Below are 57,671 nucleotides of genomic sequence, written 5' to 3'. Positions count from 1 at the left end.
TTGTAAGCACACATTACACCCGCCACATTTGCATCAACGATCAATTCTTTAAATGCAGGGAGATAGGTATCCCACAGATCATAAGCAGTAGGATTAAAATTATCGGAGTGTCGTGTTGGTTCAGGACCGCTGTGTACTGCATAGTGCTTGGCACATGCTGCTGCCTTGAGATATTTAGGGTCTTCACCCTGTAAGCCACGTACAAAAGAGCGCCCAAGCATGGCCGTTAGGAATGGATCTTCACCGTACGTTTCCTGTCCACGGCCCCATCGGGGATCACGAAAAATGTTAATGTTGGGTGTCCAGTAAGTAAGACCAAGGTATCGTTCGGCTGTTCGTCCCTGTTCAACTGCTTTGCTGTAAATAGCTCTGCCTTCTAATGCAGAGTAATCAGCCATGCGGAACAATGAATTGGTATCCCATGTTGCAGCCATGCCAATTGCCTGCGGGAATACTGTTGTTTTAAAAGGCGTACGTGCAACACCATGCAATACCTCATTCCACCAATCATAAGCCGGAATACCGAGACGTGGAATAGCCGGTGTTGCATTGAGCATCTGTGCAACTTTCTCTTCCAATGTTAAACGACTCACTACATCATTCACCCGTTGTTCAATGGAAAGTTTTGGATTCCACATCGGGAATGATTTGTAATCCTGCGCCGATGCTGTAAGGGCAAGCACTGTACTGACGATTGCAAGAACGATTTTCATTGTTGATTGTTTTGATCCGGTTTATCTGAAAAGTTTGTTTATCTGTTTATTTTTTAAACGCATCATCATTTCCTTTGTACTCAAACCAATCGTACAAAGCCACTGTTGATGTTGGTGCTCCGTTTGAAGTGCCATATAATGCAAACAGGCTTCCTACAAATCCACCTGCAACTTTTGTGGTAAGAAACGAACCATCAACGCCGTCTTTCAACAGCTTCCAGTCATTTTTCTTTTCTGCAAAAAAGAACGCATACGTGTTGGCTCTTGCTTCAATTTTCAAGAACAGTTCTTTTGTTGAATTTAATTTTTGCGAAGCCAGTAATTCCGGCTCTGTTTTTCCTCTTGCGGGTGATTTGAATAACTGCACAACAGGTATTCCATTTTCAACTGACTTACATAAAAAGTAATAAAAATTTTCGCTTTGGAAAATGAGCATACCTGCTTTTTCTTTTTCTGACGCAGGTGAAAAGTTGATGCTTGTTGCTGCGTATCCTTTCAAATTGTTCTGACGGTAACCAAGGAACGAAGGACTTTTACGTTCTGTTGCTGTTTGCGGACGTAATGCCAATTGCAGAAATCCTTTTTTAGTAGTTAAACTGTAAGCAGCTGTTTCCGGATTGCGTAAGAAGAGATAACGGAAATCAAACTTGTCACTCTTAAAATCATCTTTGAATGTAACGTTACCACCAAACGGGTTGTTTACTTTTTTGGTAATGGCTGGTAGAGGGACGGGTAATGTGTAAGGCACTGTTGCATCACCTTCCAGAATATGCGGCCATCCGTCTCTCCATTCTACAGGTAATAAAAATGTTTCACGACCGGTTGTATAAAAATCATCATCATAAGGACGACAGGCGAGAAAAACTGCATACCATTTTCCATCCGGTGTTTCTACAAAATCGGCATGACCGGTTGTTGTAATCGGGTTGGCACGTTTTTTATCTAAATGTTTTTGTGTGAGGATGGGATTATTTTGATAGGGAACATAAGGCCCTTTCACTGATTTGCTTCTGAACACAACTTCTGTATGATTGTAGCCTGTACCACCTTCTGCACAGATGAGGTAGTACCAATCATCTTTTTTAAAGAGATGTGGCGCTTCGATCCAGATTGGTTTTTTGGAAAGATCGGTTCCGCCATTCACCAATAAAATTTCTTCACCCACCACTTTCATCGCATTAATATCAAATTCATACATGCGGATGGTACGGTGACCATTGTACAATGGTTTGTTATCCGGCGCATCATTGTTGTAAACAACATAGGCTTTGTCATCAACAAAATCAATTGATGGATCAATACCACGTACCTGCGGCAACCAGATAGGATTACTCCACGGGCCTTTCGGATCTTTTGCAGTGATAATGAAGTTTCCTTTTTTATCGATCAGCGTACAAAGAATATAAAACGTTCCTTTATGGTAGCGGATGGTTGGCGCAAACAAACCTCTTGAAACACCCGCATTGGTTTGATCGAGTTGTTCTTCACGATCCATTGCGTTGCCGATCTGCTTCCAGTTTACCAGGTCGGTACTGTGGAAGATCGGAAGCCCCGGGAAATAAGCAAATGTGGAAGTAGTAACATAATAGTCATTGCCTACACGACAAATACTTGGATCAGGATAAAACCCGGCCAGTATGGGATTGTTAAATGTTTGAGCATTCGTCATTGCAAATACAAAGCTGAACAATATTGCCGAAAGAATTTTCTTCATCTGGTTAATCGATATATGGTTTGATCGTTTTAATTAATCCATTTTCATCATGCACAAGCTCCGTTACTTTCACACTGCGTAAATGTGTTACTCCTTTGCTCAAACTGCTGTCGTGATAAAACAAATACCACTTGTCTTCAAATGCACAAATTGAGTGGTGCGATGTCCAGCCAACAACAGGTTCTAAAATTCTGCCTGCATATTTGAACGGACCATACGGATTATCGCCAATGGCATAACAGAGATAATGTGTATCACCGGTTGAATAAGAGAAATAATATTTCCCGTTGTATTTGTGCAGCCAGCTTGCTTCAAAAAATCTTCTATCAGTATCACCTTGCAAAAGCGGCTCATCGTTTTCATCTGTGATCACAACATCTTTAGGTTCTTCTGCAAATTCAAGCAGATCATCTGTGAGCTTAGCGATCTTTGCACATAACGCAGGTTCATTTGCTTCAGGTAGAAATGCAAACGGGCTTTCAGGTTGTTCTGCATTGAATGTTCCGCTGCGCCAGCGTTGTAACTGTCCGCCCCAGATACCACCGAAGTACATGTAATAAGTTCCGTCTTCATCTTTATACACAGCAGGATCAATGGAGAAACTGTTTTTGATCGCTTCCGGTTGCGGGGTGAAAGGACCAACAGGTGAATCGCTTACTGCCACACCAATTCTGAAAATACCATCGTGTGCTTTTGCAGGAAAGAATAAGTAATACTTGCCATCTTTTTCTGCAGCATCAGGTGCCCACATTTGTTTTGATGCCCAAGGCACATCGTTTACATGCAATGCATTTCCGTTATCAACGGCATCGCTTGTTGGTGAATCCATAGAAAGAATATGATAATCTTCCATAGCGAAGTGACTGCCGAGATCATCAAACGCATCACCTGCATCCACATCATGCGATGGATAGATATAAATTTTTCCGTTGAACACATGTGCCGATGGATCGGCTGTGTAAATATGTTTCACCAACGGTTGTGAAATGGCTTTCTTATTTAATTCTTCAAAGTCGATATGTGCAATACTGTCTTCAGGCATTATAATGAGTTATGAATGATGAGTTATGAGTTACGTCGTTGTTTCAGATCAGCTTCAATCTGCACTTCCATCTTTTTATTGATTTCATAAAAGAACAGGAGTGCAGCTGCAAGCAGAAACGGAATAGCAGGATAAATGCTCACCAGCATTTTTGTTCCGTTGATGGCGGTTTCAGTTTGTCCTGTTGTGCTTTGCGGCATGTAATGATACTTACCCAATATCCAAGACACTAATGAGCTGCCAATGCTTAATCCGGCTTTTAATCCCACCATCATTGCAGAGAAGATAATAGCCGTTGCTCTTCTGTTATTTTTCCATTCGCTGTAATCCGCTACGTCAGCGATCATTGTCCAGAGAATAGGTGTATTGATGCCGTAGAAAAATCCATGCAACACCTGCGCAGCAAAAATGATGGCAATTGATTTAGGCGGGAAGAAGTAAAACAGGATGATGAATACTGTTGCAATAAGCAAGGAAGCCATGAATACATTGCGCTTGCCCCATCTGTTTGCAAACCACGGCGAGATCATGATACCAATGAGACCAACCAGAATACCTCCACCATTAAATACACCCAAGCCTAATGAAGTATCATTTTCAAATGTTGGGAGGAATGATTTAAATGGTTCTAAGAAAGCAGTGAGCTCGGCTTTGTCAACATAGTTTTCAAAATAATAAACATACGAGCCGCCTTTTAATGCAAGTGTAATAAAGATGAGAGTAGTTACGGTAAGAATGATCACCCATGGTTTATTTTTAAACAGATCGCCGAGGTCTTCTTTTAGACTTGATTTTTGTTCTGGCTTGGGAATGATCCGCTCTTTCGTTGTGAGAAAGCAAATAATGAGCATCAGTGTGCCAACAATAGCAAGCACTGTCATTACTTTTGAGATGCCGATTTTCATTGCTTCCGCATCTGTTCCTCCGCCTGCTTTAATAATAAAATTGTACATGAAAACCTGCACAAAAAACTGGGCAAACATTACTGCAACAAAACGATAGGAGCTTAAACTGTTGCGTTCTTTCATATCGCCGGTTATTACACCGCTTAATGCGCCATAAGGTAAATTGTTGGCTGCATATAGCAACAACAGTAATGCATAAGTGATAACTGCGTAAATAATTTTTCCCTGGTAGGCAAAGTCCGGAGTTTTAAAAGCCAGCAATGAAATCACTCCCAATGGTATTGCTGTCCACAAGATCCATGGTCGGAATTTTCCCCATTTGGAATTTGTTCTGTCGGCAATAGCACCCATGATCGGGTTGAATGCAAACGCAGCAACCAAGCCAACAATAAGCGTTAACATGGAAGCATGTTCCGCTTTTAAGCCATAAATATTTAAATAGTAATAAGCGATCCATGTTACCAATGTTTGAAACACGAGATTAGCAGCCAGGTCACCTAAGCTGTAACCAACTTTTTCTACTACTGATAATTTTTGCGAAGATTCCATGAGTTGATTTTATTGAGCAAGCAATTGGTTTATTTCTTTAACGCCATTACCGAATGATAAGCTGGCTTTGGATTAAAAGCACGATCAAAGAGTAAGGGATAATTTGTGCGGCCGGGAACAGGCCAGCCATTCAACCAGCTTTGTCCATCGTTCACACCCCAGAAAGTAACACGAGTAATTTTATCCTTGTGTTTTAAAAACAGTTTGAAGAGATTGGCATAATCTGTTGCCTGTTGTTGTAACAAACTATCAGGAATGCCATTGGCATAAGGATTCAATGCAGGATTGGAAGCCTGGCGTTGATTCACATCTGCTCCTTGAAAATTTCTCGGCAGCATTTCAATATCCAGTTCAGTGATCATTACTTTCAATCCCAATGCGTGATAAGCAAGAATACTTTCTTCAATATCTTTCAATGGTACACGACCTAAATGCCAATGACCTTGAATTCCTACACCATCAATACGTACACCAGCAGCCTGCACTTTTTTTACCAATGCAAGACAGCCTTCACGTTTCTTTGGTTGTTCGTTATTGTAATCGTTGTAATAGAGTTCAGTATTGGGTGATGCAATAGCTGCAAGACGAAATGCTTCTGTAACAAAACCATCGCCCATTTTATCGAGGAAGATTGATTTACGCATCGTACCATCTTCATTCAATGCTTCATTCACCACATCCCATGAAAAGATCTTACCGCTGTAACGACCGGCAACGGTATTGATATGATTGGTGAAGAATGTTTTAAACGAATCAACATCTTTTATTCTTCTTGCAAACTGTGGCAACTGGCTATGCCAGATAAGTGTATGACCATTTACTTTGATGTTGTGCTTTGCACCGTACGCTACAATTTTATCAGCAAGGTCAAAATTGTATTGATCCCATTGCGGATGAATGATCTCCGCTTTCATAATATTTTCCGGGGTAATGGCATTGAACTGCAAAGGAATTAATGCAGCAGCTTTCGCATCTTTCTCTTCTATCTGTTGCGTGTTCAACGCTGTGCCAATTAGAAAATCTTTTTTGTAAGCATCTTTTAACGAGGTAGCAGCATTGCCTGTTGCATTTTTTGTGCTTGTGCAATAAGCGAAGCATGCAAGTATTGCCCCGGCTGCAGTAATTTTTACAATGAACTTTTTCATGTTATTCGTTTTAATCAGTAGTTAATAGTTCAGTTATTGATCCTTGTTTCAGGCGGACCGAGATAAGTTCTTTTCATGCCACCGAAATCGGCTACAATTTTTTGCAGCAGCACGCCGCTATTCACCATCCAGTATTTGATGACGTGTTTACCAGGCGAGCTGAGCTTATGTCTGCTTGTTTTGATAATAATATTCTCGCCCACCCATTTATTCCAGATGCCGCTGATGCTGTTCTTATCTTCTTTGTTTATGCTGATGATCTGTGGAGCTTCATCATCAACCGATATGGCGTACTGCAAACCATTTTCTTCGTTAAAGAAATTTAGAGTAGGAGAGAAGTAAGCGTGAATCGTAAAACTGTCTTTACTGTAAGTATAAATTTCGTATTCAAGAAAAGGAGTAGCTGCTGATGATTGTTGTTCAGCCGCAGTTACAGGAAATGTTGTAACAGCAGAGCCTGTTCTACCAAGATCGGGTAATACTTTCCAGTTAATGGTTTTGCTGTTGTTTGCATTTGTATAATGTGCAGCTTCTATTGATACAGTTTCAAATCGTTCAACGAAAGCATTGTGTTTTATTGTTGCAGGATATTCAGCCTGTGGCACTCTGCCGATCAATGTCACTTCATCTTTATAGGTAGTGGAGTCGGGCAGGTATTGCACAGCAGGCATTCTGTTAAATGGCGGTTGTTGCCAATACGTATAACCAATATGTGTCTGGCTCATCATATGATTCCATTTGCCTTTGTTGAGTTGATGATATTCAACCGTGATCAATGAATCTTTTTTGTAGAGCTCTTTTACTTTGTCAGCATACCCGTTTGTTGTTTCGTATTTTTCTTTGAATGCTTCTTTATTCAATGCAACATTGTAATATAGTTCGTTGAGATTTGCACAGGCTTTAATCGGATGCAGCACCAATTGAAAAAATGCATCTTTTTGTTCGGGACTTAAAGCGTTGTTGATTGTCTCTGCTAAATTCAATAAGTCGTTATACTCATTCACCACCTGTTCCCATTCGCCATAAAAGAAACTGTAGGTTTTATCATCGAGCATTTCAGGTTTTCTTCTGCTGTTATACTTTGCATATTTCGCCAGTAATTCCGCAATGGTAGTTGCATGTTTTGTTCCGAACTGTTGTGCGGCCCAGTTAACTGTATAGGTTTGAACATCTGTTGCGTCAATCTTTGCTGGATCCCATGCATAATCTAAAAAGAAGGAGATAGGCAACTCCATTGGTTTTATATCACCCACATTCACGATCCAGATATCTTTTACATGATGCTCATATGCCAAATGCATCTGTTCCCAAATGCGGGGAAGCGGATTTGTGTTCAGCCATTTGTAATTACGTGGACCACCCACATAATCGAAATGATAATAAATACCGTAACCACCTTTGCGTGGCTTTTCATTTGGCTTTGGCAGTTTACGGATATTGCCCCAGTTATCATCGCATAATAAAAGTGTAACATCATCCGGCACACGCATGCCTTTATCATAGTAGTCCTGCACTTCTTTATACAACGCCCAGAGTTGCGGTGTTTGTTCAGCAGGTTTACCTGTTACGTTGGTAATGATCTTGCGTTGATCTTTTACAATTCGTTCCAATAATGCTGTTGCCGTTTCTCTGCTCATCGGTTCATCACCATCCCCACGCATACCAACACTTACAATTTTTTCGTTCCATGCACGCTGCATACCGCCACGCCAGAATTCCTGCAGACCTGCTTCCGTACTATCATAATTCCATTTTTGCTTTTTACCATACTTTGCCCACTCTGCATGTGCACGCATCAATGGTTCGTGATGCGATGTGCCAATAACAATGGCATATTCATCAGCCACTTTAATATTAAGCGAATCATCATCGTAAAACGCATTGCCCCACATGGCAGGCCAGATGTAGTTGGATTTTAAACGAAGCATCAGCTCAAATACCTTTGCATAAAATTTTGAATTGAAGCCACCGAATTTTTCTTTGCTCCAGTTACTGAGTGCAGGAGCTTCATCATTAATAAAAATGCCACGGTATTTTACTTTCGGAGCGTCTGTAATTTTTTCATTTGCACTGATGAATACATCCTGCTTTTGCTGCACCGGTACATCGGCCCACCAATGCCAGGGCGATACACCTATTTGTTTGCTTACTTCAAACACGCCGAAAGCAGTACCTCTGCGATCACTTCCTGCAATCACCAACGCCTGTTCAATTCCCTTGAATGGATTTTTAATAGTTTGAATAGTGTAAGCTTCCCATTTGCCTTTGAGTGAAGCAATGGATAATTTCTTTTGCTGAACAAGTTGTTTGATGAAGGTTGATTTATCTGCAGAGCCGATGATGATCACTGTTTTGCCAAACGAAGAAAGACTGTTTATAACGCTTGATTGCTTCAATGTAACCGATTGCATATCGGTTGAAAAAAAATGCGCCGCCTTTTGTACAACAGCATGATCGTTGTTGTCAACCAAAATTGTGGCACCGGAAATGGAATAGGAAGAACTACCTGCACCGGTTGCAAGCAGTTGAGCGTTGCCGTAAGTAAGGTACAGCAAACAAAATGCGACAAGCAAAATCGTTTTCTTCATAATGCAAACAATGCAGCAGTTTTGCAGTTGTGTGTTACAAAACTGCTGCGGATTAAATCGGTTATTGTTAGAAACCAACGCTGTTACCACCATCAACTGGCAGCACAACACCGGTAACATATTTAGCGCCATCGCTTGCTAAGTACAACGCTGCTGCACCAATATCTTCCGGTTGACCCATATGGCCCATTGGTGTGCGGTTAAATACTTTTGCTTTACGTTCAGGATCGCTGTTCAATGCTTTTTCCGTCATAGCACTGTAGATAAAACCTGGTGCAATGGCATTTACACGAATACCATTTGGACTAAGCTCAACAGCCATAGCTCTCGTCATACCATCAATAGCGGTTTTACTTGCACTGTAGGCAATTACTTTTGGTAAACCATATTGTGCAGCCATTGAACTGATATTGATGATGCAGCCACTTTTGCGTTTCAACATATCTTTCACCACTTCACGACTGATGCTGAACACAGCAGTTACATTGGTAGTGAGTATACGTTGAAATTCTTCATCTGTTACTTCTTCAAATAATTTCTTTTGATTGATGCCGGCATTGTTCACCAGTATATCGATCTCACCAAACTCTGCAAGAATATTTTCGATCAATGCAGGAATGGTGGAAAGATCACTCAGATCGCATGTTTTATAAAAACCATTTTCACCTAATTCACTTTTTGCTGTTTTTAATTTCTCTTCATCACGACCTACAATGATGGTTTTAATATCGTTTGCAGTAAATGCTTTTGCTATTGCCAGTCCAAGACCCGAACCGCCGCCTGTTACAATAGCTAACTTTTGTTTGTTGCTCATAATTCAAATATTAGTTTATACTGCAAGTTAGTTGCCCGGCGCAAACGGGAAACGTAAACTTTTATAATAGTCCAATGTTTTATCGGGCTGTTCGTAATTCGAAGGAATTGGTTGTTTTGAAAACGTTTGGAAGTAAAGCAAACATGCATTGCGCCACCATTTTGCTTCTTCCAGTTGAACGTTGAGTAACATGCTCACTGCTTTAAATCGTTCGGCATCTACTTTTGTTGCTTGCTTTTGCCATTCACGCTGCATCCATTTCACACTATCGACTCCGGCATTGTATTGATGGCACAACTCATTCCATAAACTACGACCGCTTTTCATTTTATAATTCCATGATGCATGATGAAACCACAACAAATATTTTTCATCAGCTGTTGCAATGTTTTCCCATTGCTTTCTTGCATCAGGTTGATATTGCTCAATGGCTTTGCTGCCTGTTGAAGTACGATTGAAACCAATACCAACACTATCAGCTTTGTGATAATAAACAGGATTCCATTCAGGACGGTTGAGATTGCTTACCCATGGTGCAGGACCATAATGATGACCTGTGCCCATGATATGATGTAAGCCAAGCGGATTCATATAATCTACCATGATCTCCCTGCTGTTGAGCATGATCTGTTTAGTTGATTGTACAAACGATGCATCGTTACTGAATGTCATACGCAACCATTCATCAGCAATTGTATCACTTGATAAATTGTAATCCCACGCAAGTCTTCCTAACGCATACCAGTTTGCCTGCGCCATTGGATGGCCGCACCAATTGATATCGCTGCCGATGTTCGCAACACCTGTCATGCCATTGAGTGAATGATTATCTAAACTTCCATCGATCACTTTTGCTACAGTGCTGTTCTTGCTTTTAGAATATGTATCACTGTCTAAAACTTCTTTAAACAACGGCGCAAGAAAAACCCAGTTGGTTGCCTGCCCTGTATATTCCTGTGTTACCTGGAACTCCATCATCAACGGTGTTTTAGGCATTGCTCCAAACAACGGATGAAAAGGTTCACGTGGCATAAAATCAATAGCACCATTCTTCACCTGCACCATTACATTGGGTTCAAATTTTCCATCAAGCGGAACAAAATCATCGTATGCCTGTTTGTGACGGTCAACCGGATTCTCGGCTGCATACACAAATGCACGCCAGATAATAATGCCTTTGTGCGACGCCAATGCTTTTGCCATCATGTTAGCACCATCGGCATGTGTACGTTTATAATCCTGCGGACCAGGTTGACCTTCACTATTTGCTTTAACAACGAAGCCGCCAAAGTCAGGAATGAACGAATAGATCTCTTTTACTTTTTCATTCCACCATTGCTGTACAGCATTATCTAAGGGATCAGCTGTTTTTAATTTACCTAATTCAATGGGTGCACTAAAACGAGCTGTTAGAAATACTTTGATGCCATAAGGTCGAAATGCATCCGCCAATGCTTTTACTTTTTCGAGATAGTTTGCTGTAAGGATGGTTGCGTTTGCATTTACATTGGTTAATGCCACTGCATTAATACCAATCGATGCATTTGCTCTTGCGTAATCGATATAACGTTGATCGATGTAACCGGGCAAACGATGCCAGTCCCAGATCGATTCGCCTGCATAACCACGTTCAACCGAACGATCCAGATTATCCCAATGATTCAGCATCCGTAGTTTTAGTTTTGGTACAGATACAATGTTGAGGTTTGTTATTGGTTGATTAGTTTGCAGTAAACGGAGGTAATGAAACACACCATACAGCACCGCTACATCGGTATTGCCGGTAATAAATGTTTTGCCGGGTTTTGCTTTGATGATGAAACCATCTTCACCAAGTTTCTTCAGTTCATCTTTTGTTGCGAGCGATGAAAGTATGTTTGTTGCGTCTGCTTTTCCAATGATCAATGTATTAGAAGAACTGATGGAAGAAGCAAGCCTATAGTTGGTTCCCATTAATCCTTTTAAGGCAGTGCTTAATTCTGCACGAATGATCGATGTCGTAGGTGAGGAGCCAAGTACAACGGGTGAAGCAAGTTGTTGTTTGTATTGTTGAAGCAATGATGTGTTACTGATCTTTGTATATCGTAACCACAACTCATAGCCGGTTTCAGCTTGTACAAAAGTGCAGGCAATCAATAAAAGTAGCAATACGTTTAATCTCTTCATGTAAGTGATCGTTACAGCATCATCCCTTTCTTACAGATGATTTGCGGATAATTAAATCTGATTTTACAATAATGGTGTTTGTCTGGGTGATGTTCACTTCACCTTTCAGGTGTGCAATTAAGTTACGGGCAGCAATTTCGCCGATATCAATACCGGGATAATTCACAGTAGTTAATTGTGGCTCTACAATTTTACTGATGGCATCGTTATTGAAACCAACAATGGCAATATCTTCCGGAATGCGGATGCCATGTTCTTTTAATGTTTGCATGCACACAGCAGCCGAAAAATCATTGGTGATAAATGCTGCATCAGGCATTGGTTTCATTTCGAGAATCTGTTCTGCAGCTTCACGACCACATTTTTCACTTAGATCCTTTATGAGTACGAGATTTTCATCAAATGCAATTCCGTTATCAAACAAAGCATCTTTGTATCCTTTAAAACGCTGGGCATATACGTTTCTGCTGAGGTTGGCAGTTACGATCACAATGCGCTTGCTTCCCTGCTCAATTAAATGTTGTGTTGCCTGGTAACCATTCTTATAGTTGTCGATCACCACTTTTGCATTGTCAGAATTCTCTTCAACACGATCAAAGAAGATAACGGGAATCTTTTTATCAAAGAATGGCTGAAAATGATCAAGCCCTTTTGTATCAAAAGCCAATGACGCAATAATACCATCAACACGTTTATGAAACAAGTTGAGAACGTTGGCCGTTTCCTTTTTAAAGCTTTCCGACGAGTGCGTAATAATAAGATCGTAACCCGCTTCGGTACTGATCTTTTCAATACCTGCCAGTACAGAAGTAATAAAGTTACTGTTCAATTCATGTACAATAATGCCAATAGTGTTTGTCTTTTGTTTGCGAAGATTGCTGGCAAAATTGTTATGGCGGTAACCCATTTCTTTTGCTGCATCCTGAATTTTCTTTTTGGTGTTTTTATTAATCGCCGGATGATCCTGTAAAGCACGACTTACTGTTGCTGTCGAAAGGTCCAGCAACTGTGCAATGTCGTAAATGGTTACTTCTTTTTTCTCTTTCATTTTACTTCTGCTTTATACACTGCCTGTTAATACAGCCGGCAGGCATGAATAATATTTTGTCCTTAATAATTCTGGGCTCTGGCAAATGTATAGTGCAAGGCGTCATTTTTCGTCCTGATTTATACAGCACCGGATTATCAATACAAATATTTAAAAGCCGAGTGGAATCATTTTTTGAAAAGAAACGGAGCCTTACCTGTCTGTCAACCTGATTAACCCTTCCGGATGCATCAGAATCCGTAAATCGGCAATCTGGACTCGAAAAAGCGGAGTAATGGTTCATATTACCTGACAAGCTTCGTTTAAAAGCCTAAGGTAAAGGTTTTTTCTAAAAAAATGTAATCGGTTGCATTTTTTTATTCGAGTAAGCATTTTGTCGAAATACAGCATGAACGAAAGACAAAAAACCGGAAGGGATTTACAATTTCACTCAGAAAAATACTATAATGCATTGATAATAAATTTCAAGTGTTCTATTTAAAGCGATAGTGAAATCAGCAGATAAATCAGGGTTTAATCTCTGGCAAGAGTGTTTTTAGCTTATTTTAGTGCAACCGATTGCAAATACCGCTTAAGCGACAGGTCCAAGAGTTTAAAAAGCGGTTTGCATTTTGCAATGAGAGTAAGTTTTAAAATGAACGGAGCTTTTTAAGCGACTTTAAACTTTATTATTTCAACAGCTGCGTACAAACTACAGATGAATAAGCTGGGTGTTTGTGCTTTGTACAATAGCTTTACTAAAATTTAAATTATGTTGATGCATCAAACCATGCGTTGGTACGGCCGGCATGATCCTGTAAGTTTAGCAGATATTCGTCAGGCTGGTTGTGCCGGTGTTGTTACCGCACTTCATCATATTCCTGTTGGCGACATCTGGACATCGGATGAAATTCTTTTGCGAAAGAAAATGATCGAAGATGCGGGTATGACCTGGACGGTAATTGAAAGCTTGCCTGTAAGTGATGACATAAAACGTCAGTCGGGCAATTATCTCTACCATATCGAGAACTATAAAGCAAGTTTACGTAACATAGCTGCCTGTGGATTAAAAGTGGTAACGTATAACTTTATGCCGGTGCTTGATTGGTTACGTACAAACGTGTACTATAAGTTAGAAGATGGAAGTACCGCATTATATTTTAACCGCATTGATTATGTTGTCTTCGATCTGTTTTTATTAAAGCGTCCGGAGGCCGATGCTGAGTATGCTGTAGAAGAAATTGTAAAGGCAAAGGAGCGGTTTAATGCAATGAGTGAAGAAGAGCGTGCATTCTTATTTAATAATATGATGTTGGGTTTACCCGGCAGCGACGATGCATTTACTCCCGGGCAGGTGTTATCGGAATTGCAGAAGTACCAGGGTATTGATGCAGCTAAACTCAAAGAGCATTTGTTTTATTTTTTGAAAGAGGTAGTTCCTGTTGCAGAAGAGTATGGTTTAAAGATGGCCATTCATCCCGATGATCCGCCATATCCCGTTCTTGGCTTGCCACGAATTATGAGTACGGAAAAAGATGCTGCCGATTTAATTGAAGCAGTACCATCTCCTGCAAATGGATTATGCTTTTGTACAGGATCGTTTGGTGCACGGGCCGATAACAATGTACCGGCTATGCTTAGGCGCTTTGGCGATCAAGTTCATTTTCTTCACCTGCGCAATACCAAGCGTGATGCCGAAGGTAATTTCTTTGAAGCCGATCACTTAACAGGCGATACAGATATGTTTGAGGTAATTAAAGAAGTGCTGGCTATACAGCATCGAAGAAATATTTCATTGCCAATGCGTCCCGATCATGGTCATCAGATGCTCGATGATCTTAAGAAAAAAACATATCCCGGGTATTCAGCTATTGGTCGTTTAAAAGGCTTAGCCGAATTGAGAGGAACAGAATATGCATTGCATAAAATGCTGTATGAATAAGCTTGAATAAAAAAGCCGGAAATTTCTTCCGGCTTTTTTACTATTCCTGTGCAGTATGCTTTATTAATTTTTTCTCATCGAGCACCTTTGTTTTCTTTCCATCAGTAACAATTGCTTTTTCTTCCATCAACTCATTCATAATTCTAAAAAGTGATTCGTAGGTTGTACCGGTGTACGAAGCAAGATCCTGGCGGCTGATTGAAAGATTGATATAGCCGCTGCTGTCTTTTCCGAATTTATTCAGCAGATAGAGCAATGCATTGGCAATACGTCCTTTTACATTCATGTGTGCAAGATTACGCATACGCTTTTCTGACTCTTTTAACTCTGCTGCAAAAAACATCAATAGATTATATTGAAAGTCGGGATTGGTACGTAGTGTGCTGTTAAAGAAGGAGAGGTCAATATAGCAAACATCGGTAGGCTCCATTGCTGTTCCTGAAACAGGATAAAATGCATCATCACCCAAGCCACGATGCCCCACAATATCACCATCTTTCGCTATACGAAGGATCAGTTCTTTTTCATTTCCCCAACGCTTGTGCACTTTAACCAGGCCTTTCGAAATAAAATACATTCCTTCTACTTCTTCGCCTTCGGTAAATAATTGCTCACCCTTTTTAAAGTGAAAGCTTTTACGGTTTACATCAAGCGCAGGAAGCCAATCGTGTTGGCATTGTTTGCACATGGTACAGCTTTTCAAATCACAGTTCTTCTTATTTTGCTTCATGGCTCATTTACGATTTTTTGCTGCTGCAAAGTAACAGCAAACAAGGTTTGGGTACGTTATAAAGATTGCCTGGGCTGTAATTGGCCTTTTGTTTGTTCCTCTACAGCTGTGCGTACAAGTGAAGGATGAAGCTTTACCACATCGCCAACCACAATAATGGCAGGGTTGCTCATGTTTTCATTTTCTGCTTTAAAGAAAATATCTTTTACAGAACCTGTGATCATTTTTTCCTCTTTTGTTGTTCCGTTTTGGATAATGGCAACAGCTGTATCGGCTTTGCCATAACTGCTGAAAATATCCATAATGGCTTCCAGTTTGCTCATGGCCATTAATATAATAACAGTGGCGCTCGATTGTGCGGCAAGTTGTATATCATTTGAAATCTCACCCGAACGGGTAGTGCCGGTGGTTACCCAAAAGCTTTCATTGATACCACGGCAGGTGAGGGGTATCATTTGTGCAGCAGGTACAGCAAGAGCACTTGATATTCCCGGAACGAGTTCTACCTGCATGCCTGCAGCTCTTGCTGTTTCAATTTCTTCCTGTGCACGGCCAAATACAAAAGGGTCGCCGCCCTTCAACCGAACGATGGTATTGTATTTCTGGCTGTATTCTACAATAAGTGTATTGATCTCTTCCTGCGACAGGGCATGGCAACCGTAGCGCTTGCCTACAAATTGCGTTATGCAGCTGGCTTTAGCATAAGCCAGCAATTCTTCATTAGCCAAAGCATCGTATAAAATCACATCGGCTTGCTTCAACTGACGTATAGCTTTTATTGTAATAAGTTCCGGATCGCCTGGTCCGGCACCTATAAGTATCAGTTTTCTCATAATTTAATAAATTAAAATAAAATATATTTGATTGAAATCATGAAATTCTTTCTAAAATTAGAAAAAACTGACTAATTTCATGACATAAATCATTCAAAAGATGTTTTTAAAAGTGTGAAAATATTTTAAACATCATATGTAATGAATTTTAATACGATTGCTTGCTACCATTATTGTCTACACTTAAAACAGTAACGATATGAAAGTGGTAGTAATAGGAAATGGCATGGTGGGTTACAAGTTTTGCGAAAAGCTTGTAAAAAAGAACACAGCCGGTAATATCTCCATCGTGGTTTTTGGAGAAGAAGTAAGACCTGCTTACGACAGGGTTCATCTGAGTGAGTATTTCGCCGGCAAGTCGGCCGACGACCTTTCCCTCGCCCCCAAAGAATGGTATAGTGAAAATGGCATAGTGTTGCATCTTTCCGATCCTGTTGTTTCAATTGACAGGGAAGCGAAAACTGTTTTCTCTCATGCAGGTGTTACCGAAAGTTACGATTACCTGGTGCTTGCAACCGGTTCGGCTGCATTTGTTCCCCCCATTCCCGGTGTTGAAAAAGAAGGTGTGTTCATTTATCGTACAATCGAAGATCTGGAACTCATGACCGACTGGGCTAAGAAGTCGAAAAAAGGTGCGGTGATCGGTGGTGGTTTGCTGGGTCTGGAAGCGGCAAAAGCAATGCTCGATCTTGGTGTAACCGATACACAGGTAATTGAGTTTGCTCCACGTTTAATGCCCCGCCAGATTGATGATGCGGGTTCAAGATTATTACAATCTAAATTGGAAGACCTCGGTCTTACGATTCATACATCAAAAAATACAACTGCTATTAATGGTAATGATGCTATTACAAGCATGAGTTTTTCTGATGATTCTTCTTTCGATGTTGATATGCTGGTGATCTCTGCCGGTATTAAACCAAGAGATGAGCTCGCAAAAAATGCAGCATTGGAAGTTGGTCCACGTGGAGGAATTACCGTTAACGATCACTTGCAAACATCCGACCCTTTCATTTTTGCTATTGGCGAGTGTGCTTTACATAAAGGAATGATCTATGGCCTTGTTGCTCCCGGTTATGAAATGGCCGATGTGGTAGTAACAAAATTAACAGGCGGCGAAAAATCATTTACCGGTTTTGACATGAGCACCAAATTAAAATTGATTGGTGTGGATGTTGCCAGCTTTGGTGATCCGTTTGTTAGTGGTGATGGTATTAAAAGTATTGTGTTTGATGACAGCGTGAAAGGTGTGTACAAACGTATTAATGTAAGTGCCGATGGCAAAGAATTGCTGGGTGGAATTTTGGTAGGTGATGCAGAGCAGTACAATATGTTATTGCAAACATGCAAGAACAAAGTGGTGTTACCTCCCAATACAGAAGATGTAATTCTTGGTGCAAGAGGCGGTGAAGGCGATGGTGGTGCTGGTGTTACAAGCTTGCCCGATGATGCAGTGATCTGCAGTTGCGAAGCAGTAACCAAAGGTGATATCTGCGGTGCTGTGCAAATGGGCTATGAAACTGTTGATGGTATTAAGAAATGTACCAAAGCAGGAACAGGTTGTGGTGGTTGTGTACCAATGGTGAAAGACCTGATGGTACATACAATGAAAGCAGCAGGTAAAGTTGTGCGTAATGTATTGTGCGAACATTTTGATTACAGCCGCCAGGAGTTGTTTGATCTGATTAAGTTGAACGATTTGCGTACATACGATGAAGTATTGACGAAGCTTGGTAAAGGTGATGGTTGTGAATTGTGTAAGCCTCCTGTTTCATCGATCCTAGCAAGTTTGTGGAACGAAGTGATCCTGAAAAAAGGAAATGATACGGCACAGGATAGTAATGATCGTTTCCTTGCAAACATTCAAAAAGGTGGTACTTATTCTGTAGTGCCCCGTATTCCCGGCGGAGAAATTACGCCTGAAAAATTAATTGTGATCGGACAGGTTGCAAAGAAGTACAATCTCTACACTAAGATCACCGGTGGTCAGCGTATCGATTTGTTTGGTGCACACCTCAGCGATCTGCCAAATATCTGGGAAGAATTAATTGAAGCAGGTTTTGAAAGCGGACATGCATACGGTAAAAGTTTGCGTACAGTAAAAAGCTGTGTGGGTAGTACCTGGTGTCGTTTCGGGTTACACGACAGTGTAAGTTTTGCCATTAAAGTAGAAGAGCGCTACCGTGGTTTGCGTGCGCCACATAAATTAAAAGGTGGTGTAAGTGGTTGTATCCGTGAATGTGCAGAAGCACAAAGCAAAGACTTTGGCATCATCGCTACAGAAAAAGGTTGGAACCTGTATGTATGTGGCAACGGTGGTAGTAAACCGCAACATGCATTGCTGCTTGCATCAGATATTGATGAAGAAACATGCTTGAAATATCTCGATCGCTTCCTGATGTTCTATGTAAAAACTGCCGATCCGTTAACACGTACAGCTACATGGTTAAATAAAATGGAAGGTGGCATCGATTACCTGCGTTCAGTGGTGGTGCACGATGCGTTGGGCATGAATGCAGAATGGGAAGCGGCGATGGAAAGCCATGTAAACTCTTATGAGTGCGAATGGAAAGCGGCTATTGAAACACCTGAGTTACGCAAACGCTTTAATCACTTTGTAAATGCACCGGAAGAAAAAGATCCAACGGTTGTATTTGATCCTATGCGTGAACAGAAGCGTGCAAAAGAGTGGAAATAATTTTTGGTTTTGAATAAGTACGATTGCTGCCATATTAAAAAAGTTCTTCTAACCTTGGAATCATACTTCTAACGATTTTGTTTGATTGCTTTTAGGCCCAATGGCCAATTTTCTGCGATTGCCACCATATAAAAAAAGGTAATGCGGCTGTTCATTTTCATGCGTTCTCTACAACAGCTTTTATAAATCCTTTAAGTACTAAATATATGATCGCAGAAAAAACAATTACCTGGTTTGCCGCCTGCAGTGTAACCGATGTTCCTGCAAACGGTGGTGTGTGTGTGAAATACAACGACACACAAATTGCACTTTTCCATTTTACAAGAAGAGATGAGTGGTATGCCACACAAAACGAATGCCCGCATCGCATGCAAATGGCATTAAGCCGTGGTATGATCGGTACACAAAACGATGAACCGAAAGTTGCCTGTCCTTTTCACAAAAAAACGTTTTCACTGGTTACAGGCGAATGCCTGAGTGGCGATGAATGCGCTATTAAAACCTACGAAGTAAAAGTGGAAGAAGGGATTGTGTATATCGGTATCGAAGATTAATACAATAACATTTGTTTCACCAAAACCATATTGTGCATGAAGAGATAAAAGAACTATTACTCAGCATAGCTGAAAAAAATAGCCCGGCAGATGGCAGTCTAACCGGGCCGTATGATTCCAGGATTTCTCACCTTAAAATCGACCAAAATTAACATGAAAAATTTTAAAACAATACGAATAATCTTTTTAAGTGTAACCATGTTCACTTATTGCTCAGTAAAAGCTCAGATTACATTAACAGGCCAGCTGCGTACACGTACAGAAGTGCGCAATGGTTTAGGTAACCTTGTATTAAAAGGTGCAAAGCCTGCAGCATTTACTTCGCAACGTACACGTTTGAACTTTGGTTACAAATGGGACAGGTTAACATTTGGTGTTTCATTACAGGATGTTCGTGTTTGGGGACAAGATGCTTCTACTATCAGTAATGCAGATGGCAACCGCTTTATGTTGCATGAAGGTTGGGCCGATCTCACACTCTTCAACAGTGCCGATACAACCATTAAAGCAAAGGGCATTGATCTGATGAGCCTCAAAGTTGGGCGCCAGGAATTAATTTATGATGATGTTCGTTTAATTGGCAACTTAGATTGGTTACAGCAGGCTCGCCGTCATGATATGGCTTTGCTGAAAACCGTACACAAAGGATGGCAGATCGACATTGGTTATGCCTTCAATCAAAACACAGATGCATTTGGCTATACCGGAACAGGATACGTTCCATCCAATGTACCTGCGTATGTAAAAAATTCTTTAGGAACATTGGTTCCAACTCCTGCAGGCTTATTGCCAATGGCATCGGCAGGTAGTGCTGCAAACAACAGCAGCAAAACAGGTACACCGGTATGGATGAATCCTCCTACAACAAACGGTGGTAACCAGGATTATAAGTCTTTTACAAGTTTGTACATCAGCAAAAAGATCAAACAAACAAAATTCTCTGCTCTTTTCTTCAACGACAATTTCGGAAAATATAAACTCGATTCTGTAGGATCGGATGCAACAGGTTATGTATTTGGCCGTCGCTTTGTTGCGGCAAGCGCTGCTGATCCGTTCAATTATAAAGGAACCAATCAACGTTTCACTTATGGTTTAATGTTGAATCAAACAATTGGTAACGCATCAGGTTTTGGCAAGATCGCTTTCCAGGGCGCTTTCTATGCACAAAGCGGAAAGAACCGTGATGGTGTAAAAATGAAAAATGCTTATCACTACGCTGTTTCTGCAACTTATCAAAAAGGAAAGGTCAGTGTTACTCCCGGCTATGAGTTCTTAAGTGGTAACGATGCAACAACTGCAACAGATGAAAAATTCGATCCATTATATGGTACACCACACCGCCACTGGGGTTATATGGATTATTTCTATGTAGGAACAGGTTCACCAGCCGGTGGATTAAAGAATCCCTATTTCAAAGTGAAATACACCGGTACAACGTTGACAGCTGGTGTTGATTTCCATTTGTTCTCTATTGATAAGGATATGAAGAAAGCCGATGGTTCTTTCATTGGTAAAGATCTTGGTAATGAACTTGATTTTCAGTTGAACTACAACATGAACAAGTTTACAAATATTGAGTTGGGTTATTCAATCATGAATGCATCAAAAAGTATGGCTATTGCAAAAGGCCAGGCAACAACGGATGCAGCCGCTGCCAATTACAGAACAACAGGAAACTGGTTCTATGCTATGATCCGTTTTTCGCCTGATTTCTTTTACACGAAACCGGTAGCTATTAAGCAGTAAATGAAAAGTGAAACTGAATGAACATTGATTGATCACACTTAAAACATTAAACAATGAAACTCTCAATAAAAAAAATAACGCTTTTATCAGCAATGGCCTTATTGCTTACCGGCATTTTCGCTTTTAAGCTTTCAACGCCTTCACGTAAAATAAAACTGGGGTTTATTCCTCTTACCGATTGCGCACCACTGGTAGCGGCAAAAGAACTCGGACTTTTTGCGAAGTATGGAGTGGATGTGGAACTTGAAAAACAAGCATCATGGGCAGTAGTTAGAGATAAATTATTAAATGGTGAATTGGATGGTGCTCATTGCTTATTCTCAATGCCGCTTTCTGTTTATACAGGCGTAGGTGGTAAAGCAGGATCTGAAATGAAAATTGCAATGGTGCTGAACAATAACGGACAAGCCATCACTTTATCAAAAGATTTTTGCGGACAGGTTGGTTTTAAACAAGTGAACAAAGCTGCAGCAGGAGTAAAGGCTGTGCAAAGTCGTAAGGAAGTAACATTTGCGCAAACATTCCCAGGCGGCACACACGATATCTGGTTACGTTACTGGATGAGTGCTGCAGGTATCAATCAAAAATCTGTCGGCATCATTACCATTCCTCCTCCGCAAATGGTTGCCAACATGCGTGTTGATAACATGGAAGGTTATTGCGTGGGTGAACCATGGAATGGTGTTGCTGCAGCACAAAACGTAGGCTTCACACATATTGCTTCACAGGATCTCTGGAAAAATCATCCTGAAAAAGCATTGGTTGTAAACTCAGCATTTGCTGCAGGTAATAAAGAAGATCTGAAGAAAGTGATGAAAGCAATTATTGAAGCTTGCAAATGGTTAGATAATATGGGTAACCGTGCAAAGGTTGCTTCATGGCTTTCAAAACCAAATTATGTAAATGCCCCTGTACAGGTTCTTGAAGCAAGACTAAAAGGTTCGTACGATCTGGGTTGCGAATTAGGTGTACAGAAATACAAAGATGATTACATGACCTTTTACAACAATGGTATTGTAAACACACCAAAGAAATCGTACGCTCATTGGTTTCTTGCACAGTATGTACGCTTTGGTTATTTAAAAGCAGAACCGAATTACAAAGCCATTGCAGAGAAGTTGATTCTTGATGATCTTTTTGCAGAAGTGGCGAAAGAAATGGGAGTGCCCGTACAACCGGATATGCAGCCTATCAAAACAAATTTTGATGTGGTATTCGATCCAAACAATGTGAGCGCATACCTGAAGACAACAAAACATTAATTCGTGAATAGTGAATGGTGAATAGTGAGTGAGGGTTGTAATGAAACGGTTTTATTCACTATTGACCATTCACTATTGACAATAAAATAATTACGATGAAAAAAATATTCTCAGTTAACACGCTTCTTTCTGCTCTCTATTTTATTGGAGGGTTGGCGTTGATGGGCGGTATATGGGAATTAATTGCAGCCATCACAAAACACGAAATTCCCACGCCTGCTATGACATGGGATGTGTTTAAAGAGGTGATGCAAAATCCCATGCAGAACGATCCTGATTATAAAGGCATCGGTGTAAAATTGTTAAGCTCACTCAGTCGTGTAGGTATTGGTTTTGGCTTTGGTAGTTTAATCGCCATTCCAATTGGGTTGATCATGGGATCAAGTAAGATCACTATGAACATCATTAATCCAATGGTGCAGATCCTTCGTCCTGTATCGCCGCTTGCATGGTTTCCGTTGGGTCTTGCAATTTTCCAGGATTCACCACAGGCAAGCATCTTTATGATCTTCATTTGTTCGTTGTGGCCAACGCTTATCAATACAGCATTTGGTGTGTCGCATATTCCGCAGGATCATAAAAATGTTGGAAAAGCATTTGGCTTCTCCCGTTGGAAATACATCACAAAAATTGTGTTGCCTTATACATTCCCGCACATATTAACCGGTTTGCGTTTGTCGATTGGTGTTGCCTGGATGGTGATCGTTGCCGGCGAAATGTTATCGGGAGGTATGGGGCTTGGTTATTTTGTTTGGGAAGAAGGATTTAACGGAGGCAGTGTTGCAAAGATCCTGGTAGCGATCATCATCATTGGTATTGTTGGTTTGTTACTCGACAGAATTTTTATGACACTGCAAAAGCGTTTCAGTTTTGCAGGATAAAATAAAACACATGTTTATGAATAAGAAAAATATAACAACAGCTTTACTGGTAGCAGTGGTAGTTGGTTCTGTTCTGAACATCATAAACAGTTACGATGTGTTTGCGGAAGGAAGGTTTACCGGTAAGAATGTGATGCGGATCATGCTTACCTACATTACACCGTTTTGTGTGTCGTTGTATTCAGCAATAAAAGCTGCAAAACAAAAAGCAGGATAACACAAACGAAATTTTAAATTCTTAACTGAACAGTTATGACAACAACATTAGAACTAAGTCCACGGGTGGTTGAAATAAATGCAGCAGCTGAACCTGCTGAACAAAAAAGCATTGAAATAAACAATGTAACAGTAAGTTTCAAAACACCAACAGGTGTGTACACTGCTGTAAAAGAAATTTCACTCGAGGTAAAAAAGGGTGAGATCATTGCATTGATCGGTCACTCAGGTTGTGGTAAATCAACATTAATGGGAACTATCAGCGGCATGGTGCAACCTACAAGCGGTGAAGTAAAAGCAAATGGAAACGTGGTAACGAAACCAGGCCCCGACAGAGGCATTGTTTTTCAAAACTACTCTTTGCTTCCGTGGTTGAGTGTGTACAGCAATATCTACGAAGCTGTTGACGCAGCTTTGAAAGATAAAACAGCAGCAGAGAAAAAAGCATTGGTAGAAAAGAATCTGAAGATGGTAAATCTCTGGTCGCACAAAGACAAATTGCCGGGTCAGTTATCGGGTGGTATGAAACAGCGTGTGGCCATTGCAAGAGCATTTGCTATCAACCCAAGCATCTTGTTACTCGATGAACCATTTGGAGCATTGGATGCTTTAACAAAAAGCAATATGCACGTGGAGCTGTTGAAATTATGGAACCTCGATAACAGGGAAAAAACAATTGTGATCGTTACACATGATGTGGAAGAAGCCATCTTCTTAAGCGATCGTGTAGTGGTTATGAACAATGGTCCTGCTGCAACCATCAAGGAAATTGTGGATGTGCCTCTGCCAAGACCACGTAACAAAAAAGAAATTGTACACGATGAGTGTTACATGGCAATACACGACAAACTGTTAAGTCTTCTTATTGACAAATTTTCGATTAACGATATACACTAAAACATTTAACACTTAAAATCTATCTCATGCAGGAAAAGTCGTTACAACAACCATTAACCAAGCTCAATATTTTTTCGTTGAGTGGTGTGCAAATGAAAACCTTCCATGTTACATGGCTTACATTCTTTGTTTGCTTTTTTGGATGGTTTGGTCTTGCTCCATTGATGCCTACTATTAAAGAAGATCTGCATTTAGATAAATCACAGATCGGCAATATTATTATCGCATCAGTGTCAGGTACCATCATTGCACGTTTGCTCATTGGTAAGTTGTGCGACACATGGGGCCCACGTAAAACCTACACAACGTTGTTGCTCATTGGTGCAATACCGGTAATGTGTGTTGGTTTAGCACAATCCTATACATCGTTCCTGCTGTTCCGTTTAGCTATCAGTATCATCGGAGCATCATTCGTTATTACACAGTTTCATACATCCATGATGTTTGCACCAAACATTAAAGGAACCGCAAACGCTGTTGCTGGTGGTTGGGGTAACCTTGGTGGTGGCGTTACCAACATGGTAATGCCGGTGATCTTTGCTGCTATTGTTGGTTTTGGTTATACAAAAGCAGAAGCATGGCGTTATGCAATGATCGTTCCGGGTGTAATGATGTTGATCGCAGCATTTCTGTATTTCCGTTATACAAAAGATACACCTGCCGGTAACTACGATGAAATTGAACGTGAAGTAAAAGTAAAAGGCAAAACAGATTACAGCGTGCTGAAAGATTGGAGGGTGTGGGCACTGGCATTGGCGTATGCAGTTTGTTTTGGTATGGAAATTACATTCGACAATATTGCTGCATTGCACTTTGTACAGGAGTTTAAATTAAGCCAGGGCAGTGCGGGTTTCTGGGCCGGTGTATTTGGTTTCATGAACATTTTTGCACGTGCACTCGGTGGCATCTTTGCAGATAAAGTAGGCAAGAAATATGGTATGCGTGGTAAAGGTTTATTGCTTGCTTCGGTATTGTTGCTTGAAGGTGCAGGTTTGATCTTGTTTGCGCAAGCTGGTTCTTTTGGTATGGCCATTGTATCAATGATCTCTTTTGCACTCTTCTTAAAAATGGCCAATGGTGCAACATATGCTATCACCCCGTTTGTAAATGAAAAGAATGTTGGTTTGGTAAGTGGTATTGTTGGTGCAGGCGGTAATGTGGGTGGCATGTTGTTTGGTTTTCTCTTTAAAAGCAAAAGCATTACATACGTTGAAGCGTTTGGTTATATCGGTATGATCGTTATTGGCGTATCGTTACTGGTATTGGTAACACGTTTTACAAAGAAAGAAAAAGCTGCAGAGTTGGAAGTGGCGTTGGAAAATGCAGCCTGATGATGAACGATTGCTTGCTAATAAAAATTTACTGTGAAGGAAACGAATGAACATACTATGGATTTAAACAGCTACGGAAGCAATGCTGCCAACCTCACCACCTGTTGTTACTGTGGAGTAGGTTGTGGTATTGTTACAAGCAAGGATAAGCTCGGACGTTTGCATGTGGAAGGTGATAAGAACCATCCTGTGAACAAAGGAATGCTTTGCAGTAAAGGGATGAACCTGCATTACACGGTGAATGATCGTACAGATCGTTTGCTGTACCCGGAAATGCGTTATAACCGAAATCAACCCCGTCAACGTGTTACATGGGATGCCGCATTGGAACGTACCGCAAAAGTATTTGCTACACTCATTGAAAAGTATGGTCCTGATTCTGTTGCCTTCTATGCATCGGGACAATGTTTAACGGAAGAGTATTACGTCATCAATAAACTCATCAAAGGATTCATTGGCAGTAATAACATCGATACCAATTCACGCCTTTGCATGAGCAGTGCAGTTGTTGGTTACAAGTTGAGTTTGGGAGAAGACAGTGTGCCGGTAAGTTATGATGATCTTGAACTGGCGGATGTCATTTTTGTAGCAGGTGCAAATCCTGCCTGGTGCCATCCTATTTTGTGGAGAAGAGTAGAAGCAGCACGTGAAAAGAATCCTGATCTGAAAATTATTGTCAGCGATCCTCGTAAAACACAAACCTGCTCGCTTGCCAATGTGCATCTGCAATTGAATCCCGGTACCGATGTAACACTGCATCATGCAATCGGTAGAGTGTTGATCGAAGATGGAAAGATCGATAACGATTTCATCAGCAATCATGCAGAGGGTTTTGAAAAATACCGGACTACTGTATTTGAACGCACCGTTGCAGAAGCTGCAATTGTTTGTGGTGTTGCAGAAAAAGATATTCGTTTAGCTGCTTCATATATCGGCAATGCGAAAGGTTTTATTACCATGTGGACGATGGGCCTTAATCAAAGTGTGATTGGTGTAAACAAAAATCTTTCGCTCATCAACTTAAATTTAATTACCGGACATATTGGAAAACCCGGCTCCGGTCCGTTATCATTAACCGGTCAACCCAACGCAATGGGCGGAAGAGAAGTTGGAGGTTTATCAAACTTATTACCTGCTCATCGTGATCTGCTGAACCCTGAACACCGTGCTGCTGTTGAACAATTCTGGGGCGTTGCTCCCGGAACAATTGCAGCAAAACCTGGTCTTACTGCTACAGAAATGTTTGAAGCGTTAAACGATGGACGCTTGAAAGCGATCTGGATCCTTTGCACCAATCCGCTCATCAGTTTACCTGATGTGCGTGCTGCAGAAGAAGGATTGAAGAAAGCAAAGTTTGTAGTGGTACAGGATGTTAGTAACAGACCCGAGACGATCAGGTACGCAGATGTGGTGTTACCTGCTGCTGCATGGACTGAGAAAGAAGGTACGATGACGAATGCAGAGCGCCGCATCAGCTACTTGAATAAAATTATAGATGCACCGGGAGAAGCATTGCCCGATGCAGAGATCATTTGTCGCTTTGCAAAAAAGATGGGCTACAATGGTTTTGATTATAACAGCTTCGCTGAAATTTTTGCAGAACATGCTGCACTTACTGCAGGTACGAATGTTGATATGAGTGGATTGAGTTATGAGATTTTGAAAGAGAAGCGTACTGTGCAGTGGCCTTATCCGAAAGATGCTGAGGGATATGGTACACAACGATTGTTTACCGACAAGAAATTTTATACAGCTTCTAAAAAAGCCATCATCCATTCGTTTAGCGACGAAAATCAATCTGAAAAATTATCGCCTGATTTTCCATTGATCTTAACCACCGGTCGCATAAGGGATCAGTGGCATACGATGAGCAAAACAGGAAAAGTAAATAAACTCAAACAACATATTTCTGAATCGTTTTTAGAAATTCATCCCGATGATGCAGAGAAACGTTCCATTAAAGAAAATGATGTTGTAGAAATTTTTAATGGCAGAGGAAACGTAAGAGTGAAAGCAAAATTCACCACCGATATTAAGAAAGGTGTTGTGTTTCTGCCGATGCATTGGGGTAAAGTGCTCAACAGCGATCTGAACCGTGCAAACAATCTTACCAATAATTTGGTGGATCCAAAAAGTAAAGAGCCTGATTTCAAGTTTTCTGCTGTTGAAGTAAAACTGTACAAGAAAGCCAAACAAAAGATCATTGTGGTTGGTGCGGGTGCTGGCGCCTGTGGTTTTGTTCGCAGCTATCGCATGATCAATACCGATGATGAAATTGAAATTTTCAGCAAAGAAGATTTTCCGTTTTACAATCGTGTATTGTTGCCCGATTATATCAGCGGTACGTTACCGTGGCAGAGTTTAATTAAGATGAGTGATGCAGAAGAGTATGATTACAACATTAAACTGCATCGTGGTGTAAGCATCAACGAAATAAACCGTGAACAAAAAACGGTAACAGACAGCAAAGGCAATACGCATCACTACGATGTGTTGTTGTTGGCAACAGGTAGCCGTGCAGCCATGTTGCGTGATGTGCCTGCTATGCAGGGCATCTTTACCATGCGCAGCAGAACTGATGCAGATAATTTCAAGTATCATGTTGATCCGGCGAAGGGTAAAGTAGTGATTGTTGGTGGCGGTTTGCTGGGTATCGAGTTAGCCGCATCATTGCGTGAAGTGGGAGTGGAAGTAACCATCATTCAACGTATCTCCCGTTTAATGGATCGTCAGCTCGATCCGTTGGGCAGCCAGTTGTTGCATGAGGAGTTAACGGATAAAGGAGTTGATATTTATTACAACGATGAGATCGAACGTTTCCTCGGCGATACAACCGTTACAGGTATTCGTTTAAAGAGTGGTTTAATGATCGATTGCCAGGCAATTGTAATCGCTATTGGTACAGTACCCAATATTGAAATTGTAAAAGCAGCAGGGATCGATTGTAAACGTGGTGTTGTGGTGGATGAATACCTGCAAACAAGTGATCCCTCAGTGTTTGCCATTGGTGAAATAGCTGAGTTCAAAGGATTCCTGTATGGCATTACTGCAGCAGCCGAACAACAGGCAGAAGTAGTTGCAAGATATTTGTGTGGCGATATATCAAACTATTATTCCGGTTCCTTGCTCATGAATATTTTGAAAATGCATGGCACAGAACTTTGTTCATTGGGCGAAGTGGAATGTCCGGATGATCCTGCTTATGAAGAAGTGGTGTTTATTGACAAAGCCAAACGTTATTACAAAAAATGTATCATTCATAATGATCGGTTGATCGGTGCTATCCTGATTGGTGATAAGAGTGAGTTCCTCGAATACCGCAACCTCATTGAACAAAAAATGGAGTTGAGCGAAAAACGTTTACAACTCTTACGTTCGGGTAAAGCACCGGAACCTGTTATTGGTAAACTGGTGTGCAGTTGCAACAATGTAGGCGAAGGAAATCTCATCAATAAAATAAAAGAAGGTTGTAAAGATCATTTACAGTTGTGCCAGCTTTCGGGAGCAGGTATGGGTTGCGGCAGTTGCCGGCCGGAAGTGAAAGCAATACTGGAAGCCAACCTTCAGACAAACGTAAAGGAAACTGCAATGGCAGATAAATAAAGTAACCCCAACGGTGGCTCAAAAAGCCCCGTTGACGGTTGCTTCATAAAAAGAAAGTAAACATGAGTAACAGTTCTACCATAAAGATCAATTTCCGTGGCGGTATTATTTCGCCCGGCGATCTGTACAATACATTGGTGGCTTGTACAAAAGTGGGTATCCGTCATGTAAGCTTTGGTTTACGTCAGCAGTTACTCATTACTGTAAGTATTGAGAACAGGGAAGCATTGCTGAGCGAACTTGATCTGATCGATATTGTTTATGAAACAGGCAACGATCGGCATCCGAACATCGTGAGTTCTTATCCTGCAGAAGAAATTTTCATCAACAACACATGGCTCAGCGAAGGTGTGTACAAAGATATTTTTGATGGCATCGATTATCAACCAACATTAAAAATAAATGTGAGCGACAGCAACCAGAGTTTTACACCGATGCTTACGGGTAATATCAACTGGGTGGCTGCAAAAGATGCTGCACATTTCTGGCATCTGTTTATCCGTTTTCCAAAGACCAATAATATTTACGAATGGTCGCAGCTTGTTTATACCAATGATGTAGCAAAAGTTTCAAAGGAAATTGAAGAGATCATCATCAATCACCGTGAGCGTTTTTCTGATAACACAGAAGCACAGGGCGAAACATTGATGAAGCTGGTGCACACCGATAAATACATTACAAAGCCGGCAGATAAAACAGTGCAGTTGCCAACGTTCAATCTTCCTTACTACGAAGGATTCAACCGCTACAACAATAATAAATACTGGATGGGAGTGTACCGCAGAGATGAATTGTTCAGCGTTGATTTTCTGAAAGAGGTGAGTAAGCTTTGCTTGGAAACCAAGATCGGGCAATTATGTTCTACACCATGGAAAAGTATTATTGTAAAAGGGATTGATGAAAAAGATAAAGCGAAATGGAGTTTGTTGCTTGATAAGTACCAGGTGAATGTGCGTCATGCTGCAAACGAATTGAATTTCCAGGTGGAAGATGATTGCAGTGAAGGGCTGGCATTGAAAAACTACCTTGTTAAACAACTCAATAATGAAGACATCAGAACCTTTGGTCTTTGCATCGGTATTAAAACAAGAAGCAAGAGCGAAGTGTTCAGCAGCATACTCGTAAAACGTAAACCATTATTCAGATTATTCGGCTGGGAGTTTTTGTATGTGTATGATGTGCTTTGCGCAAACGAGTTCAACCCAAATGAACGCACAGGTTATGTGTTCAGCAGTAACAATCCAAAGTTTTTATTGTCTGAACAGTTACGCCGTTCCATCAGTGCATTTTATCAGCATCTCGAAGGCAAACAGGCAAAGGTTGAAAAAGTAGTAGCGCCAAGAAAAGAAACCGATAAAAAACCGGTAACAGCATATGTGCATCAATGCAGCGACTGTTTAACTGTGTATGACGAAACAGTGGGAGAGCCTGAGAACAATATTGCAGCAGGCGTAAAGTTTGAAGCATTGCCTGCAGATTACTGTTGCCCGTTGTGCGATGCAGGGAAAGAAACATTTGTAAAAGTGGAGAAAGCCTTGCTCGGTTTACAAACCGTTTAATTCGGCATGTGCATTAAAGTTGCGGAAGTATTGTTTTTGGTCCTCCTTCACAGGTATGCTGTAAACAGATAAATGATCGAGCATAAATTTCATGCTGTGGCGTGTAAGCTCACCTCTTTGGCGCATCTCATCAATCGTTAATAATCCTTTTGCAACATAAATCGCACACAATGGTTCATGCTCACCATCATTATCAAACAGGTAAGCATCATAACCGGGATTGTCGAGATGATATTGATAAAGTTCTTTGAGTAAAGCCGGTTCCATTAACGGAAGATCACAAGCCAGTACCATCAAGTCCTGATCGGGCAAATAAAGGTGTGCACTTAATACACCCAACAAAGGGCCGTGTAATGCAAGTGATGCAGCATCTGCAATTAGGTCATCTTTTGCAAACACTTCTGCATAATCTGCAAATTGTTGATTGTTGACAGAAATTTTTACAGGCAACTGCAAGGCTGCAATTTTATCAACTGCAGTTTGTGCCCATGTATTTGCTTCAAGTTTCAGCAGGCCCTTATCTGTACCCATACGGGTACTTTGTCCGCCGCAGAGTATAATGCCTGTCATAAAATAAGTTTAGAGTGAACTTTGGTGATGTGGTTTGGTGTCGGCATGCCCAAGACTTTTACCCGGACTAACAATATCTCTCACCACCTGTTTCAGTTCTTTGATCTCGGGGAAGCCGCCATAAGTTTTACGGTTGAAAATTTCTTTACCGTCAATGGAAATATGAAAATCGCCGCTTACTTCACTTGGTTGCAGTGTAACGCCTTTCAATTCATTTTCGAACGTTGTTAGTAATTCCTGGGCAATGTATGCAGAACGTAAAAGCCAATGACATTTGGGGCAGTATTCAATGGTAATAACGGGTTTCATGTGTGATCGTTTATTGTGAAGGATTAATAAGCACTATAAAATTACTGTTATTTTACCCGGTTAAAAATTATTCTTTGCGGTAAAAAGCAAAACGGCAGGCGTTTGCAAATGCTGTAATTTTAGGCATGCTTTCTATCAGTCGTTTACATGTATATCCTGTTAAGTCGTTGGGCGGTATTGAACTTAGTTCAGCTAAACTAACCGACCGTGGAATTGAACATGATCGCCGATGGATGCTCGTGGGAGAAGATAATCGCTTTTTAACCCAACGGGAGTTTCCAAAACTGGCTTTGCTGCGTACAGCCATGCATGAAAATGAATTGATCATATCGGAAAAAGGAAATGATGCGGAAAAGATCAATCTGCAATTATACCCAACCGGGAGCGATTTGGTAAGTGTACAGATTTGGGATGATGTGTGTGAAGCAATTGAAATGAGTAAGGAGATCAACGAATGGTTTTCAAATAAACTGAATATGTCCTGCAAGATGGTATATATGCCCGTTGAAAGCAAACGTAAAGTGGATCGTAATTATGCATTGAATAATGAGATCACCGGTTTCTCCGATGCATTCCCTGTGTTGATGATCGGGCAGGCATCATTGAATGATCTCAACAGCAGATTAGAAGTTCCGGTACCGATGAATCGTTTTCGGCCAAACATTGTGTTTACAGGCGGCGATCCGTTTGAGGAAGATACGATGCAGCATTTTCAAATTGGTGGAATTGATTTCTATGCAGTGAAGCCTTGCGCAAGATGCGTGGTAACAACCACCGACCAGGAAACCGGTGCTACTGCAAAAGAACCGTTGAAGACATTGGCCGGGTATCGCACTGCTAATAATAAAGTATATTTCGGGCAGAATATTTTATATAAAAACGAAGGGCAGATTAAAGTGGGAGATGAGTTGAAAGTAGTACAGACAAAAGCAGGGTTGCAATTACAATAGTGCGTCATTCAGATTGCTTCGCCAAACAACAAGTCTCGCAATGACGATTAAAAAAAGATAAATGTTGATCGACAAATATAACAGGGTACATAATTATTTACGGATATCGTTAGCCGATAACTGTAACCTGCGTTGTTTTTATTGTATGCCCGAAGAAGAATATGATTTCACGCCATCATCACAATTAATGAAGGCAGATGAAATTGAATCGCTGGCGAAAACATTTGTACAGCTGGGTGTAAACAAGATCCGTTTAACAGGTGGCGAACCGTTGGTACGTAAAGATGCAGCGGATATTATCCGTCGGCTGGGCAAACTACCCGTTAAGCTCACCATCACTACCAATGGTACACGACTGCATGAGTTTGTGGATGTACTGGAAGAAGCCGGTGTGCGTTCGCTCAACATCAGTTTGGATACCTTACAGGCCGATACGTTCAAACATATCACCAGAAGAGATCAGTTTCAAACGGTACTCAACAATATCAACTTACTCATCAGCCGCAACTTTCATGTAAAAGTAAATGTGGTGGTGATGAAAGGATTGAACGATGGTGAGATCAACGATTTTATTGCATGGACAAAAGACACACCTGTGCATGTTCGCTTCATTGAGTTTATGCCTTTCAGCGGTAACAAATGGACGAGCAACAAAGTGTTTACCCTGCAACAGATCTTACAGGTGGTGGAGCAACAATGTTCTTTTCTTCCCTTAAAGAATGAAGAACACGATACGGCCAAAGGTTATATTGTTCCGGGTCATGCAGGAACGTTTGCTGTTATCAGCACCATGAGTGCGCCGTTCTGCAGCACCTGCAACCGTATGCGTTTAACCGCAGATGGTAAAATGAAGAACTGCCTGTTTGCTGAAAACGAAATGGATCTGTTAACTGCATTACGTAATGGAGAAGATGTAACCCAACTCATACAACAAAACATTGCTTCCAAAGCCAAAGAACTGGGCGGACAATTCACTGCCGACTTCGAACACATCAATGCCGAAACCATTCATAACAGGAGTATGATCGGGATTGGAGGATAGGAGAAGTACGAAGTAAGAAGTAAGCCACATCTGACGGTTCATCGGAACGAAACCAGAAAATAGTTCAATCCTGTTTGTAAACCTGCTGTAAATAAATTCCCACTGTTGTAAAGCCGTTCTCATTTCATAAACCATAGTTGCCGCTTAGCAAAATCTTCATCTTACTGCGGCAGCCAAAGCCTTAATATTGGTAGCTTAGTCTGTAAGCTGTACACCGGTTGTGCAGAAAACAAGAAGATCTTTCCAAAAACAAGGGAAATCAAAACTCCTTTGCTAACTTTCATTAAAGTATTCCGCTATGGCAGCAATCAATTTAAATGTAAACGGTAAAACAGTAACGGTTGATGTAGATCCCGCAACACCGGTATTATGGGTGTTGAGAGATCATTTAAATCTTGTAGGTACAAAATTCGGTTGCGGCATGGCGCAATGCGGTGCATGCACCATTCATTTAAACGGCAATGCCGTACGTTCCTGCACCTTGCCCGTTTCTGCTGTTAAAAACAACGCCATTGTTACCATTGAAGGTATCAGTGAAACAGGCGATCATCCATTGCAACAGGCATGGGAAGAGTTGGATGTTTCGCAGTGTGGTTATTGCCAGGCAGGACAGATCATGAGTGCAGCCTCCTTATTAAAACGAAATCCAAAACCAACCGATAAGGATATTGATAATGCGATGTCGGGAAACATCTGCAGGTGCGGTACGCATGTACGCATCCGTAAAGCCATTCATTTAGCAGCCAAAACACAAAGCAAAAAATAATTATGGCAACAACACAATCAAGAAGAAACTTTTTGAAAGTATCTGCATTAGCAGGTGGTGGTATGCTCATCAGCTTTAACTTATTGAACCTGCCGGCAGAAGCACATGCTTTGGAAGAAATATTATTTACACCAAATGCGTATATCAAAATTGCTGCAGACGGTTCAATTGTGTTACTGGCACCCAATCCTGAAATAGGACAAGGTGTAAAAACATCGTTGCCCATGATCGTTGCAGAAGAGCTGGGTGTGGATTGGAAAAAGATCAAAGTGGAATTAGCGCCATTAGACAGCCGTATGGGACGGCAAACAGCAGGTGGCAGCGGATCTGTAAGAGGACGTTTTAACGAACTGCGGACAGTTGGTGCAACAGCACGTGAAATGTTAACCACTGCAGCAGCACAATCGTGGAATGTTCCGGTAACAGAATGTACAGTTGAAAACGGTGAAGTGATCCATAAAGCAAGCGGCCGCAAATTAAGTTTTGCAGCATTGGCATCTGCAGCTGCTAAACTGGAAGTGCCTGCAAAACCAACATTGAAAGATCCAAAAGAATTTAAACTCATTGGTACACGTGTACAGGATGTAGATGCACATAAGATCGTAACAGGTCAGCCTTTGTTTGGTATTGATACAAGAAGAGAAGGAATGTTATTTGCTATGGTCAGTCGCCCACCTGCTTACGGCAAAACATTAGGTGAGGTAAACGATGCAGCTGCGTTGAAAGTTGAAGGCGTTAAGAAAGTAGTGAAGATAAAAAATGCAGTGGCTGTACTCGCCACATCAACATGGGCTGCAAAAAAAGGAAGAGATGCATTGGTAATACAATGGAATGCAAGTGAAAAACTGGAGAACAGTGCTGAACATTTTGCAACATTCAAAACAATGCTCGACAAACCAACAGCAACTCCTCACCGAAACGATGGTGATGTGGATGCAGCAAAACAAGGTGCTGCAAAAAATCTTGATGTTACTTACGAAATACCAACACTGTCGCACGGACAGATGGAGCCGCTCAACTTTTTTGCTAATGTAAAAGATGGAAAAGTGGAATTGTTTGGTCCAACACAAGTGCCCGGAGCAGTAAGGTCAGAAGTGTCGAAACTGTTAGGAATAGCTGAAGAACATATTACCATTTCATCGCCACGACAAGGTGGTGGTTTCGGAAGAAAATTAATGACTGATAACGGAGTGGAAGCTGCATTGATCTCGGCAGCAGCACAAGCACCTGTGCAGGTGCAATGGACACGTGAAGATGATATGCAAAATGATTTTTATCGTCCTGCAGAAATGTGGCGTTACCGTGCAGCACTTTCAGCTACTGATCTTTTAGCATGGCATCAATCAGGTGTGGGCATTGGTCGTGGTGTGCGTGGTGATAGTTATGTTGCTGGTGCAATTGCAAATTACCGTGCCGAAGGACAGGGACTTACGAGTAACACACCAACCGGTTGGTGGAGAGCACCCGGTGCAAATACACTGGCCTTTGTTGCCGAAAGTTTTATGGATGAAGTATGTGTTGCATTGAAAAAAGATCCGGTGGCTTTTCGTTTGGAATTATTGAAAAAAGCAAAAGAGCAAACTGTTGGAAAGATCAACTACGATCCGGAAAAATATAAAAGCGTGATTGATCTTGTTGCGAAGATGAGTAAGTGGGGTACAAAAAAGCCAGGTGTATTCAGAGGTTTCTCCACATGGTTTTCGTTTGGTTCTTATGTAGCGCAGGTAGTTGATGTGCAAATGGTAGATGGTCAGCCGAAGATCAGCAATGTGTATTGTGCTGTTAACTGCGGCCGTGTGATTAATTTAAGCGGTGCCGAAAACCAGGTGCAGGGTTCAATTGTTGATGGTATCTGTCATGCCATGTTCCCGAAAGTGACATTTGTAAATGGTGCAGTAGCGGAAACAAATTTTCATACCTATAAATTCCTGCGCATGAAAGATGTGCCATCGGATATTGAAGTACAGTTTGTTCAATCCGATGAAGCACCTACGGGTTTAGGCGAACCCGGTTTGCCACCTGTAGCGCCTGCACTTGCCAATGCATTGTTTGCGGCAACAGGTAAACGGTTACGCAAATTGCCGTTTGCTGAACAGTTGGCGTAGCTCACTCGTTATAAAGAATTGGATGCGCTTAATTACTGCATATCCGAATCAGTAATTATGGTAGGCAAATCAGTAATCTGTATACGCATCAAACAGAAAAAGTAAAGGAATTTTGAATGACCAGTGTTGAATGATTTCAACCGGTGGTCTCTTTTCTGACATTTAATAAACTATTCGCTATGCCGGCAATTACATTGAACGTTAACGGAAAAACGGTATCGGTTGATGTTGATCCTGCAACACCTGTGCTGTGGGTTCTCAGAGATCATCTGCATCTTGTTGGTACAAAATACGGTTGCGGCGTTGCCCAATGCGGTGCCTGTACCATTATGCTGGATAATGTGGCTATGCGTTCCTGCATGTTGCTCGTTTCCGCAGTTGCAAAAAGAGCCATTACAACCATTGAAGGCTTGAGTGAAAACGGTGATCATCCGGTGCAGAAAGCCTGGCTGGAACTTGATGTGGCGCAATGCGGTTATTGTCAAACAGGACAGATCATGACTGCGGCGGCATTGCTGAAAAGCAATCCCAATCCAACCGATGCTCAAATAGAAGCATCAATGAGCGGTAATATCTGCCGCTGCGGAACTTACCTGCGTATTAAAGAAGCGGTGAAGACGGCAGCAAAACAAAACTAAACGTTGAGCGAACGCAATTGTAAATTTCTAAACGCATTCGAAATGGAAAACTTCAAAACCAATAATAGCAGAAGAGCTTTTTTAAAATCTTCTTTACTTGCTGGTGGTGGTTTAATGATCAGCTTCAGCGGATTGGCAAAATTCAGTTTGGATGGAAAAATAAATGCCGCTGATCTTCCCGGTGAATGGTATGAATTAACCGGCTACATTAAGATTACACAGGATAATATCATCAAAATATTCAATCCCAATCCTGAATTCGGACAGAATGTAATGACATCACTCCCCATGATCGTTGCGGAAGAATTGGATGTTGACTGGAAGAAAGTAGTGGTGGAAATGGGGCCGCATGACAATGTGAAACTTGGTCCGCAGTTTACTGGTGGTAGCAATTCTGTACGCATGTATTGGAAACCGTTGCGTGATGCAGGAGCTGCTGCACGCAACATGATCATTACAGCTGCAGCTCAAACCTGGAATGTACCTGCAGAAGAGATCACAACAAAAGCAGGCATGCTTTATCATGAGAAAACAGGTAAGTCGGGTACGTATGGTGAGTTTGCATCAAAAGCATCCGCTATTCCCATTCCAAAAGAGGTGAAGCTGAAAGATGTAAAAGATTTCAATGTTGTTCGTCATTCACAAAAAAATGTGGAAGGCGTAAAGATCGTAACAGGTAAACCGTTGTTTGGATTAGATTATACGCAGGAAGGAACCTTGATCGCTATGATCGAACATCCGCCTGCATTTGGTATGAAAGTAAAATCGTTTGATGCAGCTGAAACATTAAAGATGCCCGGCATTAAAGATGTGTTTACGTTGAAGTTGTATGAAGACGGTTATGAGCAGGCAGGTTTTGATACACGTACATTCAACGATCTGTTAGTTGTAGTTGGTGCAACAACATGGGAAGTAATGAATGCACGCAAAAAACTAAAAGTAACATGGGAGCCAAAAGGCGATACAAAAGATAAGATGGCGGGCAGAGGTGGAAGCAGAGAAGTGCTTGTGCCGGGTGCATTGGAAAGCACTGCAACACATTTTGCAAAAATGAAAGAGTATGCGGCCAAGCCTGCACAACTGTTGCGCAAAGATGGTGATCCTGAAACTGCGTTTAAAAATGCAGCAAAGGTGATTGAGCGCACTTACAACGCACCATTCCTGGCACATAATTGCATGGAGCCGATGAATTGCTTTGCGCATGTTGCAGATGATAAGGCATTGATTGTTGGTCCGCACCAGGCAGCAAGCTGGATAGAACCAACCTTATCGAAAGTGTTGAATCTGCCTGCTGATAAAATTGATATGCAGATAACACGCATGGGTGGTGGTTTTGGTTTGAGAGCGTATGGACATACGTTTGTTGAAGCAGCGATCATTTCCAAAAAAGTAAAAGCGCCTGTGAAATTGATGTACACACGTGAAGACGATATGACCTATGGTATTTATCGACCTATGTACACAGCAACATACCGTGCAGCATTTGATGCGAATAAAAATTTAATTGCATTTCATGTAAAAGGCGGCGGTATTCCGGAGAATCCTATTCATGCAAACAGGTTTCCTGCAGGTGCAGTTGATAACTATTTAGCTGAAGGTTGGGAAATACCTTCCAATATTACCATTGGTGCTTTCCGTGCACCACGTTCTAATTTTAATGCAGCTGCAGAGCAATCGTTCTTAGATGAAGTGGCAGAAGTGATGGGAAAGGATCCGATTGAATTCAGATTGGAGCTGTTGAAACGTGCAAAAGAAAACCCTGTTGGTAAAAACAATGAGTATGATGCAGACAGATATGCAGAAGTATTGAGATTGGTGAAAGAAAAATCGGGCTGGAGTGATGCTGCAAACAAGCAATACAGTCGTGGTGTAGCTGCATATTTCTGTCACAATTCTTATGCAGCACACGTGGTTGATGTTGTGAAGAAAGACGGGCAACCATTTGTAGAAAGAGTAACCAGCGTTGTTGATTGTGGTATTGTGATTAATCCAGATGCAGCAACAAATATGGTGCAGGGTGCTGTTGTTGACGGCATCGGCAATGCATTGTATGGCGAGCAGACATTTAAAGAAGGTGTTCCTGAAAAAAATAATTTCACCCGTTACAGAATGATCCGTCATCGGGAAGCACCGAAAAAGATCGATGTGCATTTTGTGCAGAACGATATTAATCCAACAGGGTTAGGCGAGCCGCCTTTTCCTCCAATATTTGCGGCAGTGGCAAATGCATTGTATAAAAGTGAAAAAAAGCGTTTTTACAATCAGCCTTTCTCTGCAGAGTTTCAAAAGAAAGCATAAGTGAGTTTGATAAGTGTAATTAAAATGTGTGTGAATATGAAAATGATCGTTGTAACTTTTGTACTCTCGGCCACAGCAATAACATTGCTTTCGTTTAACCAGGCGTTCGATTTGAAAGCAAGTGTGCAAAGGGGTAAGACAATCTATGAAACAAGTTGTATGAGTTGCCACATGCCCGAAGGAAACGGACTTGAAGGGACTTTTCCTCCATTGGCAAAATCAAAAAATCTTGCTGATAAGAACAAGATGATCAAAGTAATTTTGCTGGGTATGAGAGGCCCCGTAAAAGTGAATGGCGTGAATTATGACAGTCAGATGCCGGGGGTAAGTTTAACAGACAAGGAAGTTTCTGATGTGTTAAATTATATCCGTAATTCGTGGGGTAATAAATACCCGGCCATAACGCCGAAAGAAATTCAACCGGGATTAAAAGCGCCAGCAAAAGGTTATCAGAAATTTTAAACAGACAACTCTCTTCTGCAACGAATGACCAAAGAGATCAATGAAATAATTAGAGCTTATCAACAGGCAAAGCAGAAAGGAATAAAAACTGCTCTTGCAACGGTTGTGTATGTGGAAGGTTCCTCTTACCGCAGACCGGGAGCCCGTATGCTTGTGGAGGAAGATGGGCGTATGACCGGCGCTATCAGCGGCGGTTGTCTGGAAGGTGATGCATTACGAAAAGCTTTACTTGCTATTCATCAGCAACAAAACAAACTCGTTACTTACAATACACTCGATGAAGAAGATGTAGAGTTTGGTGTGCAGCTTGGTTGCAATGGTATTGTACATATTTTGTTTGAACCGATTGATGCTGCTGATGAAAACAATCCTATTGCTTTGCTGGAACGTTCGCAATTGTTCAGAAGAGAAACGGTTTTGGTGACCTTGTTCTCCTTGCACAATTTTCATGGTCATCAACCAGGTACTTGTTTTTTTCTTGATGCAGAAACTGTACACAGTAAAATTGATGATGAAGGATTGAAGAGTCTTGTTCAAAACGATGCGGCATCACTACTTGCAACAGGCGCATCAGTTATCAAGGAATACGATGTGTTTGAACTCACTGCTTTTGTTGAATTGTTGCAGCCTGCCGTTTCACTCATCATTATTGGTGCAGGGAATGATGCGTTTCCGTTGGTGGAGATGACGAAGGTGTTGGATTGGCAGATCACTGTTGCAGACGGACGGTCCACACATGCTAATGTTCAGCGTTTCCCCAATGTACAGCAACTCATCACCGGAAAGCCCGAAACAATTCTTTCGCAACTTGTAATAGATGAATGGACGGTGTTTCTGTTAATGACGCATAATTATAAGTACGATTATGCCATGCTGAAATTATTGTTGAAAACAAATTGCCGGTACATCGGCACACTCGGTCCAAAGAAAAGGTTGGAACGGATGTATGATGAAATGAAAGAAGAAGGCATTGTTGTATCTGAAGAACAAAAAGCAGTGATTCACGGGCCAATCGGTTTGGATATAGGTGCAGAAGCTGCAGAAGAAATTGCATTATCTGTATTGGCAGAAATAAAAGCCGTGTTTGCTCAACGTACCGGTGGCTTTTTGAAAAACCGTTCAGTGAGTATTCATTCCCGCAACGAATTAACTTCGGAGAAATTAAGCAGCAATGGCAAGTGAGCAAACACATACTGCTGTTATTGTTCTTGCAGCAGGCGAATCTTCCCGTTTAGGAACTCCCAAACAATTAGTGGCATACGCTGGCACAACCTTGTTGCAGCATTCCGTTGAAGTTGCACAAAATTCCAATGCAGAAACAGTGCTGGTTGTGTTGGGTGCAAATGCAGATATCATCAAAGAAGCATTGAAAGATTCAACCGCCGATATTGTTGTAAATGAACAATGGAAAGAAGGTATGGCATCAACCATCCGCTGCGGATTACAAACGTTGGTGAAAATAAATCCAAACATTGAAGCAGTTATATTGATGGTAGCCGATCAACCTTTTGTAACAGCAGCGTTAATAAATAGTTTGATGGAAGTTAACAGAAAAGAACAGCGCAGCATTGTTGTAAGTGAATATGGAACTACATTTGGAACACCAGTATTATTTGATAAAAAATATTTTCCTGAGCTGATGCAATTAGCAGATGATGTTGGAGCAAAAAGCCTTGTCCGCAAGTACATCAACGAAGCTGGATTTGTTCCGTTTCCCAAAGGAGATATTGATATTGATACAGTGGAAGACCTAGAGAAGCTGTAATAAGGTAAAAGGCATAAGGTGGAAGGAAGAAGGATCGCTCCGTCAGACGCCTTGTCGAACGTATACACCGAAATGTAGACAGAGTGTTGATTGTTTTCCTTACACCCTTTACCCTCAACCCTAAACCATTTAACATGATTTCCGTAGCAGAAGCCAAACATATTATTTCTACAAACGTAACAGCATTAAAGCCTGTTACTGTTTTTTTATTACAGTCGAGAGGGAAAGTATTAGCTGAAGATATAGTTGCAGCAATTGATATTCCTGCATTCCCGCAATCGGCAATGGATGGTTATGCTTTTGCATTTGATGATCTGCAAAAAGAATTACGGATCGAAGGAGAGATGGCTGCAGGTAGTTCATCTGTTGTAGAAGTTGCAAAGGGTAAAGCCATCCGCATTTTCACCGGAGCACCTGTGCCTGCCGGTGCAGATACGGTTGTAATGCAGGAAAAAGTAAGAACAGAAAATGGAATACTCATTATTGAAGATGAGAAGCTGCAACGCAACAGCAATGTTCGTCCGATAGGCTCCGAAATAAAAGCAGGTGAACTAGCTTTGCCGAAAGGAAGTTTGTTGACTGCTGCTGCCATTGGATTTTTAGCAGGCATTGGTGTTACAACTGTTTTGGTTATTCCAGATCCTGGCATCAGCATTATTCTTACGGGCAACGAATTACAGGAGCCGGGCAAGGCGTTATCATACGGGCAAGTGTATGAGTCAAATTCGTTTAGTTTAACCGCTGCATTGGAGTCACTTCATCTTCCTGTTCATAAAATTTATAAAGTAGAAGATGATGCAGATGCCTTAACTGCAACCTTGCAGGAAGCACTGAACGAAAGCGATCTTGTATTACTTACGGGTGGTGTAAGTGTGGGTGATTATGATTTTGTCTTGCAGTCAGCTAACAAATGCGGTGTTACACAACAGTTTCATAAAGTAAAACAACGGCCGGGTAAACCTTTGTTCTTTGGAACGAAGGGGGAGAAGTTGGTTTTTGGTTTGCCGGGCAATCCTTCATCCGTGCTCACTTGTTTTTATGAATATGTAACTCAAGCATTATCCCTGCAAACAAAACGACCGTTGCAGTTAAAAGAAGTACAAACTGTTTTAGCTGCTGATTGTAAAAAAGCTCCGGGGTTAACGCATTTTCAAAAAGCATATTATAATGGCGAGACGGTGTTGCCGTTAACCGCACAGGAATCGTATAAATTAAATTCATTTGCAACAGCCAATTGTCTGCTGCAACTGCAGGGCGAAAAAGAAGAGTATCAAACCGGCGCCCCCGTAACCATCCACTTATTACCTGTTTAATTTTATGGACTATATCTACCTGTTTTATGTGCTCTTATTTTTTGTTGCATTCCTGTATTCATCGGTAGGGCATGGTGGTGCCAGTGGTTACCTGGCATTGATGGCGATCTTCAGTATTGCGCCGGAAGTAATGAAGCCGACAGCCTTGCTCTTGAATTTGTTTGTATCGCTTACATCGTTCATTCAGTTTTATCGTGGTGGTTATTTTCGGATGAAATTATTTTTACCGTTTGCCTTGGCATCAGTACCAATGGCTTTTGTTGGCGGATTGATTACGATTGATGCAAGTGTCTATAAAAAAATACTGGGTGTGTTGTTGCTGATACCTGTTGCCCGTTTTTTATTCTTCGGTAATATTTCTGTTGATGAAAAGAAAAAGCATTCATTGCCACTTGCAATCATCATCGGTGCTGTCATTGGTTTTCTTTCAGGATTGATCGGTATTGGTGGTGGTATTATTTTATCACCCGTATTACTTCTGCTTCGCTGGGCTGATATGAAACAGACAGCAGCCATCAGTGCCTTGTTTATTTTTGTGAACTCACTATCCGGGCTTGCCGGACAATTAACCAAGGGTATTCAGTTTACAAACGATATGTACCTGTATGTGATCATCGCCTTTGCTGGTGGACTTGCAGGTGCTTATTGGGGTGCTATGCGATTAAAACAGGAGTGGTTGAAAAATGCTTTAGCGATTGTATTACTGATTGCGGTTTATAAATTATTATTCACACAGGCATAAATTGATATAGTGATAACAAATAAGCAAGGGTTCAATAAATTTGCAGTATGATCACGGTGTTATTTTTTGGTAAGCTGGCAGAAATCGCCGGAGCAAAGGCAGAACTGCAAGCTGTTGCATCAACAGATGAACTGCTGGAGCAACTGCGTTTGCAATACCCGGCGCTTGCAGCCGAGAAATATATAGTAGCGGTTGATAAGAAAACGATCACCGGAAATACTTCCTTAACTGATCATTGCACTGTTGCATTACTGCCACCTTTTTCTGGCGGATAAACATGAACAACGACCGACTATATGAACGTTATCAACGGCAACTGATCCTGCAGGGATTTGGTGCTGAAGCTCAACAAAAACTGTTGGCGGCGAATGTATTGGTGATCGGTGCAGGAGGTTTGGGTTGTCCGGTGTTGCAATATCTTGTTGCAGCGGGTGTGGATGAAGTTGGAATTGTGGATGATGATGTGGTGTCGCTTTCAAACCTGCATCGGCAGGTGTTGTACAATGTGCAAATGATCGGCAGGCCAAAAGTTGAATGTGCAGTTGAAGTATTGCAGCAACTAAATCCACAAACAAGATTTGCTGTTTACAAAGAACGGCTCACTAATAAAAATGCAGCAACCATTCTTTCTAGGTTTGATGTAATTGTTGATGGCTCTGATAATTTTGCTACACGTTATTTAGTGAATGATGCCTGTGTGCTGTTGAACAAACCTTTGGTGTACGGTGCTATTTCACAGTACGAAGGACAGGTAGCTGTGTTTAATGTGCAACAGAACAATGAACGTTCCGTCAACTACCGTGACCTGTTTCCGCATCCGCCAAAAGATGGTGAAGTGTTGAATTGTGCTGAAGCAGGAGTGTTGGGTGTGTTGCCTGGTATCATTGGCAGTATGATGGCAAATGAAACTATTAAACTCATCACTAGTACTGGTGTATTGCTTGCAAACAAACTGTTTACCTACAATACACTCAACAATCAAACCTATGAACTGGAATTGAGCAAACAAGCAGAAACTGCTTCGCTTATTCCTCCAACAATCGAGACCTTGCAGCAAACCGATTACAAATGGTTGTGCAGTACTACAATTGTTGTAAACGAAATTGATGCAACTGCATTTAATCAACTCATTGCTGAAGGAACAGCAGCCATAGTTGATGTGCGTGAGAAGGATGAACAACCTGTTGTAACAGAGTTCAGTCACATGCAGATACCTTTAAACAGTTTGCAACAGCATACAGCATGGTTAACAGAAGATACGATCGTTGTATTTTGTTTATCAGGTAAACGCAGTGCACAAGCCGCCAAACAATTGGCAGAGGTGTTCGGTGCATCAAAAAAGATCTATAGTTTAAAAGGCGGCATTCAGCAATGGATGCAACAACAACAAACCGTATAATGGAACGTAAACCGAAGAATATATTTACACAAGGCGCAATTGATCCTGCATTTATTGCAGAGAGCATTGCCAAGCACAGCACAAAAACAGATATTGGCGGACATAGCATTTTCTTAGGACAGGTGAGGGCTGATGTAATTGATGATAAGAAAGTGGCAGCAATCGAATACACTGCCTACGAAGAACTGGCATTGGAAAAAATGCATATCATACGAGAAGAAATTTTTTCTAAATACGAACTCACCTGTATGCATGTGCACCACAGCCTGGGTAAAGTTGCAGCAGGGGAGATCTGTTTGTTTGTGTTTACATCATCGGCACATCGCCGTGCAGCAATTGATGCCTGCAACGAAGTAGTGGAACGCATCAAAACAGAATTGCCCGTTTGGGGTAAGGAATTATTTGAAGACGAAACACATCAATGGAAAGTGAATAGGTAACAAACAATTTAAAATACTCAGGGTTGCCAACCTTCAAAAGGTTGGCAACCCTTTTCGGAATTCATACTAATCAATAAGCAATGGTCAACATCACACATAAGTCAAACACATTACGGGAAGCAATTGCATCGGCAATACTCACCGTGTCAAAACAGGATACCATTGAAGCCATTCAAAACAAAACTGTTCCCAAAGGTGATGTGTTTGAGTTTTCACGTGCAGCAGGGTTGCTGGCTATCAAAAAAACAAGTGATGTGATTCCCGATTGTCATCCGTTGCCGGTTGAGTTTGCAGCCATCAAACATTCCATTGATGGATTACGCATTTTAATTACTGTTGAAGTGCATACCATTTATAAAACAGGCGTTGAAGTGGAAGCCATGCATGGTGCAGCAGTTACGGCTTTAACTATGTACGACATGCTAAAGCCATTGGATAAAGGCGTTGAGATTTCTTCCATCAAACTCGAAAGCAAGAAAGGGGGTAAAACAGATTTTAAAGATGAGTTGAAAGAAAGCATCCGCACAGCAGTGATCGTTTGTTCCGATTCTGTTGCTGCAGGTACAAAGGAAGACAGCAGCGGTAAAGCCATTCTGCAAAAACTGGAACAACATCAACTCAAAACATCTGTGTATGAAATTATTCCCGATGAGTTTGATGCCATTCAATCAAAAGCCAAACAATACAGCGAAGAAGGATATAACTTAATTCTATTCACCGGCGGCACAGGTTTATCGCCAAGAGATATTACACCAGAAGCTATTCAACCTTTACTCGACAGAGAAATACCCGGTATGATGGAAGCTGCACGCAACTATGGTCAGCAACGCACACCGTATGCGATGTTATCACGAGGTGTGGCAGGATTCATCAACAATTCATTGATCATTACGTTGCCCGGTTCTACCAAAGGTGCTGCCGAAACAATGGATGCATTGTTTCCTTATGTGCTGCATCTGTTTCGTGTAGCAAAAGGAATGCGGCACGAGTAAGTAAACTTAAATTAAATTATCGCTTGCTATTTTTTATTTAGTAGTTGGTGTCGACACCAACCACTAAATAAAACTGAATTATCGCTTGATATTTTTAATGATGGTTTCAATTGTTGTAACATCATTATCAAAGCCTCCGTGTGAAGTGCTTTTTGTAGAAGCTCCGGGGCTGCTGAACGATTTTATGGTAGACAGTTTGTATTTGGCTTCATCTTTAAAATATTTCTCCATACCCAGAAGCGGAGTTTTTCTGCCCGGCTCAAACGAATTGGAAACAAGATAGAGCAGCGATTTGGAATAGATGGAACAATTATCTTTCAGCTCAACCTCATCACTTAAATGGTATTGATAATAGTTGCCCACTTTTTTACTGTTGATGGCTTTTAGGATTGTTGCATCAAACAGATCATTGGTAACAGCAGGTGCCATGAACTGCACGGTTTTAAAATTCCAACCAAGGCTGATCATTTTTTCAACCAAATGACTATGCACTATACTGCCGGCAGAATGTCCGATGAGATGAATATTTACATGGCTCTTTAACTCGCTCTTAGTTGCTGTGGCCCATTTATACAATAACTGACCACCACTGTTTTTTTGATAGCTGATAGCCTTTGCATTTTCTTTCATCTCCTTCCATATTTTTAAACCTAACGGTGCAGCAAGACGTTCAAGCCGTTCATCTTTCCAATTGATGATCCGGTCGAGAAAGCCAGCTGTTGCCCGTGGTTCCTGTCCCAGCAGCGTATCTTCGATCATGTTTTTAACGGTATTGAAAATATCGGTTTCCCACATGAGCATAATGGGAAATATTTGCGCATCGTATAATTTTTTACACCAAAGCGCATAACTGTCAGCTGCCGATTTTTCTCCCACCAATCCACCGTGTGCATAAATGGCAACATCCATTGGCTTGTTCTTCAAGCCCCACCTTTGTCGTGCAATGCCCGCATGTTGCGACACTAATGCTTCAATATCCATTTCAGTCGTTCTGTATTCTCCCGAATTGCTGAGCATTCCATTGTTTTCCATGTCGATGATAAACGGATCCAGCTCTCGTTTTTTAAGAATAGGATCCGTAGCAATTGCTACTTTTTTATGACTGTCGACTCTTAGCGTTGATGATTTAGCAATCGTTAAATGTAGATCTGTTGTAACTCCAATTTGTGCAACCCAGCAATCCATGGCATTCTGTTGCCAGTCTTCGTACGTTAATACAGCAAGTCCATCTGTTCCCCAGGTTTTGCCCCATGAGTTTTGAATAATAAATCCTGTTTGATTATAACCAATGATCACAAACGCATGCCCGCCATCGCTTTCTTTCACTTTTGTATTGGGAATTTTGGCGTACGCATCATCTTTTGATTTTCTTGGATGATCCCAACCTGCGTGACAGATAGCACTTGCATACAACACACCCAAATCGTTAATGGCACAATGCATGTCTTCAATACTTTTTGGTTCAACCCTGTAATAAGCACCTAAAGGATGATTGACTGAATTAAGCCACCAATCGCCATCTTCTGCATTAATATCTGGTTTGGGCATTTCCAGGCTTTTCCAGAAACGGTTTTCACATGCACCATGTTTATGCCATCCTTTAATTGCACCTCTTAAACTGGAACCTTCATCTTTTTTATATCCCGGAAATTCATCGTAGCGGCGAGCCATTGAATACAGCATAAATGGCGATGCTGTAAAGGTTTGATTGGCCGGATCGATTTTCCGAACAAGGAAGTTAACAACAGTGGCCAATGCAAAGCCGGTGCAGGCGCTGGTTTCTTTCTGATTTAAAATGGGAAGTTTTGTTTTTTGAATGAACGACTTTCCTGGGGCTGTTGTTACTGCAGGTTGATACATTCTGTCCCTGATATCAATTTTATCAGGCACCACATTGTTTTTTTTGCTTTTCATAAATCGGGGTGTTTCAGAACAAAGTAGAAATTAAAGCTGAATGTTACAAGCGTATGCAGATGCACCGTAAAACCCCGTTCATTCAATCAATAGCAATCTGATAACTGTCAGTCTTGTCAGCTATTAAATTTCAATGTCTGCCTTTAACTTTAAGCTGCAGCATTCCCAAGAGACGTAATAGATCGGGCAAACTGCCTTATAGATAATAACTATTGAATGATAAAAACAATCAATCGAATTTATAATTCTAAGTCAGTAGTTTTGACATCTCAATAAGCCATATAACATAAAACTTCATTACTAATCTTTTCATATCAAAACGTAAAAAATGGAAAATAACACATCGCAAGGCAAGTGCCCGTTTACCGGCGCTACGAGTAAGCAAAGTGCAGGTAGTGGTACAAGAAACCGTGACTGGTGGCCCAACCAGTTAAAGTTGAATGTGCTTCGTCAGAATTCATCATTGTCTAATCCAATGGGTGAAACATTTAACTATGCAGAAGAATTTAAAAGTCTTGACCTCGATGCGGTGAAGAAAGATATTGTTGATCTGATGACAACATCGCAGGATTGGTGGCCTGCCGATTATGGTCATTATGGACCACTCTTTATTCGTATGGCATGGCATAGTGCAGGTACATACCGTGTACATGATGGCCGTGGCGGCGGTGGTGCAGGTACACAACGTTTTGCTCCGCTAAACAGCTGGCCCGATAATGCCAATCTTGATAAAGCCCGTTTGTTACTGTGGCCTGTTAAGCAGAAATATGGAAAGAAACTTTCCTGGGCCGATCTCATGATTCTTGCAGGTAACTGTGCATTGGAATCGATGGGCTTTAAAACATTTGGTTTTGGTGGCGGTCGTGAAGATGTGTGGGAACCCGAAGAAGATATTTATTGGGGAAGTGAAAAAGAATGGCTGGCATTAAGTAACAATCCTCACAGCCGTTATTCCGGCGATCGTGATCTGGAAAAACCATTGGCTGCTGTACAAATGGGTTTGATCTATGTTAACCCGCAGGGCCCCGATGGCAATCCTGATCCTATTGCTGCTGCACGTGACATTCGTGAAACATTTGCACGCATGGCAATGAATGATGAAGAAACAGTTGCATTGATTGCAGGTGGACATACGTTTGGTAAAACACATGGAGCTGCTTCCGAATCGCATGTTGGCAAAGAGCCGGCTGCTGCAGGTATTGAAGAACAAAGCATGGGTTGGAAAAACAGTTTCGGTACGGGTAAAGGTGCAGACACAATTACCAGTGGTTTAGAAGGTGCATGGACAACCACACCTACAAAATGGAGCAATAACTTTTTTGAAAACCTGTTTGGTTACGAATGGGAATTAACAAAGAGTCCGGCTGGTGCACACCAGTGGAAGCCGAAAGGTAATGCGGGCGAAGGTTTAGTGCCCGATGCACATGATGCATCTAAACGTCATGCACCGTTTATGCTTACAACAGATCTGTCGTTACGTTTCGATCCTGCATACGAAAAAATTTCCCGTCGTTTTTACGAAAACCCCGATCAGTTTGCAGATGCATTTGCACGTGCATGGTTTAAACTTACACACAGAGATATGGGTCCACGTGTACGTTACCTCGGTAAAGAAGTACCTGCAGAAGAACTCATTTGGCAAGATCCTGTTCCTGCCGTTTCACACACATTGATCAGTGCAGATGATGTTGCTGCATTAAAAGCCAAAGTGCTGGCATCAGGATTATCTGTATCAGAATTGGTTTCAACTGCTTGGGCTTCTGCATCAACTTTCCGTGGATCGGATAAACGTGGTGGTGCAAATGGTGCACGCATCCGTCTTGCTCCGCAGAAATATTGGGCAGTAAACAATCCTGCACAGTTATCAAAAGTGCTGGATGCATTGGAAGCTATTCAAAAAGAATTCAATGCTGCACAAACAGGTGGTAAACAAGTTTCAATTGCCGACCTGATTGTATTAGCAGGATGTGCTGCTGTTGAAAAAGCGGCGAAAGATGCAGGTGTTGCTGTTACAGTAGCATTTACACCCGGCCGTACCGATGCAACGCAGGAGCAAACAGATGTAGATTCGTTTGCAGTGCTTGAACCTGTTGCCGATGCCTTCCGCAACTATCTCAGCAACCGTGCAGCTACAACTTCAGAAGAGTTATTGGTTGATAAAGCACAACTGCTTACACTTACTGCTCCTGAATTGACGGCGCTTGTAGGTGGGATGCGTGTACTCAATACGAACTACGATGGTTCTCAACATGGCGTGTTTACCAAAACACCGGGTGTGCTTACAAACGACTTCTTTGTAAACCTGCTCGATTTTGGTACAACCTGGAAAGCTGCCGATTCTGTACAACAAGGTTTCTTTGGTACCGACCGTGCAACAGGCGATCTGAAATGGACTGCAACACGTGCCGACCTTATCATTGGCTCTAACAGCGAACTTCGTGCAGTTGCAGAAGTATATGGCTGTGCAGATGGTAAAGAAAAATTTGTGAAAGACTTTGTTGCAGCATGGAATAAAGTGATGAATCTCGATCGTTTCGATTTGGCGTAAGAAAGCTCAACTATAGGTTACAAGTTAAGGTGGTCTGTTTACAGGCCACCTTTTTTATTTTGAACGATTTAGATAGGTACTATTTAATAAGTTTGCGTAGAACGTAAACAAACACGGTTTAAAGAGTATTGATGAAACGAGCATTGCATGCATATTCCTGTTTATTATTGACAGCTGTTTTGTGTGGTAGCTGTGCAGGTAATAAAAAAGAAGACAAAAAGAATAGCGAACTCATCGAATGTGCTGTTGATAACGGCTTGTCGGCATTTCATCCAACAATTGAAAATAATCTTACAAAACCAAATGCGATTCCGGAAGGAATGGTTTGGATACCCGGCGGAACATTTTCAATGGGCACAGCAGAAGCCAACGAATCGTTGTGCGAAGTAAAAGGGATTACTGCCGATGCCACACCCATACACCAGGTATATGTAGATGCTTATTTAATGGATGAACACGAAGTAACCAATGCAGAGTTTGCAAAGTTTGTAAAGGCTACAGGCTATAAAACGATTGCAGAACAAGTACCAACAAAAGAAGAGTTTCCCGATGCACCTGCTGAAATGTTGATTGCAGGATCGGTTGTGTTTAATCCGCCTGCATCTGCAGTTAATTTAAACGACTATCTGTTGTGGTGGCAATTTGTAAAAGCTGCTGATTGGAAACACCCGCAGGGAGAAGGAAGTAACATCGAAGGAAAAGAAAATTATCCTGTTGTGCATGTTGCGTGGGAAGATGCAATGGCTTATGCAAAATGGGCAGGCAAACGGTTACCAACAGAAGCAGAGTGGGAGTTTGCTGCAAGAGGTGGTTACTGCGGAAAGCGTTTTGCATGGGGCGATGAGTTTAATCCATCGGGTAAAGCAATGGCCAATACGTTTCAGGGAAATTTCCCAAACAATGATATTGCAAAAGATGGATTTAAAGGTCTTGCTGCTGTAAAGCAGTTTACAAAAAACGGTTATGGTTTGTACGATATGGCGGGCAATGTGTGGGAGTGGTGTGCCGATTGGTACAATCATGATTATTACCAAAGCCTGGCTGCAAATGAAGTAATCAAGAATCCTGCAGGCCCTGCAGAAAGTTTTGATCCTGCTGAACCTGGAATGAAAAAGAAAGTACATCGTGGTGGTTCGTTTCTTTGTACCGATCAGTATTGTTCACGTTATGTAATAGGTACACGTGGAAAAGGCGAGTGGCGCACAGGAACCAATCATGTTGGTTTCAGGTGTGTGAAGGATGTGAAATAAACAATCAGTAACAAATCAAAAAAGTCAGTTCATTTGAACTGACTTTTTTGATACATACACATCATTTCTTTCTCGAAGTCTGGTGTATTTAATATGCGTGAAAAAATTTCTTCGGCATCACCTTAACATTCCGGTTTCATTTTCCGTTCGTCACGCTTAATATTCCAATAACATTCACATAACAATACGGAAACATTGAGCGGACATCTTGCGCCCGAAATAAAAATCAGCAGACCATTTTAAAATTTCTTAACCAAAACTTACAAGATGAAGCTTTCTTTTTATGTAAGCCTTAGTTTCGTTTTTCTACTTCTTATCTTTTCGGGTTCAACACAGGCGCAGCAAACAAATGCAACAGTAGTTATATCCGGCGTTGTTAAAGATGCAGAAACAAACAAAGGGCTTGCAGGTGTTACTGTAGCTGTTGCAGGGAAAAAATCATTATTTATTACAAGTGAAGATGGAAGCTATACAGTATCGGTAGCAAAAGGAACAACTATTGTTTTTTCAGCTGTATCATACGAGGAGCATCGTTTTGTTGCAAATGAGAGCCAACGCATTCGCAATATTTTATTAAAGTCATCTGCAAAAGAACTCGAAGGGGTTGTTGTAACAGCGTTGGGTATTACACGTAAGCAAATGGCACTCGGTTATTCAGCAACAACAATTGATAACGAACAACTGACCGATGCAAAATCTGCAAACTGGATCGATGCGTTGTCGGGCAAAGTTGCAGGGTTAAATATGGTGCGTTCGGGAAGTGGCCCAACAGGAACAAATAAAATCATTCTTCGTGGAGAAAATAATCTTACAGGCGACAACGAAGCATTGATCGTTGTCGATGGTGTTGTAATCAATCAGGGTAGTGGTCGTCGCAGTGCAATAGCAGGCGAAGTAGTATACGGTACAGGCAGCGATAACATGCCTGCGGATTATGGCAGCAGCTTAAACGATCTTAATCCGGAAGACATTGAATCAGTAACTGTATTAAAAGGCCCGGGCGCTGCTGCATTGTATGGACAACGTGGTGCAAATGGTGCTGTAATCATCACAACAAAATCGGGCAGTTCTAAACGTAAAGGTTTAGGTGTAACCTTTAGCTCCAATGTTTCAATGGAGCAGGTAAACCGCTGGCCCGATCTGCAATATGAGTATGGTCAAGGTCTTGCCGGTGCTGCTTATTATTCATACGGTGCATCTGCAGATGGTGCAAGTACAAGCAGTACAAGTTCTGCTTATGGTCCACGTTTCAACGGACAACAGTTTTATCAATTTGATCCTGTTACACAGGCGCAGGGAACACAACGTACAGAATGGAGACCGTATAAGAATGGTGTAAACAGTTATTTCAACACAGGCAAAACAATCACCAATTCAATTAGTGTGGATGGTGGTACCGATAAAACAACTGCACGTTTTTCAATGACGAATGTGCTGAACGATTGGATTACTCCAAACACCGGTTACAAACGGAACACCGTTGCTTTATCGGTTAATTCGAAAGTGAATGACAAGTTGCAGATCAGTGCTAAAGTAAACTACACCAATAAATGGAGTGATAATTTACCCGGTGCAGGTTACGGTAATCAGTCGATCATGTACTGGTATATTTTCTGGCAGCCAAGTGCAGACCCAAGCTGGTTAAAAAACTATTGGGCAAATGGGCAGGAGAATAAAAAAATCATGTTTCCCTTCAGCAGCTTCCCCGAAAATCCATATGCTATTGCATATGAGTTTTTAAACAGTACCAACCGTCATGGCGTTACAGGTAATATCCAGGCAAACTATACACTTACAAAAGATTTAAGTCTGCAGGTAAGAACATCTGTTGACCAGGCATACGAAGAACGTGCACAAAAACGTCCGTACGATACGGGGTCAAAACTTACCAAAGGAAGTTTACGTACGCAGAATATTTTCTCAAGTGAAATAAGTGCCGACTTTTTACTGAAGTACAACCAGAAGATCGGATCGCATATTGATCTTTCTGTTATGGGTGGTGGCAGTTTGTTACGCAACAAATACAAGCGTGATGAAACACGTGCAGATTCGTTGATCTATCCCGGCTTATATTCTTTTGCAAACTCAGCTGGTCCGTTGGTTAGTATGCCTTATGGAAGTCGTTACGGCATCAACAGTTTTTACGGATTGCTCACAGCATCGTACGATAAATATCTGTTCCTCGATTTAACAGCACGTCAGGATTGGAACAGTGTATTGGCAACACCCGAGCGTACATCAAATGCAGGGTTCTTCTATCCATCTGCCAATATGAGTTTTATTTTATCGAACGTAACAAGGTTGCCAAGGCACATCAACTATGCTAAAGTTCGTTTCTCTGCATCGAGTGTTGGTAGTGGCGGTACCAATCCATACTTAACTGCATACAATTACGAATCTGCAGGAAGTTTGTTTGCAGGCGGTTTACAAACACCTGCGCTGTTGGCTAACCCCAATCTTCGTCCGTTAAGAACAACTTCGTACGAAGCAGGTGCCGAATTAAAAATGTTTAAGAACAGGTTAAGCCTTGATGTTGCTGTGTATACCGGCAGTACAAAGGATCAGCACTTACGCAGAATTCTCGATCGTTCATCGGGCTTTACACAAGTGTTAATTAATGCAGGTCGTGTAAACAACAGCGGTGTTGAAGTTGCATTAAATGGTTCGCCTGTAAAATCGAAGAACGGTTTTAACTGGAATGTTGGTGTTGTGTTTTCAACCAACAGAAATCAGATTAAAGAATTACTTGACAGTTCGGTAGTATTACAAACAGGCCCTGTTGCAGGCGGACAAATTGTTGCAAAAGTTGGCGGCAGTATGGGCGATCTGTATGGTCGTGGTTATGTTCGCTCTCCCGACGGGCAGGTGGTGTATGATACATTAACCGGTAATGCTCTTATTTCGCAGGATGTAGTCTATCTCGGTAATACGATCCCTAAATATAAATTCGGTATCACCAACGAGTTTACGTATAAACAACTCCGTTTGAGTTTCCTGTTCGATGCACAGATCGGTGGTGTAGCACATTCGCTGATGCACTACAAAATGGCAGAACAGGGCAAAACAAAAAACACATTACCCGGCCGCTATAATGGTATCATCGGTAATGGCGTGTTAATGACAGCTGATGGAAAGTACAGAACCAACGATGTAATTGCTACAAACATTGATGAATATTACCGTTCACACTATGGTGCAGATAATGCAGAAGGAAGCACCTTCAGTACCGACTTTTTTAAATTTCGTGAAATACGTTTCGATTACACACTGCATTCAAAACTTGTACAAAAATTAAAATTGCAAAAAGCAACACTGGGTGTGTATGGTCGTGATCTGTTTATCTGGTCGCCATGGCCCATGTTCGATCCCGAATTTGGTACACTCAGCGGAACTGATATTGTAAGAGGTTTCGAAACAGGTCAGTTTCCTTCAACACGCACAATGGGTGTTAACCTCATAGTTGCATTTTAAACCATTTAAAGATTATTACAAATGAAGAACTATAAATTATTTGCAGTTGTGTTGTTCTGCAGCATTGCGCTGTCGTCGTGTACAAAAGGTTTTCAGGATCTCAACACAGACAACAACAACATTGCTTTTGCATTACCGCAGCAATTACTTGCGCCTGCACTTACAGGAGCAATGAACTATAATATGATCCGTAACCGCAATTTTACAAATGAACTGATGCAGGTTACTGTAAACATGAGTGAAGCCGAAGGGCAGGTGTTTCGTTACGACTTCCGTTCTACATGGGCCGATTACCTGTACAATGGTTTGTATTCGGAGTTAACCAACTTCAAAGACATTTACCGCATGGCAAGCGATACGGCTTCAGGTAACTACAACAAATCGTACATGGGTATATCGCTTATCTGTCAATCGTGGATCTATTCTATTCTTACAGATACTTATGGCGATATTCCTTATTCACAATCGAACCAGGCAAAAGATTCGTTACGTTACGAGCCTGCATTTGATAAGCAGAAAGATATTTACCTGGATATATTTCAAAAGCTGGAAACAGCCAATACATTACTTTCTGCAAACACAGCAATTGTAGCAGCAAGCGATCCTGTGTATTATGGTAACGTTTCACGCTGGCGCAAATTCGGCAACTCGTTATACCTGCGTTTGCTCTTGCGTGTTTCGGGCAAAGCAGAAGCTTCGGCTGATGCAATTGTAAAAATCAAGCAGATCGTTGAAACAAATGCATCAAGTTACCCGGTTATTGCAAGTAATGATGAATCGGCAATTTTACGCTGGACGGGTATTGCGCCTTATACATCGCCACTGGTTGCGGTACGGGAGCAGGATTTTCGTCAGCCCGGGTTAGCAACTTTTTTTATTCAGAATTTAGTTGACTGGAACGATCCACGTATCGATATTCCAACTTACGGCAGCGGAGGTTTTAACCGTTGGGGTATTGCTCCTTACTCAGGTGCATATTTGGGCATTAACAGTGGTTATGCAGCAGGAGAAAATCCAATCAAGAAATCCTATTTCTATTCAATGACTTCTGCTGTTTCATTGCAAACAGAACCAATGGCAGGTATGATGATGAACTATGCTGAGATGCAGTTTATTCTTGCAGAAGCTGCAGCCAAAGGATGGATTACTGGTTCTGCAGAAACTTATTATAACAACGGGGCGTTAAACAGCATTACACTGTGGTTGCCTTTGTGGCCAACAATTATCAACTCACAAACAGGATTGCCGAACGATATCAGAACGCATCTTGCTGCTGCAGATATGCAGTGGGATAATGCAGCAGCAATTGAAGATAAAATGCAGCGCATTCATCTGCAGAAATACTACGCACTTTTTCTTGCCGATCTGCAACAATGGTTTGAATACAGACGCACAGGTTATCCTGTGTTACCGAAAGGAGCAGGGTTACGCAACAATGGCGAAATGCCTGCACGTATGACGTATCCTGTTTATGTACAATCTGCAAATCCTACAAACTATAAAGCAGCAATTGCAGAACAGGGACCCGATCTTATTTCAACAAAAGTGTGGTGGCAGAAACCATAAGCAAACCTGATGTAATTCTTGATGTGTATTCAAAAAACAGAACAATGAAACAAATAATTATAGTTTTTCTTTTTATAGCTGCACTTGTTGGGTTAACTGGTTGTGCAAAAGACAAGACCTACCCCGGTGCAAAGATCAGCCCCTACATTGCATTGTTTGATGTGCGTGATCTGTACAAAGGAACCGATGTAACACTTACATCAAAAAAAATGTATG

45 protein-coding genes (2 of these 45 running past the window's edge) are annotated in these 57,671 nt (G+C 41.4%); 31 read left to right on the top strand and 14 right to left on the bottom strand.

What is annotated here, in order from left to right; genetic code table 11:
* The 9 genes from ESA94_RS01660 to ESA94_RS01620 all read right to left on the bottom strand — a co-directional run.
* Positions 1-713: the start of a glycoside hydrolase family 3 C-terminal domain-containing protein gene (locus tag ESA94_RS01660; RefSeq protein ID WP_129129120.1), read on the bottom strand. It extends 1,903 nt beyond the left edge of the window; 713 of the gene's 2,616 nt are visible here — the first part of the coding sequence; its start codon is at positions 711-713; its stop codon lies off the left edge, out of view.
* Between the two features lie 46 nt (positions 714-759).
* On the bottom strand, positions 760-2,427 hold the full coding sequence (locus ESA94_RS01655) for a glycoside hydrolase family 43 protein (protein WP_129129119.1): 1,668 nt from the start codon (positions 2,425-2,427) through the stop codon (positions 760-762).
* A gap of 4 nt (positions 2,428-2,431) precedes the next feature.
* Entirely contained in the window at positions 2,432-3,469 is a 1,038-nt protein-coding gene (locus tag ESA94_RS01650) for a glycoside hydrolase family 43 protein (RefSeq protein WP_129129118.1), read from the bottom strand.
* Between the two features lie 23 nt (positions 3,470-3,492).
* A complete protein-coding gene (locus tag ESA94_RS01645) occupies positions 3,493-4,923 on the bottom strand; it encodes an MFS transporter (RefSeq protein ID WP_129129117.1) in 1,431 nt (476 codons plus the stop codon).
* 29 nt (positions 4,924-4,952) lie between these two features.
* On the bottom strand, positions 4,953-6,068 hold the full coding sequence (locus tag ESA94_RS01640; protein WP_129129116.1) for an endo-1,4-beta-xylanase: 1,116 nt from the start codon (positions 6,066-6,068) through the stop codon (positions 4,953-4,955).
* Between the two features lie 29 nt (positions 6,069-6,097).
* On the bottom strand, positions 6,098-8,656 hold the full coding sequence (locus tag ESA94_RS01635) for a glycosyl hydrolase 115 family protein (protein ID WP_129129115.1): 2,559 nt from the start codon (positions 8,654-8,656) through the stop codon (positions 6,098-6,100).
* Positions 8,657-8,723: 67 nt separating this feature from the next.
* Complete coding sequence (locus tag ESA94_RS01630) at positions 8,724-9,470, bottom strand: SDR family NAD(P)-dependent oxidoreductase (protein WP_129129114.1); 747 nt, start codon at positions 9,468-9,470, stop codon at positions 8,724-8,726.
* Between the two features lie 27 nt (positions 9,471-9,497).
* Positions 9,498-11,636 carry an alpha-glucuronidase family glycosyl hydrolase gene (locus tag ESA94_RS01625; RefSeq protein ID WP_129129113.1) on the bottom strand — a complete coding sequence of 713 codons (2,139 nt, stop codon included), beginning with the start codon at positions 11,634-11,636 and terminating at the stop codon, positions 9,498-9,500.
* A 19-nt stretch (positions 11,637-11,655) separates the two neighbouring features.
* Positions 11,656-12,684: a LacI family DNA-binding transcriptional regulator gene (locus tag ESA94_RS01620; protein ID WP_129129112.1), complete on the bottom strand. Its 1,029-nt coding sequence runs from the start codon at positions 12,682-12,684 to the stop codon at positions 11,656-11,658.
* 751 nt (positions 12,685-13,435) lie between these two features.
* Between ESA94_RS01620 and uxuA the strand changes: the two genes are divergently transcribed.
* A complete protein-coding gene (gene uxuA / locus ESA94_RS01615; RefSeq protein ID WP_240670956.1) occupies positions 13,436-14,605 on the top strand; it encodes a mannonate dehydratase in 1,170 nt (389 codons plus the stop codon).
* 40 nt (positions 14,606-14,645) lie between these two features.
* Here uxuA and ESA94_RS01610 read toward each other — a convergent pair whose 3' ends face one another.
* Complete coding sequence (locus ESA94_RS01610) at positions 14,646-15,335, bottom strand: Crp/Fnr family transcriptional regulator (RefSeq protein ID WP_129129110.1); 690 nt, start codon at positions 15,333-15,335, stop codon at positions 14,646-14,648.
* Between the two features lie 56 nt (positions 15,336-15,391).
* The gene (cobA, locus tag ESA94_RS01605) at positions 15,392-16,168 is read right to left on the bottom strand and encodes a uroporphyrinogen-III C-methyltransferase (protein ID WP_129129109.1); all 777 of its coding nucleotides are present in this window, start codon (positions 16,166-16,168) and stop codon (positions 15,392-15,394) included.
* Between the two features lie 199 nt (positions 16,169-16,367).
* Here cobA and nirB point away from each other — a divergent pair, with 199 nt between their 5' ends.
* From nirB to ESA94_RS21655, 10 genes are all read left to right on the top strand, one after another.
* Positions 16,368-18,866, top strand: coding sequence for a nitrite reductase large subunit NirB (gene nirB, locus ESA94_RS01600; RefSeq protein ID WP_129129108.1), 2,499 nt, complete (start codon positions 16,368-16,370; stop codon positions 18,864-18,866).
* Between the two features lie 206 nt (positions 18,867-19,072).
* Positions 19,073-19,420: a nitrite reductase small subunit NirD gene (nirD, locus tag ESA94_RS01595; RefSeq protein ID WP_129129107.1), complete on the top strand. Its 348-nt coding sequence runs from the start codon at positions 19,073-19,075 to the stop codon at positions 19,418-19,420.
* 153 nt (positions 19,421-19,573) lie between these two features.
* Positions 19,574-21,166 (top strand): alginate export family protein, encoded by a 1,593-nt coding sequence (locus tag ESA94_RS01590; protein ID WP_129129106.1) that lies wholly within the window; start codon positions 19,574-19,576, stop codon positions 21,164-21,166.
* A gap of 53 nt (positions 21,167-21,219) precedes the next feature.
* Entirely contained in the window at positions 21,220-22,428 is a 1,209-nt protein-coding gene (locus ESA94_RS01585; RefSeq protein ID WP_129129105.1) for a CmpA/NrtA family ABC transporter substrate-binding protein, read from the top strand.
* A 95-nt stretch (positions 22,429-22,523) separates the two neighbouring features.
* A complete protein-coding gene (ntrB, locus tag ESA94_RS01580; protein WP_129129104.1) occupies positions 22,524-23,309 on the top strand; it encodes a nitrate ABC transporter permease in 786 nt (261 codons plus the stop codon).
* Positions 23,310-23,325: 16 nt separating this feature from the next.
* Complete coding sequence (nrtS, locus tag ESA94_RS01575) at positions 23,326-23,526, top strand: nitrate/nitrite transporter NrtS (RefSeq protein WP_129129103.1); 201 nt, start codon at positions 23,326-23,328, stop codon at positions 23,524-23,526.
* A gap of 35 nt (positions 23,527-23,561) precedes the next feature.
* Complete coding sequence (locus ESA94_RS01570) at positions 23,562-24,422, top strand: ABC transporter ATP-binding protein (protein WP_129129102.1); 861 nt, start codon at positions 23,562-23,564, stop codon at positions 24,420-24,422.
* Positions 24,423-24,448: 26 nt separating this feature from the next.
* A complete protein-coding gene (locus ESA94_RS01565; RefSeq protein WP_205755890.1) occupies positions 24,449-25,753 on the top strand; it encodes a NarK family nitrate/nitrite MFS transporter in 1,305 nt (434 codons plus the stop codon).
* A 33-nt stretch (positions 25,754-25,786) separates the two neighbouring features.
* Complete coding sequence (locus ESA94_RS01560) at positions 25,787-29,356, top strand: nitrate reductase (protein ID WP_240670955.1); 3,570 nt, start codon at positions 25,787-25,789, stop codon at positions 29,354-29,356.
* Positions 29,357-29,418: 62 nt separating this feature from the next.
* Positions 29,419-30,915 carry a rubredoxin gene (locus ESA94_RS21655; RefSeq protein WP_129129101.1) on the top strand — a complete coding sequence of 499 codons (1,497 nt, stop codon included), beginning with the start codon at positions 29,419-29,421 and terminating at the stop codon, positions 30,913-30,915.
* Here the strand turns inward: ESA94_RS21655 and mobA are convergent.
* Both mobA and ESA94_RS01545 read right to left on the bottom strand, forming a co-directional pair.
* Positions 30,901-31,485 (bottom strand): molybdenum cofactor guanylyltransferase, encoded by a 585-nt coding sequence (gene mobA, locus ESA94_RS01550; protein WP_129129100.1) that lies wholly within the window; start codon positions 31,483-31,485, stop codon positions 30,901-30,903. The genes ESA94_RS21655 and mobA overlap by 15 nt on opposite strands.
* A 9-nt stretch (positions 31,486-31,494) precedes the next feature.
* The gene (locus ESA94_RS01545) at positions 31,495-31,794 is read right to left on the bottom strand and encodes a SelT/SelW/SelH family protein (protein ID WP_129129099.1); all 300 of its coding nucleotides are present in this window, start codon (positions 31,792-31,794) and stop codon (positions 31,495-31,497) included.
* A 125-nt stretch (positions 31,795-31,919) separates the two neighbouring features.
* Here ESA94_RS01545 and ESA94_RS01540 point away from each other — a divergent pair, with 125 nt between their 5' ends.
* The 15 genes from ESA94_RS01540 (at position 31,920) to moaCB (ending at position 46,706) form a co-directional block, all read left to right on the top strand.
* Positions 31,920-32,744 (top strand): MOSC domain-containing protein, encoded by an 825-nt coding sequence (locus ESA94_RS01540; protein WP_129129098.1) that lies wholly within the window; start codon positions 31,920-31,922, stop codon positions 32,742-32,744.
* A gap of 61 nt (positions 32,745-32,805) precedes the next feature.
* The gene (gene moaA, locus ESA94_RS01535) at positions 32,806-33,786 is read left to right on the top strand and encodes a GTP 3',8-cyclase MoaA (protein WP_129129097.1); all 981 of its coding nucleotides are present in this window, start codon (positions 32,806-32,808) and stop codon (positions 33,784-33,786) included.
* A 298-nt stretch (positions 33,787-34,084) separates the two neighbouring features.
* Positions 34,085-34,552 carry a (2Fe-2S)-binding protein gene (locus ESA94_RS01530; protein ID WP_129129096.1) on the top strand — a complete coding sequence of 156 codons (468 nt, stop codon included), beginning with the start codon at positions 34,085-34,087 and terminating at the stop codon, positions 34,550-34,552.
* A gap of 2 nt (positions 34,553-34,554) precedes the next feature.
* On the top strand, positions 34,555-36,657 hold the full coding sequence (locus ESA94_RS01525) for a xanthine dehydrogenase family protein molybdopterin-binding subunit (RefSeq protein WP_129129095.1): 2,103 nt from the start codon (positions 34,555-34,557) through the stop codon (positions 36,655-36,657).
* Positions 36,658-36,836: 179 nt separating this feature from the next.
* Positions 36,837-37,295, top strand: coding sequence for a (2Fe-2S)-binding protein (locus ESA94_RS01520; protein ID WP_129129094.1), 459 nt, complete (start codon positions 36,837-36,839; stop codon positions 37,293-37,295).
* A gap of 42 nt (positions 37,296-37,337) precedes the next feature.
* The gene (locus ESA94_RS01515) at positions 37,338-39,593 is read left to right on the top strand and encodes a xanthine dehydrogenase family protein molybdopterin-binding subunit (protein WP_129129093.1); all 2,256 of its coding nucleotides are present in this window, start codon (positions 37,338-37,340) and stop codon (positions 39,591-39,593) included.
* A 36-nt stretch (positions 39,594-39,629) separates the two neighbouring features.
* Positions 39,630-40,055 carry a c-type cytochrome gene (locus ESA94_RS01510; protein ID WP_164972595.1) on the top strand — a complete coding sequence of 142 codons (426 nt, stop codon included), beginning with the start codon at positions 39,630-39,632 and terminating at the stop codon, positions 40,053-40,055.
* A 24-nt stretch (positions 40,056-40,079) separates the two neighbouring features.
* On the top strand, positions 40,080-41,237 hold the full coding sequence (locus ESA94_RS01505; protein WP_129129091.1) for an XdhC family protein: 1,158 nt from the start codon (positions 40,080-40,082) through the stop codon (positions 41,235-41,237).
* A complete protein-coding gene (locus ESA94_RS01500) occupies positions 41,227-41,820 on the top strand; it encodes a nucleotidyltransferase family protein (protein ID WP_129129090.1) in 594 nt (197 codons plus the stop codon). Before ESA94_RS01505 ends, ESA94_RS01500 begins: the two co-directional genes overlap by 11 nt.
* Positions 41,821-41,954: 134 nt before the next feature.
* Positions 41,955-43,133, top strand: a complete 1,179-nt coding sequence (locus tag ESA94_RS01495; protein WP_129129089.1) for a molybdopterin molybdotransferase MoeA — start codon at positions 41,955-41,957, stop codon at positions 43,131-43,133.
* A 4-nt stretch (positions 43,134-43,137) separates the two neighbouring features.
* On the top strand, positions 43,138-43,875 hold the full coding sequence (locus ESA94_RS01490) for a sulfite exporter TauE/SafE family protein (protein WP_129129088.1): 738 nt from the start codon (positions 43,138-43,140) through the stop codon (positions 43,873-43,875).
* A 47-nt stretch (positions 43,876-43,922) separates the two neighbouring features.
* Positions 43,923-44,150, top strand: coding sequence for a MoaD/ThiS family protein (locus ESA94_RS01485; RefSeq protein WP_129129087.1), 228 nt, complete (start codon positions 43,923-43,925; stop codon positions 44,148-44,150).
* Positions 44,151-44,152: 2 nt separating this feature from the next.
* Positions 44,153-45,274: a HesA/MoeB/ThiF family protein gene (locus ESA94_RS01480; RefSeq protein ID WP_129129086.1), complete on the top strand. Its 1,122-nt coding sequence runs from the start codon at positions 44,153-44,155 to the stop codon at positions 45,272-45,274.
* Positions 45,274-45,714, top strand: coding sequence for a molybdenum cofactor biosynthesis protein MoaE (locus ESA94_RS01475; protein ID WP_129129085.1), 441 nt, complete (start codon positions 45,274-45,276; stop codon positions 45,712-45,714). Before ESA94_RS01480 ends, ESA94_RS01475 begins: the two co-directional genes overlap by 1 nt.
* A gap of 80 nt (positions 45,715-45,794) precedes the next feature.
* The gene (gene moaCB, locus ESA94_RS01470) at positions 45,795-46,706 is read left to right on the top strand and encodes a bifunctional molybdenum cofactor biosynthesis protein MoaC/MoaB (protein ID WP_129129084.1); all 912 of its coding nucleotides are present in this window, start codon (positions 45,795-45,797) and stop codon (positions 46,704-46,706) included.
* 78 nt (positions 46,707-46,784) lie between these two features.
* Here moaCB and ESA94_RS01465 read toward each other — a convergent pair whose 3' ends face one another.
* The gene (locus tag ESA94_RS01465; RefSeq protein WP_129129083.1) at positions 46,785-48,620 is read right to left on the bottom strand and encodes a C1 family peptidase; all 1,836 of its coding nucleotides are present in this window, start codon (positions 48,618-48,620) and stop codon (positions 46,785-46,787) included.
* A gap of 328 nt (positions 48,621-48,948) precedes the next feature.
* Between ESA94_RS01465 and katG the strand changes: the two genes are divergently transcribed.
* From katG to ESA94_RS01440, 5 genes are all read left to right on the top strand, one after another.
* Positions 48,949-51,168 (top strand): catalase/peroxidase HPI, encoded by a 2,220-nt coding sequence (gene katG / locus ESA94_RS01460; protein WP_129129082.1) that lies wholly within the window; start codon positions 48,949-48,951, stop codon positions 51,166-51,168.
* A 131-nt stretch (positions 51,169-51,299) separates the two neighbouring features.
* Positions 51,300-52,418 carry a formylglycine-generating enzyme family protein gene (locus tag ESA94_RS01455; protein WP_129129081.1) on the top strand — a complete coding sequence of 373 codons (1,119 nt, stop codon included), beginning with the start codon at positions 51,300-51,302 and terminating at the stop codon, positions 52,416-52,418.
* Between the two features lie 267 nt (positions 52,419-52,685).
* The gene (locus tag ESA94_RS01450; RefSeq protein WP_129129080.1) at positions 52,686-55,889 is read left to right on the top strand and encodes a SusC/RagA family TonB-linked outer membrane protein; all 3,204 of its coding nucleotides are present in this window, start codon (positions 52,686-52,688) and stop codon (positions 55,887-55,889) included.
* Between the two features lie 21 nt (positions 55,890-55,910).
* Positions 55,911-57,455, top strand: a complete 1,545-nt coding sequence (locus ESA94_RS01445) for a SusD/RagB family nutrient-binding outer membrane lipoprotein (RefSeq protein ID WP_129129079.1) — start codon at positions 55,911-55,913, stop codon at positions 57,453-57,455.
* A 44-nt stretch (positions 57,456-57,499) separates the two neighbouring features.
* Positions 57,500-57,671 carry the beginning of a DUF5689 domain-containing protein gene (locus ESA94_RS01440; RefSeq protein ID WP_129129078.1) on the top strand. It continues 1,355 nt past the right edge of the window, so the window shows 172 of its 1,527 coding nt (coding positions 1-172); the start codon lies at positions 57,500-57,502; its stop codon lies beyond the right edge, outside the window.

This window comes from Lacibacter luteus (assembly GCF_004118265.1).
In the GTDB taxonomy this organism is placed as follows: Bacteria; Bacteroidota; Bacteroidia; order Chitinophagales; family Chitinophagaceae; genus Lacibacter; species Lacibacter luteus.
This window is presented reverse-complemented; position numbering and strand designations above follow the sequence as displayed.

What these genes read in the sequence shown, in the direction of transcription:
- ESA94_RS01655 (WP_129129119.1), bottom strand. Translation starts at nt 2,427, where the DNA reads ATGAAGAAAATTCTTTCGGCAATATTGTTCAGCTTTGTATTTGCAATG.
- ESA94_RS01650 (WP_129129118.1), bottom strand. Translation starts at nt 3,469, where the DNA reads ATGCCTGAAGACAGTATTGCACATATCGACTTTGAAGAATTAAATAAG.
- ESA94_RS01645 (WP_129129117.1), bottom strand. Translation starts at nt 4,923, where the DNA reads ATGGAATCTTCGCAAAAATTATCAGTAGTAGAAAAAGTTGGTTACAGC.
- ESA94_RS01640 (WP_129129116.1), bottom strand. Translation starts at nt 6,068, where the DNA reads ATGAAAAAGTTCATTGTAAAAATTACTGCAGCCGGGGCAATACTTGCA.
- ESA94_RS01635 (WP_129129115.1), bottom strand. Translation starts at nt 8,656, where the DNA reads ATGAAGAAAACGATTTTGCTTGTCGCATTTTGTTTGCTGTACCTTACT.
- ESA94_RS01630 (WP_129129114.1), bottom strand. Translation starts at nt 9,470, where the DNA reads ATGAGCAACAAACAAAAGTTAGCTATTGTAACAGGCGGCGGTTCGGGT.
- ESA94_RS01625 (WP_129129113.1), bottom strand. Translation starts at nt 11,636, where the DNA reads ATGAAGAGATTAAACGTATTGCTACTTTTATTGATTGCCTGCACTTTT.
- ESA94_RS01620 (WP_129129112.1), bottom strand. Translation starts at nt 12,684, where the DNA reads ATGAAAGAGAAAAAAGAAGTAACCATTTACGACATTGCACAGTTGCTG.
- uxuA (WP_240670956.1), top strand. Translation starts at nt 13,436, where the DNA reads ATGTTGATGCATCAAACCATGCGTTGGTACGGCCGGCATGATCCTGTA.
- ESA94_RS01610 (WP_129129110.1), bottom strand. Translation starts at nt 15,335, where the DNA reads ATGAAGCAAAATAAGAAGAACTGTGATTTGAAAAGCTGTACCATGTGC.
- cobA (WP_129129109.1), bottom strand. Translation starts at nt 16,168, where the DNA reads ATGAGAAAACTGATACTTATAGGTGCCGGACCAGGCGATCCGGAACTT.
- nirB (WP_129129108.1), top strand. Translation starts at nt 16,368, where the DNA reads ATGAAAGTGGTAGTAATAGGAAATGGCATGGTGGGTTACAAGTTTTGC.
- nirD (WP_129129107.1), top strand. Translation starts at nt 19,073, where the DNA reads ATGATCGCAGAAAAAACAATTACCTGGTTTGCCGCCTGCAGTGTAACC.
- ESA94_RS01590 (WP_129129106.1), top strand. Translation starts at nt 19,574, where the DNA reads ATGAAAAATTTTAAAACAATACGAATAATCTTTTTAAGTGTAACCATG.
- ESA94_RS01585 (WP_129129105.1), top strand. Translation starts at nt 21,220, where the DNA reads ATGAAACTCTCAATAAAAAAAATAACGCTTTTATCAGCAATGGCCTTA.
- ntrB (WP_129129104.1), top strand. Translation starts at nt 22,524, where the DNA reads ATGAAAAAAATATTCTCAGTTAACACGCTTCTTTCTGCTCTCTATTTT.
- nrtS (WP_129129103.1), top strand. Translation starts at nt 23,326, where the DNA reads ATGAATAAGAAAAATATAACAACAGCTTTACTGGTAGCAGTGGTAGTT.
- ESA94_RS01570 (WP_129129102.1), top strand. Translation starts at nt 23,562, where the DNA reads ATGACAACAACATTAGAACTAAGTCCACGGGTGGTTGAAATAAATGCA.
- ESA94_RS01565 (WP_205755890.1), top strand. Translation starts at nt 24,449, where the DNA reads ATGCAGGAAAAGTCGTTACAACAACCATTAACCAAGCTCAATATTTTT.
- ESA94_RS21655 (WP_129129101.1), top strand. Translation starts at nt 29,419, where the DNA reads ATGAGTAACAGTTCTACCATAAAGATCAATTTCCGTGGCGGTATTATT.
- mobA (WP_129129100.1), bottom strand. Translation starts at nt 31,485, where the DNA reads ATGACAGGCATTATACTCTGCGGCGGACAAAGTACCCGTATGGGTACA.
- ESA94_RS01545 (WP_129129099.1), bottom strand. Translation starts at nt 31,794, where the DNA reads ATGAAACCCGTTATTACCATTGAATACTGCCCCAAATGTCATTGGCTT.
- ESA94_RS01540 (WP_129129098.1), top strand. Translation starts at nt 31,920, where the DNA reads ATGCTTTCTATCAGTCGTTTACATGTATATCCTGTTAAGTCGTTGGGC.
- moaA (WP_129129097.1), top strand. Translation starts at nt 32,806, where the DNA reads ATGTTGATCGACAAATATAACAGGGTACATAATTATTTACGGATATCG.
- ESA94_RS01530 (WP_129129096.1), top strand. Translation starts at nt 34,085, where the DNA reads ATGGCAGCAATCAATTTAAATGTAAACGGTAAAACAGTAACGGTTGAT.
- ESA94_RS01525 (WP_129129095.1), top strand. Translation starts at nt 34,555, where the DNA reads ATGGCAACAACACAATCAAGAAGAAACTTTTTGAAAGTATCTGCATTA.
- ESA94_RS01520 (WP_129129094.1), top strand. Translation starts at nt 36,837, where the DNA reads ATGCCGGCAATTACATTGAACGTTAACGGAAAAACGGTATCGGTTGAT.
- ESA94_RS01515 (WP_129129093.1), top strand. Translation starts at nt 37,338, where the DNA reads ATGGAAAACTTCAAAACCAATAATAGCAGAAGAGCTTTTTTAAAATCT.
- ESA94_RS01510 (WP_164972595.1), top strand. Translation starts at nt 39,630, where the DNA reads ATGAAAATGATCGTTGTAACTTTTGTACTCTCGGCCACAGCAATAACA.
- ESA94_RS01505 (WP_129129091.1), top strand. Translation starts at nt 40,080, where the DNA reads ATGACCAAAGAGATCAATGAAATAATTAGAGCTTATCAACAGGCAAAG.
- ESA94_RS01500 (WP_129129090.1), top strand. Translation starts at nt 41,227, where the DNA reads ATGGCAAGTGAGCAAACACATACTGCTGTTATTGTTCTTGCAGCAGGC.
- ESA94_RS01495 (WP_129129089.1), top strand. Translation starts at nt 41,955, where the DNA reads ATGATTTCCGTAGCAGAAGCCAAACATATTATTTCTACAAACGTAACA.
- ESA94_RS01490 (WP_129129088.1), top strand. Translation starts at nt 43,138, where the DNA reads ATGGACTATATCTACCTGTTTTATGTGCTCTTATTTTTTGTTGCATTC.
- ESA94_RS01485 (WP_129129087.1), top strand. Translation starts at nt 43,923, where the DNA reads ATGATCACGGTGTTATTTTTTGGTAAGCTGGCAGAAATCGCCGGAGCA.
- ESA94_RS01480 (WP_129129086.1), top strand. Translation starts at nt 44,153, where the DNA reads ATGAACAACGACCGACTATATGAACGTTATCAACGGCAACTGATCCTG.
- ESA94_RS01475 (WP_129129085.1), top strand. Translation starts at nt 45,274, where the DNA reads ATGGAACGTAAACCGAAGAATATATTTACACAAGGCGCAATTGATCCT.
- moaCB (WP_129129084.1), top strand. Translation starts at nt 45,795, where the DNA reads ATGGTCAACATCACACATAAGTCAAACACATTACGGGAAGCAATTGCA.
- ESA94_RS01465 (WP_129129083.1), bottom strand. Translation starts at nt 48,620, where the DNA reads ATGAAAAGCAAAAAAAACAATGTGGTGCCTGATAAAATTGATATCAGG.
- katG (WP_129129082.1), top strand. Translation starts at nt 48,949, where the DNA reads ATGGAAAATAACACATCGCAAGGCAAGTGCCCGTTTACCGGCGCTACG.
- ESA94_RS01455 (WP_129129081.1), top strand. Translation starts at nt 51,300, where the DNA reads ATGAAACGAGCATTGCATGCATATTCCTGTTTATTATTGACAGCTGTT.
- ESA94_RS01450 (WP_129129080.1), top strand. Translation starts at nt 52,686, where the DNA reads ATGAAGCTTTCTTTTTATGTAAGCCTTAGTTTCGTTTTTCTACTTCTT.
- ESA94_RS01445 (WP_129129079.1), top strand. Translation starts at nt 55,911, where the DNA reads ATGAAGAACTATAAATTATTTGCAGTTGTGTTGTTCTGCAGCATTGCG.